Source organism: Ohessyouella blattaphilus (genome assembly GCF_024721265.1).
Taxonomy (GTDB): Bacteria; Bacillota; Clostridia; order Lachnospirales; family Lachnospiraceae; genus Aequitasia; species Aequitasia blattaphilus_A.
In genome coordinates this window covers 1-57,671 of record NZ_JAMXOC010000008.1, presented here as the reverse complement: position 1 = coordinate 57,671, position 57,671 = coordinate 1, and the positions used below count along the sequence as shown (strand labels likewise).

Annotated in this window: 51 protein-coding genes and 1 pseudogene (1 of these 52 running past the window's edge); 20 read left to right on the top strand and 32 right to left on the bottom strand. The window is 43.8% G+C overall.

Annotated elements, in window-relative coordinates:
• The 3 genes from NHH16_RS07130 to NHH16_RS07120 form a co-directional block, all read left to right on the top strand.
• On the top strand, positions 1–305 hold the 3' end of the coding sequence (locus NHH16_RS07130) for a DUF6382 domain-containing protein (protein ID WP_262068900.1). It extends 364 nt beyond the left edge of the window; only the last 305 of its 669 coding nucleotides appear in the window; its start codon lies off the left edge, out of view; the stop codon is at positions 303–305.
• A 66-nt stretch (positions 306–371) separates the two neighbouring features.
• Positions 372–998 carry a rhomboid family intramembrane serine protease gene (locus tag NHH16_RS07125; RefSeq protein WP_262068899.1) on the top strand — a complete coding sequence of 209 codons (627 nt, stop codon included), beginning with the start codon at positions 372–374 and terminating at the stop codon, positions 996–998.
• Positions 999–1,013: 15 nt separating this feature from the next.
• Positions 1,014–1,424 (top strand): HIT family protein, encoded by a 411-nt coding sequence (locus NHH16_RS07120; RefSeq protein ID WP_262068898.1) that lies wholly within the window; start codon positions 1,014–1,016, stop codon positions 1,422–1,424.
• 52 nt (positions 1,425–1,476) lie between these two features.
• Here the strand turns inward: NHH16_RS07120 and NHH16_RS07115 are convergent, their stop codons facing one another.
• Positions 1,477–1,686: a DUF1858 domain-containing protein gene (locus NHH16_RS07115; protein WP_262068897.1), complete on the bottom strand. Its 210-nt coding sequence runs from the start codon at positions 1,684–1,686 to the stop codon at positions 1,477–1,479.
• A 447-nt stretch (positions 1,687–2,133) separates the two neighbouring features.
• Between NHH16_RS07115 and NHH16_RS07110 the strand changes: the two genes are divergently transcribed.
• The 4 genes from NHH16_RS07110 to trhA all read left to right on the top strand — a co-directional run bounded on the left by NHH16_RS07110 (position 2,134) and on the right by trhA (position 4,527).
• Positions 2,134–2,538 (top strand): Fur family transcriptional regulator, encoded by a 405-nt coding sequence (locus tag NHH16_RS07110; RefSeq protein WP_262068896.1) that lies wholly within the window; start codon positions 2,134–2,136, stop codon positions 2,536–2,538.
• Between the two features lie 14 nt (positions 2,539–2,552).
• Positions 2,553–3,098 carry an NADH peroxidase gene (locus tag NHH16_RS07105; protein WP_262068895.1) on the top strand — a complete coding sequence of 182 codons (546 nt, stop codon included), beginning with the start codon at positions 2,553–2,555 and terminating at the stop codon, positions 3,096–3,098.
• Positions 3,099–3,175: 77 nt separating this feature from the next.
• Positions 3,176–3,712, top strand: coding sequence for a rubrerythrin (gene rbr, locus NHH16_RS07100; RefSeq protein ID WP_262068894.1), 537 nt, complete (start codon positions 3,176–3,178; stop codon positions 3,710–3,712).
• Between the two features lie 158 nt (positions 3,713–3,870).
• On the top strand, positions 3,871–4,527 hold the full coding sequence (gene trhA / locus NHH16_RS07095) for a PAQR family membrane homeostasis protein TrhA (protein WP_262068893.1): 657 nt from the start codon (positions 3,871–3,873) through the stop codon (positions 4,525–4,527).
• A 13-nt stretch (positions 4,528–4,540) separates the two neighbouring features.
• Here trhA and NHH16_RS07090 read toward each other — a convergent pair whose 3' ends face one another.
• The 5 genes from NHH16_RS07090 to NHH16_RS07070 all read right to left on the bottom strand — a co-directional run bounded on the left by NHH16_RS07090 (position 4,541) and on the right by NHH16_RS07070 (position 12,679).
• Complete coding sequence (locus tag NHH16_RS07090; protein WP_262068892.1) at positions 4,541–4,840, bottom strand: GIY-YIG nuclease family protein; 300 nt, start codon at positions 4,838–4,840, stop codon at positions 4,541–4,543.
• Positions 4,824–5,441 carry a hypothetical protein gene (locus NHH16_RS07085; RefSeq protein WP_262068891.1) on the bottom strand — a complete coding sequence of 206 codons (618 nt, stop codon included), beginning with the start codon at positions 5,439–5,441 and terminating at the stop codon, positions 4,824–4,826. The genes NHH16_RS07090 and NHH16_RS07085 overlap by 17 nt, the downstream gene beginning before the upstream one ends.
• Positions 5,442–5,445: 4 nt before the next feature.
• Complete coding sequence (locus NHH16_RS07080; RefSeq protein ID WP_262068890.1) at positions 5,446–7,908, bottom strand: glycogen/starch/alpha-glucan phosphorylase; 2,463 nt, start codon at positions 7,906–7,908, stop codon at positions 5,446–5,448.
• 28 nt (positions 7,909–7,936) lie between these two features.
• Entirely contained in the window at positions 7,937–11,065 is a 3,129-nt protein-coding gene (ileS, locus tag NHH16_RS07075; protein ID WP_262068889.1) for an isoleucine--tRNA ligase, read from the bottom strand.
• Between the two features lie 303 nt (positions 11,066–11,368).
• The gene (locus NHH16_RS07070) at positions 11,369–12,679 is read right to left on the bottom strand and encodes a D-alanyl-D-alanine carboxypeptidase family protein (RefSeq protein ID WP_262068888.1); all 1,311 of its coding nucleotides are present in this window, start codon (positions 12,677–12,679) and stop codon (positions 11,369–11,371) included.
• 103 nt (positions 12,680–12,782) lie between these two features.
• On the opposite strand from NHH16_RS07070, the gene NHH16_RS07065 reads away from it, so the two are divergent.
• Genes NHH16_RS07065 through NHH16_RS07035 form a run of 7 tightly spaced genes read left to right on the top strand, consistent with a single transcriptional unit; the run spans position 12,783 to position 17,606 of the window.
• Entirely contained in the window at positions 12,783–13,760 is a 978-nt protein-coding gene (locus NHH16_RS07065; protein ID WP_262068887.1) for a transglutaminase-like domain-containing protein, read from the top strand.
• A 33-nt stretch (positions 13,761–13,793) separates the two neighbouring features.
• Positions 13,794–14,843: a type II secretion system F family protein gene (locus NHH16_RS07060; protein WP_262068886.1), complete on the top strand. Its 1,050-nt coding sequence runs from the start codon at positions 13,794–13,796 to the stop codon at positions 14,841–14,843.
• 15 nt (positions 14,844–14,858) lie between these two features.
• Entirely contained in the window at positions 14,859–15,203 is a 345-nt protein-coding gene (locus NHH16_RS07055) for a hypothetical protein (RefSeq protein ID WP_262068885.1), read from the top strand.
• Positions 15,193–15,681 carry a DUF4860 domain-containing protein gene (locus NHH16_RS07050; RefSeq protein ID WP_262068884.1) on the top strand — a complete coding sequence of 163 codons (489 nt, stop codon included), beginning with the start codon at positions 15,193–15,195 and terminating at the stop codon, positions 15,679–15,681. The genes NHH16_RS07055 and NHH16_RS07050 overlap by 11 nt, the downstream gene beginning before the upstream one ends.
• On the top strand, positions 15,674–16,072 hold the full coding sequence (locus NHH16_RS07045; protein WP_262068883.1) for a hypothetical protein: 399 nt from the start codon (positions 15,674–15,676) through the stop codon (positions 16,070–16,072). Before NHH16_RS07050 ends, NHH16_RS07045 begins: the two co-directional genes overlap by 8 nt.
• Entirely contained in the window at positions 16,069–16,527 is a 459-nt protein-coding gene (locus NHH16_RS07040; RefSeq protein ID WP_262068882.1) for a hypothetical protein, read from the top strand. Before NHH16_RS07045 ends, NHH16_RS07040 begins: the two co-directional genes overlap by 4 nt.
• Before the next feature lie 20 nt (positions 16,528–16,547).
• Positions 16,548–17,606 carry a type IV pilus twitching motility protein PilT gene (locus tag NHH16_RS07035; RefSeq protein ID WP_416389388.1) on the top strand — a complete coding sequence of 353 codons (1,059 nt, stop codon included), beginning with the start codon at positions 16,548–16,550 and terminating at the stop codon, positions 17,604–17,606.
• A gap of 49 nt (positions 17,607–17,655) precedes the next feature.
• Here NHH16_RS07035 and NHH16_RS07030 read toward each other — a convergent pair whose 3' ends face one another.
• The 5 genes from NHH16_RS07030 to tdh all read right to left on the bottom strand — a co-directional run bounded on the left by NHH16_RS07030 (position 17,656) and on the right by tdh (position 24,632).
• On the bottom strand, positions 17,656–20,205 hold the full coding sequence (locus NHH16_RS07030) for a sensor histidine kinase (RefSeq protein WP_262068880.1): 2,550 nt from the start codon (positions 20,203–20,205) through the stop codon (positions 17,656–17,658).
• 13 nt (positions 20,206–20,218) lie between these two features.
• Positions 20,219–20,914, bottom strand: a complete 696-nt coding sequence (locus NHH16_RS07025) for a response regulator transcription factor (protein WP_262068879.1) — start codon at positions 20,912–20,914, stop codon at positions 20,219–20,221.
• Positions 20,915–21,249: 335 nt separating this feature from the next.
• Positions 21,250–22,365 carry an N-acetylglucosamine-6-phosphate deacetylase gene (nagA, locus tag NHH16_RS07020; RefSeq protein WP_262068878.1) on the bottom strand — a complete coding sequence of 372 codons (1,116 nt, stop codon included), beginning with the start codon at positions 22,363–22,365 and terminating at the stop codon, positions 21,250–21,252.
• Positions 22,362–23,558, bottom strand: coding sequence for a glycine C-acetyltransferase (locus NHH16_RS07015; protein ID WP_262068877.1), 1,197 nt, complete (start codon positions 23,556–23,558; stop codon positions 22,362–22,364). Before NHH16_RS07015 ends, nagA begins: the two co-directional genes overlap by 4 nt.
• Positions 23,559–24,632, bottom strand: a complete 1,074-nt coding sequence (gene tdh / locus NHH16_RS07010; RefSeq protein WP_262068876.1) for an L-threonine 3-dehydrogenase — start codon at positions 24,630–24,632, stop codon at positions 23,559–23,561. It lies immediately after the preceding gene.
• 515 nt (positions 24,633–25,147) lie between these two features.
• Between tdh and NHH16_RS15770 the strand changes: the two genes are divergently transcribed.
• Positions 25,148–25,465 carry a transposase family protein gene (locus tag NHH16_RS15770; RefSeq protein WP_262068875.1) on the top strand — a complete coding sequence of 106 codons (318 nt, stop codon included), beginning with the start codon at positions 25,148–25,150 and terminating at the stop codon, positions 25,463–25,465.
• A 999-nt stretch (positions 25,466–26,464) separates the two neighbouring features.
• On the opposite strand, the gene dhaK is transcribed toward NHH16_RS15770, so the two are convergent.
• The 6 genes from dhaK to NHH16_RS06975 are packed head-to-tail and all read right to left on the bottom strand — an operon-like array spanning position 26,465 to position 34,232.
• Positions 26,465–28,228: a dihydroxyacetone kinase subunit DhaK gene (dhaK, locus tag NHH16_RS07000; RefSeq protein WP_262068874.1), complete on the bottom strand. Its 1,764-nt coding sequence runs from the start codon at positions 28,226–28,228 to the stop codon at positions 26,465–26,467.
• A 40-nt stretch (positions 28,229–28,268) separates the two neighbouring features.
• Entirely contained in the window at positions 28,269–29,399 is a 1,131-nt protein-coding gene (locus tag NHH16_RS06995) for a glycerol dehydrogenase (protein WP_262068873.1), read from the bottom strand.
• A 20-nt stretch (positions 29,400–29,419) separates the two neighbouring features.
• On the bottom strand, positions 29,420–30,436 hold the full coding sequence (locus NHH16_RS06990; protein WP_262068872.1) for a sugar phosphate isomerase/epimerase family protein: 1,017 nt from the start codon (positions 30,434–30,436) through the stop codon (positions 29,420–29,422).
• Between the two features lie 30 nt (positions 30,437–30,466).
• Positions 30,467–31,759 carry an MFS transporter gene (locus NHH16_RS06985; protein ID WP_262068871.1) on the bottom strand — a complete coding sequence of 431 codons (1,293 nt, stop codon included), beginning with the start codon at positions 31,757–31,759 and terminating at the stop codon, positions 30,467–30,469.
• 27 nt (positions 31,760–31,786) lie between these two features.
• A complete protein-coding gene (locus tag NHH16_RS06980; RefSeq protein WP_262068870.1) occupies positions 31,787–33,340 on the bottom strand; it encodes a BCCT family transporter in 1,554 nt (517 codons plus the stop codon).
• A 19-nt stretch (positions 33,341–33,359) separates the two neighbouring features.
• Complete coding sequence (locus tag NHH16_RS06975) at positions 33,360–34,232, bottom strand: choline/ethanolamine kinase family protein (protein ID WP_262068869.1); 873 nt, start codon at positions 34,230–34,232, stop codon at positions 33,360–33,362.
• A 236-nt stretch (positions 34,233–34,468) separates the two neighbouring features.
• Between NHH16_RS06975 and NHH16_RS06970 the strand changes: the two genes are divergently transcribed.
• Positions 34,469–35,428: a PocR ligand-binding domain-containing protein gene (locus NHH16_RS06970; protein ID WP_262068868.1), complete on the top strand. Its 960-nt coding sequence runs from the start codon at positions 34,469–34,471 to the stop codon at positions 35,426–35,428.
• A 35-nt stretch (positions 35,429–35,463) separates the two neighbouring features.
• On the opposite strand, the gene NHH16_RS06965 is transcribed toward NHH16_RS06970, so the two are convergent.
• The 5 genes and pseudogenes from NHH16_RS06965 to NHH16_RS06945 all read right to left on the bottom strand — a co-directional run.
• Positions 35,464–36,498 (bottom strand): FAD-dependent oxidoreductase, encoded by a 1,035-nt coding sequence (locus NHH16_RS06965; protein ID WP_330643480.1) that lies wholly within the window; start codon positions 36,496–36,498, stop codon positions 35,464–35,466.
• 286 nt (positions 36,499–36,784) lie between these two features.
• Complete coding sequence (locus tag NHH16_RS06960) at positions 36,785–37,051, bottom strand: excisionase family DNA-binding protein (RefSeq protein ID WP_262068867.1); 267 nt, start codon at positions 37,049–37,051, stop codon at positions 36,785–36,787.
• A 336-nt stretch (positions 37,052–37,387) separates the two neighbouring features.
• Complete coding sequence (locus NHH16_RS06955; RefSeq protein WP_262068866.1) at positions 37,388–37,717, bottom strand: cupin domain-containing protein; 330 nt, start codon at positions 37,715–37,717, stop codon at positions 37,388–37,390.
• Complete coding sequence (locus NHH16_RS06950; protein WP_262068865.1) at positions 37,711–38,040, bottom strand: rhodanese-like domain-containing protein; 330 nt, start codon at positions 38,038–38,040, stop codon at positions 37,711–37,713. Before NHH16_RS06950 ends, NHH16_RS06955 begins: the two co-directional genes overlap by 7 nt.
• Positions 38,041–38,263: 223 nt before the next feature.
• Positions 38,264–38,902, bottom strand: a pseudogene (locus tag NHH16_RS06945) (extracellular solute-binding protein); the annotation flags it as partial.
• Between the two features lie 176 nt (positions 38,903–39,078).
• On the opposite strand from NHH16_RS06945, the gene NHH16_RS06940 reads away from it, so the two are divergent.
• Positions 39,079–40,560, top strand: a complete 1,482-nt coding sequence (locus NHH16_RS06940; protein ID WP_262068863.1) for a DDE-type integrase/transposase/recombinase — start codon at positions 39,079–39,081, stop codon at positions 40,558–40,560.
• 324 nt (positions 40,561–40,884) lie between these two features.
• On the opposite strand, the gene NHH16_RS06935 is transcribed toward NHH16_RS06940, so the two are convergent.
• Complete coding sequence (locus NHH16_RS06935) at positions 40,885–41,538, bottom strand: YczE/YyaS/YitT family protein (protein ID WP_262068862.1); 654 nt, start codon at positions 41,536–41,538, stop codon at positions 40,885–40,887.
• 37 nt (positions 41,539–41,575) lie between these two features.
• The gene (locus tag NHH16_RS06930; protein ID WP_262068861.1) at positions 41,576–42,163 is read right to left on the bottom strand and encodes a TMEM175 family protein; all 588 of its coding nucleotides are present in this window, start codon (positions 42,161–42,163) and stop codon (positions 41,576–41,578) included.
• Between the two features lie 342 nt (positions 42,164–42,505).
• Between NHH16_RS06930 and NHH16_RS06925 the strand changes: the two genes are divergently transcribed.
• Complete coding sequence (locus tag NHH16_RS06925) at positions 42,506–44,398, top strand: endonuclease MutS2 (protein ID WP_262068860.1); 1,893 nt, start codon at positions 42,506–42,508, stop codon at positions 44,396–44,398.
• A gap of 186 nt (positions 44,399–44,584) precedes the next feature.
• Positions 44,585–45,193, top strand: a complete 609-nt coding sequence (locus tag NHH16_RS06920; RefSeq protein WP_262068859.1) for an ECF transporter S component — start codon at positions 44,585–44,587, stop codon at positions 45,191–45,193.
• A gap of 1 nt (position 45,194) precedes the next feature.
• On the opposite strand, the gene NHH16_RS06915 is transcribed toward NHH16_RS06920, so the two are convergent.
• The 4 genes from NHH16_RS06915 to NHH16_RS06900 are packed head-to-tail and all read right to left on the bottom strand — an operon-like array spanning position 45,195 to position 51,844.
• A complete protein-coding gene (locus NHH16_RS06915; RefSeq protein WP_262068858.1) occupies positions 45,195–46,568 on the bottom strand; it encodes a glycoside-pentoside-hexuronide (GPH):cation symporter in 1,374 nt (457 codons plus the stop codon).
• Positions 46,540–48,906, bottom strand: a complete 2,367-nt coding sequence (locus NHH16_RS06910) for an alpha-galactosidase (protein ID WP_262068857.1) — start codon at positions 48,904–48,906, stop codon at positions 46,540–46,542. The genes NHH16_RS06915 and NHH16_RS06910 overlap by 29 nt, the downstream gene beginning before the upstream one ends.
• A 23-nt stretch (positions 48,907–48,929) precedes the next feature.
• Complete coding sequence (locus NHH16_RS06905) at positions 48,930–50,546, bottom strand: glycoside hydrolase family 13 protein (RefSeq protein WP_262068856.1); 1,617 nt, start codon at positions 50,544–50,546, stop codon at positions 48,930–48,932.
• An 8-nt stretch (positions 50,547–50,554) separates the two neighbouring features.
• Positions 50,555–51,844 carry a glycoside hydrolase family 1 protein gene (locus NHH16_RS06900; protein ID WP_262068855.1) on the bottom strand — a complete coding sequence of 430 codons (1,290 nt, stop codon included), beginning with the start codon at positions 51,842–51,844 and terminating at the stop codon, positions 50,555–50,557.
• A 209-nt stretch (positions 51,845–52,053) separates the two neighbouring features.
• On the opposite strand from NHH16_RS06900, the gene NHH16_RS06895 reads away from it, so the two are divergent.
• Complete coding sequence (locus NHH16_RS06895; protein ID WP_262068854.1) at positions 52,054–52,527, top strand: Lrp/AsnC family transcriptional regulator; 474 nt, start codon at positions 52,054–52,056, stop codon at positions 52,525–52,527.
• A gap of 40 nt (positions 52,528–52,567) precedes the next feature.
• Here NHH16_RS06895 and NHH16_RS06890 read toward each other — a convergent pair whose 3' ends face one another.
• Genes NHH16_RS06890 through metG form a run of 4 tightly spaced genes read right to left on the bottom strand, consistent with a single transcriptional unit; the run spans position 52,568 to position 57,535 of the window.
• On the bottom strand, positions 52,568–53,935 hold the full coding sequence (locus tag NHH16_RS06890) for a citrate/2-methylcitrate synthase (protein ID WP_262068853.1): 1,368 nt from the start codon (positions 53,933–53,935) through the stop codon (positions 52,568–52,570).
• Positions 53,936–53,970: 35 nt separating this feature from the next.
• Positions 53,971–54,846 carry a 16S rRNA (adenine(1518)-N(6)/adenine(1519)-N(6))-dimethyltransferase RsmA gene (gene rsmA / locus NHH16_RS06885; RefSeq protein WP_262068852.1) on the bottom strand — a complete coding sequence of 292 codons (876 nt, stop codon included), beginning with the start codon at positions 54,844–54,846 and terminating at the stop codon, positions 53,971–53,973.
• A 13-nt stretch (positions 54,847–54,859) separates the two neighbouring features.
• Positions 54,860–55,624 carry a TatD family hydrolase gene (locus NHH16_RS06880; protein ID WP_262068851.1) on the bottom strand — a complete coding sequence of 255 codons (765 nt, stop codon included), beginning with the start codon at positions 55,622–55,624 and terminating at the stop codon, positions 54,860–54,862.
• A 15-nt stretch (positions 55,625–55,639) separates the two neighbouring features.
• Positions 55,640–57,535, bottom strand: coding sequence for a methionine--tRNA ligase (gene metG, locus NHH16_RS06875; RefSeq protein WP_262068850.1), 1,896 nt, complete (start codon positions 57,533–57,535; stop codon positions 55,640–55,642).
• Positions 57,536–57,671 lie beyond the last annotated feature (136 nt).

The window sequence follows — 57,671 nt, the reverse complement described above, 5'->3', positions numbered from 1 at the left end:
TACGAAAACTCGCCGACTATTTTGTCACTAAGCTAAATCACCAGGATGAGGAGCTGATTTCTCGGGTATACTTTTTTTACGAACTGGCTACCAAAGGGGATTGTCACTTGCCTAGCCTCTTAAAAGAATACCTCGCCTTCACGCCGCCGAAGAAGGTTGCCCTAGTAAAGGAACGAGTTGACCAAGAGGCGAGGGCCGGAACTCCTCCTGGCAAAATCCGAGAAGGTTCTGGAAAATTCTTTAAACGGCGGAAAAAGAATAAATGGGGAAATTTTGATGACCTTTTTATCGATGAAGAGCTGTAACGATTTCCCTCAACACCCTTTCTAAAATATGCTATACTATTAATAATTTAGAAAGGGGAGAAGGGAATGACAAATGCTTTTAAGAACTATCCGGTGACCTTGATTCTCATCGGTGTTAATGTGGCAATCTTCCTAGGCCTATCCATGATCGGTCAGACCGAAGACGGTTACTTTATGTTAGAGCACGGGGCTTCTTATGTGCCTTTCATCATCGAAAACGGGGAATACTATCGCTTGTTCACTTGCATGTTTTTGCATTTTGGCTTTAGCCACTTAGCAAATAATATGCTTTCTCTAGGACTTTATGGAACGATTCTGGAGCGGGAAGTAGGCACCCTTAAGATGATTGTAATTTACCTCGTAAGCGGCTTAGGGGCAAGTGCTTTATCGGCTGGTTGGGATTATTTCACCGAGAGCTACAGTATTTCCGCGGGAGCCTCTGGTGCCATTTTCGGCTTAATGGGAGCCTTGATTTATGTCGCTATTCGCAATAAAGGGCGAATCGGCAACCTAGGCAGTAACCGCTTGATTATGATGGCCCTCTTCTCTCTCTACTACGGTTACACCAGTACGGGCGTAGATAACCTCGCCCATCTCGGCGGACTTATCTTTGGCGTACTCATCGCCATACTGGTGTACCATCCTAAAAAGAAAAGAAATAAGTATCAACAATTCGATTGGATGCAGGATTAGAAGGAGGACTTTTTAATGAAAGATGAAAATTGCATTTTTTGTAAACTGGCAAACGGCGATATCGAGACAGCGACCCTTTATGAGGATGATAAGTTTCGCGTAATCCTGGATGCTTCACCAGCCGCCAAGGGGCATGCGCTGATTATCCCCAAAGACCACTATCGCAACTTATTTGATCTAGAGGATGAGGTCGCCAGAGAAGTCATGCCGCTAGCGAAAAAGATGGTCAATAAACTAAAGGATATTCTCGGCTGTGACGGCTACAATATTATTCAGAACAACGAAGCGTCCGCTGGGCAAACGGTCTTTCACTTTCATATGCACCTGATTCCGCGAAATAGCGGTGACAAGGTGGGGCTTGGCTGGAAGATGGGTGAACTATCAGAAACCGATAAGAACGAGTTAGTGGAAAAAATGAACGCGTAAAAAAAGCGGCGACTTTAGATGATTAGTATCTAAAGTCGCCGCTATTTTTATGCTATTTTCCTTCTGCGTTCACAAATGCTTTGATCTTCTCTACTAGTAGATCTGCATCTATGCCGTGAACCATCGCTGCTTCGGCGATTGACTCACCTTGTGCAGATGGACAACCTAAGCAGTGCATGCCAACTTCCATGAGGATTGGGGCTACGTTTGCATTTACGTTTAGTAGCTCACCAATGGTCATATCTTTATTTATCTCAGCCATTTCTTTGCCTCCTTTTTTTCAGTATCTACATTATAGAACCGGATCCGTAGTTTGTAAAGATTTGACAGTAAATTCAGTTAATTTAACAAACTGTGCGAAGATTTAAAAGTCAATGATAATTCGAATATTTATTTCCGAAACACCAATTTTATCATTTCTTTACAAAACGTCTGTTCTTTTTTTGCCCTGATTTGTCCCCCAAAAACGCCCTTTGGACTGTGGATAATGTGGATAACTTCGCGAAAATTCAATTTTATCCACCTTTTTCGTTCCTTTTTCTGTGGATAACTTGGATAAGTCTCTTTTTTGTTTTCCCTTTAATTTTTCTTTATTTTTGTAGTTTTGCACATGGACTACAAGTGTAAATAGTCTAACCTAATGCTTGACTTTTCTTTATCTAGAATCTATAATAATAGTAATCGTTATTATTATTCAAGGAGGGTACTTATGCCGACTCTAAAATTTAGTCGTCAGCGAGAAGCCATTAAAGGATATCTTGCTGGTACAAAAGAACATCCTACCGCTGATACCGTTTACGCAGAGCTAAAAAAGGACTACCCTAACATCAGTTTGGGAACCGTCTACCGCAATCTAAATCTCTTAGTCGATATGGGAGAAATCATTAAGATTCCTACTAGCGACGGCGGTATTCGGTTTGATTTTGATGTTTCGGATCACTGCCATTTAATTTGCGAAAAATGCGGGCGGGTTGAGGACATAAGTCTTGATGAAAGCATTATTTCCTCAATTAACGATCAGGCGCAGAGCACCTATGACGGTCTTGTGAAGGATCACGAGATTCAGTTTTTCGGGCTTTGCAAACACTGTCTAGAAGAGACTAACACACAATAAGGAGGATTTTTAAAATGAAAAAATTTATTTGCACAATCTGTGGATACGTACACGAGGGAGACACCGCACCTGAGGCCTGTCCACAATGTAAGGCACCAGCAGAAAAGTTTAAAGAGCAGGTAAGCGGCGAGAAAACTTGGGCAGCTGAACACGTTGTCGGCGTAGCTAAAGGCGTTTCTGAGGATATCATCAAGGATTTGCGTATGAATTTTGAAGGTGAGTGTTCCGAAGTTGGTATGTACTTAGCTATGGCTAGAGTTGCTCACCGCGAGGGTTATCCGGAAATCGGTCTATACTGGGAAAAAGCTGCTTGGGAAGAGGCTGAACACGCTGCTAAATTTGCTGAACTGCTGGGCGAAGTGGTAACTGATAGCACGAAGAAAAACCTAGAAATGCGCGTAGATGCCGAAAACGGCGCAACTGCTGGTAAATTCGCCTTAGCTAAAAAGGCAAAAGAGCAAAACCTAGATGCCATTCACGATACTGTACACGAAATGGCAAGAGACGAAGCTCGCCACGGCAAAGCTTTTGAAGGATTACTTAAACGATACTTTAATTAAAGTTTATACTTATTTAATTGAAAACCGTATTTTCTTGTCCTATAGTATTAATAGACAAATAAAGAGGAGGTAACAATATGTCAAAATACGCAGGTACTAAAACAGAGAAGAACTTAAATGAGGCCTTTGCCGGTGAATCAATGGCACGTAACAAATACGATTATTTTGCTTCCGTTGCTAAAAAAGCAGGTTATGTACAAATTCAAAACATTTTTATGGAAACTGCTATTAACGAAAAAGAGCATGCGAAGTTATGGTTCAAGGAACTTGAAGGTATTGGCGATGTTCCCGCTAACCTAGAAGCTGCTGCCGCTGGCGAAAACTACGAATGGACAGATATGTACAAACGTATGGCAGAAGACGCTAGAGCAGAGGGTTTTGATGATTTAGCAGCTAAATTCGAAGGCGTTGCCCTTGTAGAAGCAACACATGAAAAGCGTTATCGTAAGCTTCTTGAAAGCTACAATAACGGTACTACCTTTAAAGGCGATGCTCCTCTTGGATGGAAGTGTGGCAATTGCGGTTATATCCATAATGCAGAAGATGCTCCTGAGGTCTGTCCGGTATGTGCACACCCACAAGCATACTTCGAAAGACAAGTGGTTAACTACTAAGCAACAAGAAAAAGTAAAGAGAGATACTTTTAAGGACTCTACTGGGGTAGGGTCCTTTTTTTATGCAAAAACGCTTGCACTTCTCTTCTGTATGATGTATTATCTTTTTATACATCATGTAGTTTTGATTACTACGTATCGAAAGGAGATGTTTTTTGATGGGTGCTAAACTAGATAAATACATTAAAGACCCAGGTAGTTCAATTACTCATTTAATCGGGCTCATCCTCGCTCTTGGGGGCATGATCCCTCTACTTATACGCGCTAGCAAAGTGGATTCTCTCTCACTCCTAGCCGTTACTATTTACGTAATCAGTCTTATCTTACTCTACGCCGCTAGCACGACTTATCATACCTTCGATCGTTCTGAACGAATCAATCGAATCCTCAAGAAGTGTGATCACATGATGATTTGCGTACTCATCGCCGGGACGTATACTCCCGTTTGTCTCATTGTTCTTCGGGGCCGCTTAGGTTATATCATGCTAGCGATTATTTGGTGCTTTGCCCTCGTTGGTATTATTCTGAAGGCCTTCTGGGTCTACTGCCCTAAGTGGGTATCCTCCGTCCTCTATATCGGCATGGGCTGGACCTGTGTCCTCGCTTTTGCACCATTAATAAAAGCCCTCGATACCAGTTCCTTTATCTGGCTCCTGGCAGGGGGCATTATCTACACGATCGGCGGCATCATCTACGCCTTAAAACTTTCTATTTTTAACAGTAAGCATCAATACTTTGGCTCACACGAAATCTTTCATCTATTCGTGATGGCTGGCAGTATTTGCCACTACATCTTCGTCTGGAAAATCCTTTAGGGAGGTCGTTTTTTCAAAAAACGACCTCCCCAATTAAGAAAAAGTGTGTCCCCAACGAAAGCTTCTCCGTGCGAGTAAGCTTTTTTATTTGGCATTCTCGTTTCATTGCCTCTTCTTTTGTGGGGTATTCTTCGTAATACCGAAGTTTTACCGGTCCTCGGCCTTTTGTATATTTTGCTCCACGCCCTTCGTTGTGAGCTTTTATGCGTTTCTCTAAATCATTGGTCCAACCGGTGTAAAGCGACTGGTCCTTACACTCAAGAATATACACATAATTCTTGCTAGAGGTCTTATCTTTATACTGCTGTGCCATTGGCTTCCCTATTCCTGATCATAAATAAATAGATGGCGGTGTATAAGGGGATGAATAATCCCATAACCCCGTGAAACACTGCATGAGTATCGGTAGTAAAGGCGCTATATATACGGCGATTCACAAGGGCTGTCAAAGCAGAATTAATCCCACCGATAATTAGATTCACTAAAATCAAAAGCACATACATTACGAGCAGAAGAATAACCATGTGGCCGCCTAAGTAACTAGCCCAAGCGCTAGGATCTGTCATTCTCGTCGAACCCGCTAGCCCTAGGAGACTACCGAGAAGGATGGCATATACGATAGCCACAAAGATACCGGAAATAATGCTACCAAATATGGGTAGGAGAATCATCCAAAGACCTGGGTGTTTCATCTCCTTTTTTGCCACCTTAAGAGGCCCGCAGAGCTCGCCTTGAAAATACGTACGGGCATAGGGAATAAAAGCCAACCAAGGGTTTTCAAGGCCTCTTCTTTTTCCTAGCGTATAAAGCCCTACCCCCTTTAAGATATACGAAAGTAAACCACCTAGCATAAGCACTACTATTACCACTAGATAAAGAGCTACAAACATCATTGCAAAGCGTTCTTCATTCATAAACTTACTTCCCTTCTACTTGAATTTTCTGCGAGTGCCAAATATCTCTTACATACTCCTCGATCGTTCGATCCGAAGAAAACTTACCACTACAGGCCGTATTCATCATGGCCATCCGCGCCCACGCACTTTTATCCTTGTAAGCGGCGACTGCTGCCGCTTGCGCTTGGCGATAGGAGTCAAAATCTTTCAAAATAAAATACTGATCTGCTCGTCCGCTTTTATTTGTAAGTAAAGAATCATAAATATTACGGAACATTTCCCGGTCCCCCCCAGCAAAGGTACCGTCTACTAGCTGGTCAATCACCTGTCTAAGCTTAGGATCACTATTGTAGATATCCTGCGGATTATAGCCACCGTGGTTTTCGTACTGAATGACTTCCTCAGACGAAAGGCCAAAGATAAAGGCATTCTCAGCCCCAACCGCCTCCACAATCTCCACATTGGCACCGTCCATCGTGCCGATGGTCACCCCACCATTCATCATAAACTTCATATTGCCGGTACCGCTAGCTTCCTTAGAAGCTGTAGAAATCTGCTCACTTAAATCCGCAGCAGAGAAGATAATCTCGGCATTGGAAACCTTGTAATCCTCAATAAACACTACCTTGATTTTACCATCTATACTAGCGTCGTTATTAACCACTTCCGCCACCGAGGTAATGAGCTTAATAATCTCTTTCGCCCGAATATAGCCAGCTGACGCTTTCGCTCCAAAGATAAAGGTCCGCTTTTGCACCTCTTGCTCCGGATTTTCTTTAATCTGATTGTACAGATAGATAACGTGTAAAATGTTAAGCAGCTGCCGCTTATATTCGTGAAGCCTTTTAACCTGGATATCAAAAAGAGACTCTGGATCGACCTCTATCCCATTATGCTCCTTAATATACTGAGCTAAGCGAATCTTGTTCTGCTTCTTAATCTCTATAAAATCAGACTGAGCCGCTGGGTTATCTACTAAGGCTTTAAGCCCTGCTAGTAAATCCAGATTTGTGGCCCACTCTGTGGTTTTAAGCTCGAGAGTAATCCAATCCGATAGCCAAGGATTCGCATGCATTAGGAAACGCCGCTGGGTAACCCCGTTAGTCTTATTGTTGAATTTATCCGGCATCATTTCATAAAAATCTTTTAGTTCCTGATTTTTAAGAATCTCTGTATGTAAGGCCGCCACTCCATTGACGGAGAACGACGCCACAATGGCTAGATGTGCCATGCGCACTTGCTTATCGTAGAGAATGGCCATCCTCGCTACCTTCTCTTCATTACCTGGATAGCGGGAACGAACCTCTGCTACAAAACGGCGATCGATTTCCTGAACGATTTGGTACACTCGTGGAAGCAATCTTTCAAATAAATCAATTGGCCACTTCTCAAGCGCCTCTGACATAATCGTGTGATTCGTATAGGCTACACATTTCGTCGTAATACCCCACGCTTCTTCCCAGCTTAAATGCTCCTGATCAAGAAGTAAGCGCATCAGCTCAGCGACAGCTACCGTCGGGTGAGTATCATTCATCTGGAAAACCACTTTGTCTGGTAGTGTAAAAATAGAAGCACCCGTCTTTTTAAACTTCTGAAGGGCAGATTGCAAGCTAGCCGAGATAAAGAAATATTGCTGCTTTAAGCGCAACTCTTTACCGGCGATATGATTATCATTGGGATAAAGCACCTCCACAATATTCTTCGCGATATTCTCCTGTTCTACGGCCTTATGGTAGTTTCCACTGTCAAAGGAATCTAGATTAAAGTTCACAATTGGTTCGGCATCCCAGATACAAAGGGAGTTTACCATGTGGTTGCCGTAGCCCACAATTGGTATCTCATAAGGCACTGCCTTAACTGACTGGTAATTCTCCTGGATAAAGCAGTCATCACCATTTGCATCCTTTTCAAAATGAATCGTTCCCCCGAAGCGAACCTCTTGGGTAAAGTCCGGACGACGCAGCTCAAACGGATACCCATCCTTTAGCCAATCATCTGGAACCTCTCTTTGATAGCCATTTTCGATTTTTTGCTTAAACATACCGTAGCGATAGCGGATACCACAGCCGTATGCTGGATAACCGAGGGTGGTTAAAGACTCTAAGAAACAGGCAGCTAGGCGACCTAGCCCGCCGTTTCCAAGGGCCGGATCCGGCTCCTGATTCTCTAAGGCATTTAGATCAATCCCCATTTCCGCCAAGCAATCTTCCACTTGACGGTAGGAATTCATATTAATCAAATTATTTCCTAGAGCTCTACCGATGAGAAACTCCATCGATAAATACACCACCGTTTTCGCCCCTTGTTCCTTAACGGCCTTCTGGGTGCTAATCCAATCGTCCATAATCACTTCTTTAACGGCGTAAGAAACCGCTTGAAACAGTTCTTGCTGTGAAGCCTCCGCAATCGTATGGCGATACAATAGCTTTAAGTTACTTTCTACTTCTTCTTTAAATTTCTTTTTGTCTAGTCTCTTATCAAACATTATGCCTCCCGTAAAACACTCTCATTTTTTATACTTTTTCTACACCTAACTCTACATCTTCATCGTTAATCTTCCAGGCTTTCACAAAACCTTTCGGGGCCTCGTGGCTAACTGTAGCACACATAGTCTCTTCCGCAATAAATTCCCCATTGCGGGTAAATATATCAACAATCTTGTCATTCCCTTCATACGTTAAGAGAATCTTATCCATGACTTCAAAGTCCGCTTCCTTTCGCATGGTCTGAACCTTACTGATGATTTCTCTAACGAAACCTTCCTCTAAAAGCTCTTCCGATAAGTGGGTATCGAGAACCACGGTAATGCCATTGTCGCTTTCCGAAACAAAGCCCTCCATCTGGGCGTTCTCAATTAATAAGTCCTCTTTAAAGAGGGTCACTTCTTGACCATTCACGGGGAACTTAATCGCTCCCTCTCGGTTAAGTTCATCCATGGCCGCATTGCCATCAAGCTCTGTTAGCGTCTGTTTGATGCCACCTAAAAGCTTTCCGTATTTCGGCCCCACCGTCTTTAACTGGGGCTTGAAGCTATAAGAAGCGTAAGCACTCACATCTTCTTTAAAGAGCACTTCTTTCACATTCAACTCTTCGCTCACGATATCCTTGTAAAAATCCGAAAAGCTAAAGGGCGCCTTAATAAACATCTGACCAATCGGTTGACGATTCTTGATGTTCGCGGTGTTGCGACAAGCCCGGCCCATAACCACTACTTTTAGTACCCGGTCCATATCCGCCTCTAATTGCTGATCCACAAACTCCTGGTGATACTCTGGGTAATCACAGAGGTGAATACTTTCTGGCATCCGCTTATCGATATTTCTTACAAGGTTTTGGTAGATGTCTTCCGTCATGAAAGGAATCATCGGTGCCGCCACCTGACATACGGTCACTAGGGCAGTATAAAGGGTTTGATAGGCGTTAATCTTATCCTGCTCCATACCTTTGGCCCAGAAGCGCTCTCTTGAGCGGCGAACGTACCAGTTACTCATGTCATCCACAAAGCTCTGGAGCGCTCTTGCTGGCTCGGTAATCTTGTAGTTCGCTAAGTCCTCGTCCACTTCCTTAACCAGGGTATTGAGCTTTGACAGAAGCCACTTATCCATAACCGGCAGCTGCTCATAATTAAACTCGTATTTTGTGGGATCGAAGTTATCAATATTGGCGTACAAGACATAGAAGGCGTACGTATTCCAGAGGGTTCCCATAAACTTGCGCTGACCTTCCAGTACAGCTTGTCCGTGGAAGCGATTCGGTAGCCAAGGCGCACTATTCACGTAAAAATACCAGCGAATCGCATCGGCTCCATACGTCTCTAAGGCTTCAAAGGGATCCACCGCATTTCCTTTAGACTTGCTCATCTTCTGGCCTTTTTCGTCTTGGACGTGGCCGAGAACGATGACGTTCTTATAGGGTGCTTTATCAAAAAGTAGGGTGGAAATCGCCAGTAAAGAGTAAAACCAACCTCTGGTTTGATCTACCGCCTCACTAATAAAGTCGGCAGGAAACTGCTTTTCAAAAAGCTCTTTATTTTCGAAAGGATAGTGATACTGGGCAAAAGGCATCGCTCCTGAGTCAAACCAGCAGTCAATAACTTCTGGCACCCGGTACATCTGCTTTTCGCAAATCGGACAAGGGATTGTTACCTCATCGATGTATGGGCGGTGGAGCTCAATGTCATCTGGGCAGTTATCAGAAAGCTTCTTAAGCTCTTCAATACCGCCAATGGCGTGTTGGTGTCCACATTCACATTGCCAGATTGGCAGTGGCGTCCCCCAGTAGCGGTCTCTCGAGATGCCCCAGTCCTGGACGTTTTCTAGCCAATCACCAAAGCGACCCTTCCCGATATTCTCAGGGATCCAGTTAATGGTATTGTTGTTTTTAATCAAGTTCTCTTTAACGGCGGTCATCTCGATAAACCAAGACTCCCGTGCGTAATAAATAAGCGGTGTATCACAGCGCCAGCAATGGGGATAGCTATGTTCAAAAACTGGAGCGGCAAATAAAAGCCCGCGATTTTCTAATTCCTCTAAGATAAGGGGATCGGCTTTTTTGACAAACACTCCGTCAAACGGCGCCCCTCCTGACATTTCGCCCTTACTATTAACAAGCTGAACGAAAGGCAAGTGGTATTCTCTCCCCACCTTGGCATCATCTTCACCAAAGGCCGGCGCAATATGAACAATGCCCGTACCGTCAGTCAAGGTAACGTAATCGGCGCAAGTAAAGAAGAAGGCTTTTTTATTCGCTTTATCCGCAGCTATTTTCGCCCCTTCAAAGAGGGGTTCATATTCCTTACCTTCTAGCTCTTTTCCCGTAAAGGTTTCTAATACCTCATAGGGCATCTCCAGTACCTGCTCAAGGAGAGCACTGGCCAAATAGTACACCTTACCGTCATCCGCTTTCACTTTTGCATACTCTTCCTTGGGATTCGTACAAAGAGCTAAGTTAGAAGGCAGCGTCCACGGGGTGGTGGTCCACACAAGTGCATACGCATCCTCGTCTTTGATTTTAAATCTGACGATGGCTGATTTTTCCTTAACGTCTTTATAGCCCTGAGCCACTTCTTGAGCGGATAGAGGCGTGCCGCAGCGCGGGCAGTAAGGCACCACTTTAAAGCCTTTATATAAGAGACTCTTGTCCCAGATTTCTTTTAGTGCCCACCACTCGGATTCAATATAATCGTTGTCATACGTGACATAAGGATTCTCCATATCCGCCCAGAAACCAACGGTATCGGAAAAATCCTCCCACATGCCTTTATAACGCCAAACGCTTTCTTTACATTTTTTAATAAATGGCTCGAGACCAAATTCTTCGATTTGATCTTTTCCATCGAGTCCTAACTCTTTCTCCACTTCCAGTTCTACCGGCAAGCCATGAGTATCCCAACCGGCTTTTCGCGGCACTTCATACCCTTTCATCGTCCGGTAACGGGGAATCATATCCTTGATAACGCGAGTTAGCACGTGACCGATATGAGGCTTACCATTTGCGGTCGGGGGCCCGTCGTAAAACATATACATCTCCTGGCCTTCCCGCTGCTCCATACTCTTTTCAAAGATTTCGTTGTCTTTCCAAAATTTCTCTACCGCTTTCTCACGGTCTACAAAATTTAAATCCTTCTGCACTTTGTCGTACATAACTTTCCTCCTTAATGAAAAAACTCGCCCTAATCTAAAATTAGGACGAGAAAAATATCGCTTATAAACCACCTAACATACTATCATATGCCTTCTCCGTAACGTGAGAAGAATCCGCCGCTTACTACTTGGCCCTGCCTTTGGCAACCGGAACTCAGAAGTGATGTTCACTCGTTACATACTAACATCAGGCTCACACCGTCCCTGACTCGCTTTTGCTTTCTGCATCGACCTACTGTCTTCGTCATAGTCTTTTTCATAATATCTTCCTATTATAGTAAAAAAAAGGCTATACGTCAAGGGTTACCGCCTGTGGTGTCGTCTTCTGCGCCTTCCTTTTCGCCTTCTTTTCTGTCTTAAAATCGCCCCGCCTAAAAATAGAAGTATCAGTACCAGTACGGCTCCTATAGCAATTAGGATAATCGTCTTCCCCATCGAAGTTTTCGCTCTCGTCTTTCTAGAAGTGTCCGGCGTTTCCTCGGCATCACTATCCTTACTGGGAGTTTCAGCTTTTTTTGCACTGGTCTTCGTTCCCACTAGCTGACCTTTATAGAGGTAGTTTGTGGTCATCGTCCCATTAGGGTTTTTTACCTCTTCCAGACTCACCTCTTCGGCGGACGCGTCCTTTGGTAAGACCACTTCCGCTCCTAGGGCTTCAGTCTTTTTAAAGTTGGCAAAGCTATATTCTAAGAGACTCTTCGTATCTGCGTAAGAATTAGCGCCATAGGTATGAAGCACCACACAGATTAAGCGCATGTTACCATCATCAGCTACGGTAAACAAGGTACTCCTCGCCGAATCCGTATAACCTGTCTTTCCAGCGATGACCGGCTCATAATAATCCTCAGCCGAGGGCCAAAGCATCATATCCCCTTGCCAAAGATTCAGCTCGACGCAGGTCTCGGTGGCGGGAATCTGACGCTCTAGAGTCTGGCTCAAGGTGAAGTACTCCGGATACTTACATAACTCGCGGCCAATGATAGCCATGTCTCTAGCCGTCGTATAGTGATTCTCGTCATGAAGGCCGTTGGTGTTCACAAAATTAGAATTTAAACCTCCTAGTTCCTGACACCGACGGTTCATCTCTTCGATAAACCACTGGTAATCGTGACCGGCGTTCTTCCCTACATTCTCGCCCACCGAGTACGCTGCTTCATTAGCTGAGGCCAGTAAGGTGGCTAGTAGCGCTTCTTCCATCGTCAGCACGTTCCCGGTCTTTAGCCCTACATGGGTATACCCGACGGGGACCGAGTACTCACACTCTTCCGAGATGGTGACAGAATCGGTCGGTTCACTATTTTCAAAAGCGATTAAGGCGGTGAGCACTTTTGTAATACTGGCCGGAAATTCTTTCTCATCAATATTCTTGCCGTAAAGAATCGCTCCCGTATCCGCATCCATGACGATGGCACTACGGCCATGGGTAGCAGGTCCTACTGGCCAATCCGCAATATCCGCTGTCTCCGTCGGCATTTTCAGGGCGCTTTCCTCTAGCTCCTGCAAGGTTCCCTCTTCCGCCATTCCATCGATAGGTTCTGCTGCCTGCACTAGCTGCGAAGGAAAAAGGAGTATTATCATCATCATAATCGCTATAGACTTGTACTTTTTTGTCATTTTTAACACATCTTTCATATACCACATTCTGGTTGCTTGACTATACTCTGTCTCACACATTATAATTGAAAGGAATTACGATTGCAACGAAGGGAGACTTTTAATGAAGAAACTATCCATTTTCATATTGATGCTTGTGCTATCTTCATGCTGCCTCCTAAGTGGTTGCGGAAGCGATAAGGCCGACGGCGGAGGCACTTCTTCTGCAGGAGGCAATAATCCGGATACCGGGAATTCACCTGAGGAGAAACCTACGGGTCCACCTCGTGATAATACCCCTCACGTATATGTTCCCGAAGCTAGTGGCACACTAATCTACGGCAACGAGACCGTCACTTATGATGCTTCTCATGTGGACCAAGGCTATGTAATGGTTAACTACATGGGTAATAACCCTAAAGTTCGTTTGCAGATGTTTGCTCCGAATGGTGCCGAATATCTCTACGTTATCGAAAATACCGGCGGCTTTGAAACCTTTCTCTTTCCAGCTGGCAATGGCAGCTACAAATTGCGGCTAATGGAAAGTACCGAGAACGATAAATACCTAGTGGCCTTTACCCAAGATATCGAAGTGACCCTAGCAGACGAATTTCTTCCCTTTTTATACCCCAATCAATACGTAAATTTTACTCCTGATTCGGCGGCGGTGCAAAAGGGCAGCGAACTGGCGAAAGACTCCTACTCGGATATCGAGACCGTGGAAGATATCTACCACTTTGTAGTAGAGAATACGGAATACGACCGGGAAAAGGCGAAAAATGTTAGCTTCGGTTACCGGCCAAATCCCGATGAGACCTTAAGTACCGGAAAAGGCATTTGCTTTGACTACGCTTCGCTGATGACCACAATGCTGCGATCCCAGCGAATTCCTACCCGCCTAGAGGTGGGTTATGCCGGTGAAGTCTATCACGCCTGGATAAGCACTTACATAGAGGACGAAGGCTGGATTGATAACATCATCCAATTTGATGGCGAGACCTGGTCTTTGATGGATCCCACCTTCGCTGCGAGCAGCGATAATGAGACGTTAAAAGATTTTATCGGCGAAGGCGGAAATTACGTCATCGAGTTTACCTATTAGTGACGAAGAAGAATGAGAAAGAGAGGAACTTTCATGAATACACAGAAAATAGCGCCTTTATCAAACCAAGAGGTATCGGCCTTTTGCTCCCAAATGAGTATGATTCTACAAGCGGGCATCTCTTCTACTGAGGGGCTTGAACTCCTCCAAGAAGACTGCGCCAGTAGCGGCGAGCTAGCACTCCTAAAAGTTATTCAGGAGCACTTTACCAAGACCGGGAGCATGTACGAGGCCCTAGCAAGTGCCAACGCCTTTCCTAACTATATGCTACACATGGTGGAAATCGGTGAACAGACTGGAAAGTTAGATACGGTCTTTGAAGCCTTATCTTCCCACTACGACCGAGAAGCTTCTATTTCTCAAGCAATCAAAAATGCCGTCACCTATCCGGCGATTATGATTACCATGTTAGTCGCCGTAATCCTCGTCCTGATTATTAAGGTCATGCCTATTTTCAATCAAGTCTTTCTGCAGTTAGGCAGTGAAATGACCGGATTCTCCAAAGCGATTTTAGCTTTCGGACAGGGTATTAACCGCTATGCAGTGGTGCTTGTGGTTATCGTTGTCATCCTGGTGGGGTTAATTCTCTTCTTTGCCGGAACTAACAGGGGACGGCAAATGTTCTCCCGCTTTGCTTCTCGCGTGCCTTTTCTAAAAAACACCATGGAGCGAGTAGCGGCTGGGCGCTTTGCTAGTGGCATGTATTTAACCCTTAGCAGCGGCCTTAATCCCGAAGAATGCTTAGAGATGACGGCTAAATTAACGGATAATCCGCTTTTTTCAAAGAAGGTAGAAGAGTGTAAGACGGAGGTAGAAGAAGGGGTTCCCCTTTCGAAAGCACTTCTAAGCACCGGGATTTTCTCCGGTCTGTACGCAAAAATGACCTCCATCGGCTCTCGGACAGGCTCCCTTGACGAGGTGATGGATCAGATTGCCGATAAATATAACGAAGAAATTGAACAGAAATTTATTAATATTATCAATACCCTTGAGCCGACGCTCGTGATTATCCTTTCGATCGTGGTCGGACTGATACTACTTTCGGTCATGTTGCCACTGATGGGAATCCTCTCAAGTATCTAGAAATTGGAGAATGCTATGAAAGCACGTTTTGTAACGTCTAAAACGGAATCACCTTTTAAAAATATCATAATCTCCGTAGCCATCTTCGTGGTGGTCCTATTTGGCTTTTGGTTCTTAACGGAAAAGCTGGATAAGCGAACCACTGCCGAGGAAGCTGTACGCTTAGAAGAAGCCCTTAGTAGAGGCGTTGCTCAGTGTTACGCCCTAGAGGGATCTTACCCTGAAAGCCTAGAGTATTTAAAAGAACACTACGGAATTAGCTATGACGCGGACCGGTACATCGTTCACTACTCGGTACGGGGCCAAAATATTGCGCCTTCCGTTACCATTATTCCCCGGGAGGTGCCAGATGAAGAATAATCAGAGCAAGCATATGATCGAAATGATCTTCCCTATCGTGTTGTTTTTCGTCTTTGTGGTCTCCTCCGTGATCTTAGTGGTAATCTCGGCTGATTTTTACGGGCGAAACACTTCGGAAATTCAGGCCAAAGGCGAGAGCCGTACCGCGCTTTCCTACCTGACCACCAAGTTTCGGCAAAACGATAGCGGTGGCCAGATTCAGATTACCGAAATCGAAGGCACCGATTGCCTTACCTTTAAAGAAGAAGGAGAGGTTAGCGATTACTATACCTACATTTATCTCCACGATGGCAATCTCATGGAACTATTTATCAGCGACGGTGTAGACTTTTCTCTCGCTGACGGTACCACGATTATGCCCCTCCACTATCTATCCATGACGGAAAGCGAAGATGGTCTTTTCACTTTCGAAACCATTGACGCTAGGCAAATACGCTGCCACGTTACCTTAGGAGAAAGGAGTGAGCACGATGAATAAACAACTTCGGGGCCGCTCCGGTACCTTTTTAATGGAATTTATCATTGCTATTTGTTTCTTTACCGTGGCCTGCGCCATTTGCTTGCAGGTCTTCGTAAAGTCGCACCTAATCAGTAATGAAAGCAAAGCCTATGATTTTGCCGTTAGCGAAACCACCAGCTTAGCTGAAGAACTACGCTTAGGTAAAAAGATAGCGTCTCCACTTTACTATAACGATTTGCTCGAACCCTGCGAAAAGGGCCAGCATACCTATGAAATTCTGGTGGAGGAAGGCACTAGCGAGGATCTCCCTACGTATCGACTGAGTGTCTATCACGACGATCAGAAGGAACCTCTCTATGAACTTGAGGTTGCCCATTATCAAAAAGCGAGGGGAGGGCTCAAACGATGAATAAAAAAAATGCCCCCATCTCTAATATGGGAACCATCTCTCTGGTCATGATCTTTATGGTGCTCTGCTTAGTTATTTTTTCCATCCTTTCTCTTTCAGGTTCCTTAAGCGACTTTAATATGAGCAAGGAAGCCGCGAATAAAAGCAAAGCTTACTACCAAGCAGAAATCGAAGTCACCAAGACCTTAAAGAAAATCGATGAGGCTTGCGAAAAGTCGCTAGCTACTGGTAGCGCCCTCTCTTTAGAGACTCTTGAAGGAAACGTTACTACCCAGGAAGATAGCGACGCAGTTACCTTACTGATTACCGAAAAGATAAACGACAAACTTCACTTAGAAGTCACTCTGACTATGAACGAAACGGGTCATGACGAAGATGGATATTATACGATTACGTCCTGGAAGGAAGTCCCTTCTAATACCTGGACGGAAGATGACACTTATAAGCTGATGTAGAAAGGCGAAAAGCGAAAATGATAAATGCAAACGAACTATTTGATAAAGCCGTCGAAATGGAAGGCTCCGACCTCTTTGTGGTGGCGGGTCTCCCGGCAACCATTCGCGCGGCCGGTAAATTAGAACACATCGGTACCGAGAAGCTTACCGCTTCGGACACCCGAGCTTTGGTAGAGCAAATCTATACCTTAGCTGGGGATCGCTCCTTAGAGAAACTCCTTCATACGGGTGATGACGACTTCTCTTTTGCGATTCCTGGGCTTTCAAGATTCCGGGTTAGCGCTTATAAACAAAGAGGAGCGCTTTCGGCGGTTATTCGTACTATCGCCTTCTCCCTACCGGCAGCGGCTGAACTGGGAATTCCAGCCAACATTATGAACTGTACGGACTTCTCAAAGGGTCTTGTGCTGATTACCGGACCGGCAGGCAGTGGAAAATCAACTACCTTGGCCTGCTTAATCGACCAGATTAACAAAACGGAAGAAAAGCATATTATTACGTTAGAAGACCCTCTAGAATACCTACACCGGCACGAGAAAAGTATCGTCAGCCAGCGAGAGATTAACGCCGATACCAATAGCTATATCACCGCCCTGCGCGCGGCGCTTAGACAAAGCCCTGATGTGGTCCTTCTTGGAGAGATGCGAGACTACGAGACCATTCAGGTCGCCATGACTGCTGCCGAAACCGGTCACTTGATTTTCTCGACTCTCCATACACTAGGAAGCGCCAATACCATCGATAGAATTATCGATGTTTTCCCCGCTTCCCAGCAGGCCCAAATCGCCGTTCAACTCTCCATGGTTCTTCAGGCGGTTATCTGCCAACAGCTTGTACCTACAGTAGACGGGAAAATGGCACCGGTCTTTGAACTAATGACCGTAAACCAAGCCATCCGTAACATGATTAGGGATACCAAGATTCCCCAAATCGATGGCATTGTCTACTCCTCTACCACTGAGGATATGATGTCCATGGACTCAAGCCTTCTAAAGCTTTATAATGAAGGTCGCATTACCGCAGAGACGGCGCTAACCCACGCGACCAATCCCGAAATGCTTAAACGGAAATTAAACTAAAGGTCTAAAAAGGACAAGGTCTAAAACGCGACCTTGTCCTTTTTGGTTCTTATTTGATGATTGGAAAACTAATAGTTACTTTAAAGAGGTCCCCATCGAGGTTGATTGTAAAGGTACCGCCTTGGAGTTCAGTTAGACTCTTCGCAATGGATAAGCCTAGACCACTGCCCTCCTTACTCCTGGAAGCATCCCCTCTTATAAAGCGCTCCGTTAACTCATCAGGGGTAATATTAAGCTCCTCTTCCGAGATATTTTTAAGGCTAAAGTACGCTCGCTGGTCTTTCACTTCTAAGTGAGAGTATACCCGTGTTCCTGGCTGGGAGTATTTCACCGCATTATTGTAGATATTTTCAAGCACCCGCCAGGTCTGTCTGGAATCTAAGCGCACCACCACTTCGGTCTCTGGAAGGCTAAGGATCTCCGTTAGCTTACGTGACTCTAAGCGCTCAGCGAATTCTCCACTAGTCTGTTGGATTAGCTCCACTAAATTAATGTTCATATACTCAAGATTAACATTTCCTGAGCTGGCCTTTGAAGCCTCCACTACATCTTCAGTCAAGGTCTTTAGACGCATGGCCTTTTCCTCTAATATATCTAAGTACTTCACTAGCTTAGGATCAGTAAAATTCTCCTGCTTTAACAGACCAATGTAGTTAATAATCGATGTAAGCGGTGTCTTAATGTCGTGGGATACATTCGTAATCAAATCCGTCTTCATCCGCTCACTGCGAAGACTTTCTTCTACTGCCTTATCAAGTCCTTCGCCAATATTATTGATTTTCTCCGCAATCTCTAGCTGCTCTCCTTTTAGAAACTGGTATGGAATCTTGTAATTCAAATCCCCGTCAGCAATCCGCTTAATGCCCTTATGAATCGCCGCTCTTCCGAGAGTCGTTCGTACCAAATATACAAGGCCGGCGATTTCTGCTACTAACATCACCACTGGCATGGACGAAGTGCCTGCACCTAAAGTCACCCAATGAATCAAAACAAAAATCACGAAGAGAAGTACCGTACGCCAAAGAATGTTTACATGACGGAAGGCTATCTGTACTAAATTCACCAAGTATTTCAGAATACTATTTTTCCAAAGGGTTCGTCCCTTAATCCGGCGAACTAAGGACAAGTACCCTGCTAAAAATAGACACATACTGGCAAAGAAGATGATTACCCATACGAGAGAAACCGAATGGTTGGCCACTGCATATCCAGAACTCGTCGTGGAAAAGCCATACTGAGAACCGATGGCTGCTACTACAAAGGCTTCTGCCCCGATAACTAAAACGGCTGCTAGTTCTGTCTTTAACCGGTCAAACATATTTAAATGCAATTCTTCATCCCTAGAACGACGACCAGATACTACCGTTAGCCATAACACACTAACCAGCGTGCCCACGAGACCTAAGATGAAAAATATGGTGTAATCACCAGCTTGACGGTAAAAGCTTTTATAGACTTCGCTTTGCTCGTAGTAATTGTCTTTGACAGGGTAATCCCCATCAACAGCCAAGGCAAGCGTAAAGTCCTTATCCTTGTAATCATCGCCCATAAGTTCTTTTGCATAGCTCATCCACTCCGTGGCCGATGCCTTTTCTATATTGGTATCAAAGTCCTTAAGTCGCGGTTTGACAATTACGTACTTTGCACTTCTCCCATTGCCGATTTCTTTAATCTTGTCGGGATTGTTCTTCAGGCTCTCATCATTTGTCTGCATAATCCCATCGGTTTTATTTGCATAGACGTACGTAAGATTCGTATCGCCCTGGCGGAAGTTCTCCTCCATATACGTAAGGCCACTGCCCGCTTGTCCAAAGGAGTCAAGAGCGCTTCCTAGCATTTCGTACATTTCCTGGAGCTTGCCATTCCATTCAGGCTCTGTATTAGCGATTTCTAATATTGATTTGCCACTAATGGTTTTATACTCCTCGGCATATGTTACCCCGGTAAACATCCAGATTTTTTTATAAATCTGGGCATTATCTTTGCCGTAGACACTAGCTCCTTCGTTGGCATAGACGAAGTCATCAAAGGAATAATACCCCTCCGGGTCTTCATTATACGTGTTATCCTGACCAAAGCTAAATGTGTAATCCTCTTCCTTCACAATATTATGAAAGTCAGCTACCGTAAAATACTGATAGCTATCATCCGCCTTCTGACACACAATTACAGATGGCCCCTCCGGAATCGTGCTTTGCATTTCGTACATAAGCTCATTATAATGAGTCATCGTATACCCATTCATTGATCCCCAAGCTAATAAATCGGCAATTCGGTAAGAAAATCCACTTTCGTCCTTTTTAGAAAACTCGCCTGTCTCCGAATACTTTTTTAAATCTAAGAGCTCGCCAGCCTCTTCCTTTTCTCGAAGCACTCGCCCCTTTATGCCCTGAGCAATCGTACCCGAGTCACTGCTTAAAAGCTCTTTAAAGCGACTGGATTCTTCGAATTTTGCCACCCGCGTTGTCGGCAAAAGAGAATCTGTATCCTGAGCGTTTAAGCCAAACCACACGAAGCTGGTGATAAACATCGTTCCACAAATAATCGCTAGGATTACGAGACTCGCTTTCGTAACACCAGCTTTATACCATTTCTTCATTTTATGCTCCCTTCTAGAGCTTTTCTACCTTATAGCCCAAACCCCAGACTACTTTTAAATAGCGAGGGTCTTTGGGATTAATCTCAATCTTCTCCCTGATATGGCGAATATGCACCGCTACCGTATTATCCACACCGATGGCATCTTCATTCCATATACTTTCATAGATTTGGTCCGTAGAAAACACTCTCCCCTGATTCTTAACTAGCAATAGTAAAATATTGTATTCTATTGGTGTTAGACGAATCAACTCGCCATCAACACTTACCTCTTTCAAGTCGTCATTAATCGACAGACCACCTGATGAATAGATTACACTTCCCTCTGTCTTCATTTCTGAACCGAGCTTCGTAAAACGCCGCAGCTGGGATTTCACCCTTGCTACTAACTCTAGAGGGCTGAAGGGTTTCGTGACGTAATCATCGGCCCCTACATTAAGACCTAGTATTTTATCCGCATCTTCAGATTTTGCAGATAAAATAATAATCGGCATATTGTTCTCTTCTCTTATTTTAAGAGTAGCCCGTATTCCATCTAACTTTGGCATCATCACATCAATAATTAGAAGATTTATCGTCTCTTCCCTCAATACTTTTAAGGCCTCCATGCCATCATACGCCTTGTAGATAGTATAGCCCTCTTGCTCTAAGTAAATGCCAATTGCCTCAACGATTTCTTTATCGTCATCACATACTAATATATTTGCCATAATTCATCACCTCCCTTACATGATACAAGATTATCATCCACTTTTTAAGAGAAAGATTGGTAAATTATTAAGATTGTCTGAATATGGCATCTTTAGATGTTTTTAGTAACAATAATAATTACTATTTTTAAGTTTTCTTTAAGGAATTTCACTTTTGTTTAATAGTTCAATCAAACTTTAGACATAATTGGCCCCTATAATAGTAATCAAGATAGATAAGAAATTATCTATCTCCCCCCTCATAAAGTTGCATCAAAAGATGCACACTTTACTCTCATTCCTTTAAATAACTATAAGTGAAAGCCCCGGGAACTTCGGTTCACGGGGCTTTTGCTTTAGCCGTTTATCAATACTTTTTCAACTTGTAACTTCTCATTTAGTAACACTAGGTTCCCCACCTTACCTGCTTCAATACCTCCGTATCGATCTTCTAGCTTAAGGGCTCTCGCGGGATTAATGGTGGCACAGGCCAGTGCTTCTTCTAGGGGGATTCCCACTTCGTTCACCGTATACCTTAAGCACTCTAACAGATTATGAACGGAACCGGCGATCGCGCCGTCTTTCACCATTGTCGCTTTACCGTCATGAACATTCACCTCTTGACCACCAAGAGTATAGGTGCCGTTTGCCAGACCTGTTGCCCGCATACTATCGCTAATCAGACAGATGCGCTTGGTGCCAAAGAGCTGAAAGGCGACTCGCACCATACTAGGATGGAGATGAATACCGTCACAAATTAGTTCCACAAAGACCTCAGGATGGTCAAAGGCGGCTCCGACAACTCCCGGATCCCGGTGACCGAAAGGCGACATGGCGTTAAATAAATGAGTCACTGCCTTTGCTCCTGCCGTAAAGGCTCTATCTGCCTCCTCATAATCTGCATTTGTGTGAGCCAGAGAAACACTAACTTCATCCTTTACTCCCTTAATAAAGTCAAGCGCTACTTCACTTTCCACCTCGGGCGCTACCCCGATAAACTTAACTAGGCCTTTGGCTCTTTTTTGAAACTCCCGAAAGACTTCTACGTTCGCCGGAATAATATTACTGTCATCTTGAGCGCCCTTTTTGACTTTGCTAATAAAAGGACCTTCCATATTAATGCCTACATACTTGGCGCCGCTATCGCTTTTAAAATCAGCGATACCCGAGACCACGTCACCAAGTTCCGCTAAGGGTAGCGTCATCGTAGCTGGGCACATACTGGTAACGCCAACGGAGGCTTCATAATCAGCAATTTTTTGCAAGCCTTCCGAGTCGTTGTCACACACATCACTGCCCATACAGCCGTGAAAATGCATGTCGATTAGACCAGGAATGGCATAGCACCCCTTCCCGTCAATCAACTCTTCATCTGGTAAGGCTTCCTTTTGAAACAGACCCTCCCGAATAACTACTTCGCCCTGGCGAAATACTTGGTCCCTTCCGTAGACCTTCACATTTTTTATAATCATAATCCCATCTCTTCTCTTACTTCCTTAAAACACTTAACAATATAGTCGATATCTTCTCTCGTATGGGCAGCGCTTACCTGAGTTCTGATTCTCGCCTTTCCTCTTGGCACCACCGGGAAAGAAAAGGCTACTACGTATACATCCTTTTCCATCATTCTTTTGGCGAATTCTGCGGTAACCTTCTCATCGTAAAGCATAACCGGCACACAGGGGTGAGTTCCCGGAACGATATCAAAGTGATTGTCAACTAGCTGCTGGCGATAATACGCCGTTAAGTCTTCAAGGTGATCCCGAAGTGCTGTACTTTCTCCGAGCATTTTCAGTAATTCTAAGCTAGCTCCGACAATGGCCGGTGCCACCGAGTTAGAAAAGAGATACGGTCTTGAACGCTGTCTAAGAATATCGATAATCTCCTTACGCCCGCTGGTATAACCGCCACTGGCACCACCTAAGGCTTTTCCTAGAGTTCCCGTAATAATATCGACTCTATCGCTAACGCCGCAGTATTCCGGCGTGCCTCTACCATGAGCCCCGATAAAGCCCACTGCATGGCTATCATCCACCATCACCAGCGCATGGTACTTATCCGCCAAATCACACACACCTTGTAGATTACAGATAATACCATCCATCGAGAAGACACCATCGGTCGCAATCAACTTAATTCTCGCTCCCGCTTCATCAGCTGCCTTTAGCTGCGTCTCTAAATCTTCCATATCGTTGTTCTTATAACGATAGCGCATGGCTTTTGAAAGGCGAACGCCATCGATAATCGAAGCGTGATTTAGCTCATCGCTAATCACCGCATCTTCTTTGCCTAAAAGGGTTTCAAACAAACCGCCATTAGCATCAAAGCAAGAAGAGTACAGAATCGTGTCTTCTGTCTGTAAAAACTTCGACAGTTCTTTTTCTAGCTCTTTATGAATATCCTGGGTTCCACAGATAAAGCGAACCGACGCTACCCCGTAGCCGCGCTCATCGTACGTAGCTTTCGCGGCCTTTATTAAACGCTCGTTATCTCCTAGACCTAAATAGTTATTCGCACACATATTTAAGACTTTTCTGCCATCGCTAAGAAGTACCTTCGCTCCTTGCGGAGAAACGATTGGCACCTCGCCTTTAAATAAACCTGCTTCCTTAATATCATCTACTTCCTTCTTATAGAAAGAAAGGGCTTCTTCTTTGGAAAACATTTATCTCCCTCCTTCGTGAATTTTCGTCCAATCTAGAATCACCTTACCTGAATTACCAGAGATCATCGCCGCAAAGCCTTTTTCATAATCCTGGATGTCAAATCGGTGGGTAATAATTCCCGAAATATCAAGACCTGCTTGAATCATCGTGGACATCTTATACCAGGTATCCCAGACTTTTCGTCCATAAATTCCTCGCAGTACCAAACCGCTAAAAATCACTTTTTCTAGATCTACCTTGCTTTCTTTAGGCTGTAATCCTAATAGCGAGATGTGGCCACCGTTTTTCATATTGCGAATCATATCGGAGAGTCCCGCTGGTGCTCCCGACATCTCCAGACCCACATCAAAGCCTTCTCGCATGCCGATTTCATTCATAACGTCCCGTAAGCTCTCTTCTTTAAGATTAACGGTACGCGTCGCTCCTAACTTTCTCGCTAGATCCAAGCGATACTCGTTCATATCGGTTACCACGATATGCCTAGCTCCACCAAATTTAGCAATGGCGGCAGCCATAATACCGATAGGACCTGCACCGGTTATCAGCACATCTTCACCAATTAAATCATAGTAAAGAGTGGCGTGAGTAGCATTACCAAAGGGGTCAAAGATCGCGTAAAGCTCCTCCGGTATTCTGGAAGTGCAAGGCCACACATTAGACTGTGGAATGACTAGGTATTCGGCAAAGGCACCGTTTCTATTGACACCGACGCCTTTGGCATCCCGACAGTTTTCCTTATGTCCTTCCAGGCAATTTCGACACTTCCCACAAGTGATATGCCCTTCTCCAGAAACTAAGTCCCCAACTTTGAATCCTTGTACAGCCTCACCGGTCTCTACCACTTCCCCAACGTACTCGTGGCCGGCGGTTAGGCCAATCGGAATCGTATCCTTAGCCCATTGATTCCACTGATAGATATGCACGTCCGTACCACAGATTGCTGTCTTGTGAATCTTAATCTTCACATCGTTTGGCCCGACTGAGGGAATCGGTACCTCCTTAAGCCAAAGTCCCTCCTCTGGCTTTTCCTTGACGAGAGCTAACATCATCCCGTCTTTTGCTTTTTCCATCATTTAGAAAACCTCCTATATTTAATTTTTCTCAATACCCATATTGTAACGCCTTTACCGCAAATTGTACAATTACAAAATCGTCTTAAGTTCTCCTTAAGAAACTTTCGATACCTTTTATAATTTAAACATATTTTAGACTTAATTAAGTCCTATACTAGTAATCAAGATAGATAAGTAATTTATCTATCTCCCCCCCTCATAAAGTTGCATCGCAAGATGTACACTTTACTCTCATTCCTTTAGATAACTATAAACAGTAACCCTGTGAACCCTTGTGTTTACGGGGTTTTCTGTTGTCTACACATTCTGCAAAACCCATCTGGGGCAACTTTGGGGCACCCTCTTTTTTCCGGTTATGCACTATCCATTTATAAATATTGGCTCTATACTAAATGTTGGGGTGGATGATTTATAAAATCATCTGCTCCAGCATTTTCTTTATAAAAAATGCACTTATAACACAAAACTGCTAAAATGTTGTTGACTAGACAAACAAGAAAGGAGCTTTGGTATAAGTGCATTCTAATTCTATCAGTAAGTTATTAAATTTAAAAGAGGTAACCGTAAAAAAACTCGAACAATCGGACTCAGTAATCAATGTTTATCTTGAAACAAAGCCAAAAGAACACGTCTGTCCTTGTTGTGGCCTCTCAACTTCAAAGATTCATGATTATCGCACACAGAAAATAAAGCATTTTCCGATTAACCATAAAGAAGTTATTCTAATATTACGCAAAAGACGATACGTTTGCACCTGCGGGAAACGCTTCTACGAGGAGTATTCTTTTCTCACTAAATATATGCGCATATCTAAGGAATGGCCGTCTGTCTGAATTATAGCATAATCAAAAGACATCTGCGGCTAGATAGCAAAATCAGCAGGTCTCCCTGCTAGTTTTAACATCATCTGCTGGATGGTGGCGGAAACGCCACTTGAGTTTGGCAAGCAATGGGTCTGTGCGCACGCACATACCCGCCATCCGCGCCCTTCCTGCGGAAGGGGGCTCCGGCCTGCTTGTTGGGCGACGCCCAAACCCGTTGAAAAGTTGATGCCGGGCACCATCTTTTCTTAAGCCGCTTCGCGTCTGCTTGCCTGCCCCTTCGGGGACAGGCGGCGGCCTCCGGCCGCGAAGTGTAGAGAGAATAATGAGCGTCACTTCTTCACACCGTCGCACACTCCCGGTATAAAAATAGCAGGCGCAGGGTTGCCCCCACGCCTGATCGTGCACTCTCTCTGACGGAGAATGCCCTTTCATACATTTAATTTATCTCTACCTATTTGTTCTCAACACCCTGGTAAATTAAGGAAGCAATCAAACGGTAGAACGCTAATTCCACACCATGAGAAGAATTAAATCTTCATCCCACCAGGATCTCTGGTAGCCGCTTTCATTGCCGGGGACGCTCTTAACGCTCGGGCTATGACGAAACGGAAGTATCATTATCCCCACCACTTGTCATCGCCGATACACAGGTGCTACCTGGTACTAGAAGTGGTGTTCGTCGCTTACGCATTTAATCAATAATACAAATGCGATCATGGCGCACCATTCTTATGGCTTTTGCTCATCACAAAGGTGCTAGGAACGTATTTGATGCTTGACTATTCAGTTCTTCCTTATATTTTATAAACTCGTACACTTTATCTCGCATCGAAATCAACATAATCACCGAATGCTCTAATGCCAGTGTGCTTTCAAGTATTTTGCACCAATCGTCGGATTTGGAAAAGTCCGGCGACTACTTTTTTTATTAGAATGAGGCCATCACACTAATATTTTAGTGCCACAGCCCCAATATATATATCAAATTACGATCTTACAATTTCTCATCTACACTCTTTCTAAACTCTCACTTAACTCCATAAATATAACTCCTAACGCATGTGCTCCAGCATCCGGATGCCCGATACTCCGCTCGCCTACCGTTCCGGCTCGCCCCATCCGGGCAACAATCGCTTCTGTCTTTTTTGCACCGTCCGCAGCCGCTTTTGCCGCTTTTGCAAATATATCAATAATGGCACTGCCTTTCGCTGCCTCTTCACTCCACGTATCCGCGCAAGGTACAAGCGCATCGATCAATGTCTTATCTCCAACCACCGCACCGCGGCCAAAGGAACGTTTCCCAGTGTCCTGAATGCCTTTTACAGCTGCCTGCATCATTTCGGCAAACTGTGCTGCATCTATTTCCGTCTGTGCACCGACCGATTTACCGGCACTCCGGAAAGCAGAACCCCAAATCGGCCCGCTGGCACCACCGCAATGTTCCATGATAATCATTGCGCATTCCTGGAGGAATATACCGATGGTAAACACGTCCTCGCGGACAATTTCTTTCCATTCTTCTTTCAGCTTACGGAATCCTTTTGCCACACTCATCCCGAAATCACCATCCCCGGCAAAAGAATCCAACTCACAAAATGGAACCTCATTTCTGATAATGACTTCACTCATCTTATCGACAAGATAAATGATATTGTTCAGCGTTATTTTATTACCTTCTATTTTCGCATAGCCGGCATCGGTCTGTACCTCGTAGCTTATCTCCGCTGCCTCACCGGAATCCTCTGCCGGCTGATATACACAGTCTTCTTCCGTTCCCTGAATCTTAAATGCCGGAGCATCGGAATACATGCTCAGATACTTTTTCAGCTCCTCATCCAATTTCAGGATCGATAACGAAGCTCCCTGCATATCAATACTCGTCATGTAATTTCCGACATAAATCCGGGTGGCTCTTACACCTGCTTTATGAAGCACTTTCAAGACGGCATTGTTAAGCAAATACAATTCCTGGAGTGGGGTGCCGCCAAAACCATTCACCAACAATGCTGTTTCAGTATCCTGCCCCGGCTTGATGTGAAGCTCCTTTAAAAGCGAACCAACCATTTTCTCGGCTAGCTCATCGGCAGTTGCCGCTGCATCTCTGCTGATCCCCGGTTCTCCATGGATGCCGACACCGTATTCCATTTCCTGTTCTCCTATTTCAAATGTTGGAGCACCTTTGGCCGGTACGGTGCAGGACGAAAAAGCAAATCCGATACTTTTTACATTTGCTATTGTCTTATTTGCAAGTGCTTTTACTTCCGCAAGGCTTAACCCCTGCTCTGCCGCCGCACCCGCTATCTTATGTACCAGTATGGTACCGGCAACGCCCCTGTGTCCTACCGTATACAGACTGTCTTCTACTGCAATGTCATCATCCACCTTTACATAATCCACGGTAATACCATCTTCCGCCGCCAGAACAGCCGCATTTTTAAAGTTCATCATATCGCCGCTGTAATTTTTGATGATCAGCAGGGTACCGCTTTCCGATGCGTTCTCTTTAATCGCCTGATATACCTGAATCTGCGAGGGTGAGGCAAACACGTCGCCACAGACAGCTGCATCCAGCATTCCTGTTCCGATAAATCCCGCATGAGCCGGTTCATGACCGCTGCCGCCTCCGGAAATCAATGAAACCTTTTTTGGGTTAATATCCTTTTTACTTAAAATTTTATGTTTTTCATCTAATTTAATTCCCGGATGTGCCGCTGCCATTCCTTTACACATTTCAAACACTACCGTCTCCGGTTTATTGATTATTTTTTTCACTGCTTTCCCCCATTTCTTTTATTCTGCACGATGTGTTTACTTAGACTCTGTTCTTATATGCTTTCCCGATCTTGTCGGCAGTATGGATCGCTGCCGCCACCGCTTCCACCGTAATCGGGAAGGGCATTGCATGAATGGATTCCTCCGGTATACATGCCTTTTCTGCTACTGCAAGAAGCTGCTCTTCTGAAATTTCGTTGACTCCGATATCCTTAAGGCAGACCGGGAGTCCCAGTTCTGTACAAAACTGCAGGACTTCTTCCAGTTCTTCTGTTGGCGCATTCTCCAGTACGAGCTGACAGATCGTGCCGAACGCAACTTTCTCTCCGTGAAAATAGCCGTGGGCACCTTCTAATATCGTGAGCCCATCATGAATCGCATGTGCCCCCGCAAGGCCGGCGCTCTCAAATCCCAGACCGGACAACAGAATATTCGTTTCAATTATATTTTCAAGTGCCGGAGTGACAACATTACAGTCACTGGCTTCTTTTGCTTTTAGACCATCCTCCAATAAGGTCTGGTAACACAGCTCTGCCATTACCAATGCCGCCTTGGTTCCTCTTGCTTCCCCGCATACTCCTTCGCGTACACCGCAAGGCAGCCCTGCATTTACTTTTGTATAAGACGCCGCTGTGGCTCGGGCTTCAAAATAAGTGGATAACGCATCACCCATACCCGATACCAGAAATCTGGTCGGGGCTTTTGCGATAACCGTAGTATCAATCATCACAACACTGGGACTCTGCTTAAAATAGGCATAGTCATCAAACGCTCCATCTGGAGTATACAATACTGCGGAATGACTCGTTGGGGCGTCTGTAGCCGCGATCGTTGGCACAATGATGAGTGCATCACCCTCCGCAACACATTTTGCCGTGTCAATCGCTTTTCCACCACCAAGGCCAATTGTGCAGGCACACTGCTGCTCCTTCGCCGTTTGCTGCAGTCTCGCCACTTCTTCCCGGGAACACTCACCGTTAAAACCGCTCTCAATAAGCTTAATCCCGAATTTTTTACTGGTTGCTTCCAGTTTATCCTTGACCCGGGTAACATCATCGGGGTGGGCAATCAGTAACGCCGCCTCACCATATGTTTTAACAAAATACCCCAGATTTAACAGTTCGTCTTCCCCCTGCACATATTTAGATGGACAGATAAATGCTTTTCTCATGTTTAGATTCCTCCGTTATTTTATTTTTTATTTAATACTTTCTGATAAAATAATTCCGCCTGTTTTCGGCAATGAATGAGTTGTTTCATCTCATCCTCCGGATCATCTTCGTTTATGGTCAGAACGACCTCAAAGTCTGCCGGCAGATCAAGCGGTGCCGTCGCCACTAATTCAGCAATAAGATCCCAGTCGAGCAGGCCTCTTTTTAACGTTCCATCGACATCCGGAACCCAATGGCTGTCATGGAGCAGCACTTCCAGATCGGCCTTATCACCGTCCTCCTGATACAGCAGCTCATCTGGTATCGAAGCATTGTCCTGGAGATGAGTGGCATAAAGTCTGTCATTGTATTTTTTGAGGAAATGATAATAATCCTCACGGCACATCAGGCTGCCGTGACCGGAATCGTAAGCAAATCCCAGAAAATCACGGTCATAACGGTCAAACATCAGATCAAATTGCTCATCCTGATACTTTTGCGGTGTGCAGATCATATTTTCAAGCGCAATTCTGACACCCGATGCTTTCGCATATTCCTTTATCTCATCAAACGACTTCATCACCTGCCGGTAATATACTGTCTTTTCCTCCGGCTCTTCTTCAAACATCATATATGGCAGCTGCATGTGAAGCACCATAACCGAAGCACCGATATACGTACACAGATCAATGCGGTTTTTTAACAGATCAACTCCGGCAAGACGCAGATACTCATTTGTTGATGTATAATCCTTTCTAATATCCGTGAAACGATAACGATTTTGAAATATTTTTTTTCCATTGATCCGGCTTGTTCGTATACCTCCCTCAGTCGCATGAATGCTGTGCGCACAGATACCATAATGACGAAGCACATCCCGTGCCTGGAACATTTCACTGCGGCTGTACATATATTCGCCTTCCCAGTTCTGCATCCATTGCGTGTGGGTAAATCCCGCCTCAGCCAGATTTCTGATCTGCTGCTCAATTTCGATCCAGCTGTGCAGATCATTATTATAGTCCGTCTCACATGAGCTTAATAATTTTGTAGCTGGCATCATTTACCTCCTTTTTTATCATGATGTAATCTATGCTTCTAATGTTCCCGCTGCCTGTGCTTTTGCAATCGCTTTGCGGTTAAGTCTGATCAGGATAAATCCACAGACAAAACCGATTGCCGATAAGATTGCCATTGCGATAAAACAATTGATATATCCCTGCAGTGGTGTTGCCGTTCCGATATATTTATCAACCATCTTACCGGAAACTGTATATAAGAAAACTTCCGGTGCATAGGTTACGAGTGAAATGATGCCGGAGGCGGTACCCGCCAGCTTTTTTGGTACGAGCACTTCATCAATTGTTGAAAAATACAGCGCCTTTATACTGTAAAGACACATTCCAAAGCAGACAAAATTTGCCACAATAATTGGAACCGCTCCTTTACCAGTCGGGATTGCGATATATGCCGTAGCAAATACAACCATGCCGATAAATGCATACTTAATGAACTTTATCCGGCTGCCAATTTTGTCAGAAATCAGTCCGGCAATAAAAGCACCAACCATCATCATAAAATACGTACGAATTACACTTAAATTTGCTACTACCGTTGCACTCAACCCAAACGCCTCGGATAAATACGCTGTCACATATCCATGGAAGATCAGCGCAGAGTAGTTACAGACACCAAGTGCTCCGCACAGCCATACCCGCGGCATCTTTGCCACAGTCATAAAGTCCTTCATGTTCAGCGGATTCTTCTCTTTTTTCTCAACCTTGGCCGGGGTATCATTTTCCATAAATATCGCTGCCAGGATTCCGGCTATAACTAATAAAATACTATAATATAAGATCGCATTTTTCATACCGCCAATATCATCTGCCGCCATTCCAAATACTGCGACCGAGCCAAATGCCGCCACGGTACCAATAAGGCCTCTTCCGCCTTCCAGGCCGCCAAACAGACGTCCCTGCTCTTCCGGTCCGCCCAGCCGGTTCACTGATTTTACCATTGCCGCCCAGAACGTAAATACCGTAGTCACTGCAAAAATCGCATGAATCACTACCAAACCAATAAATCCCGGCATCGTCCAGTACCAAAAACCGGTCAGTGCCGTTCCGATACAAGAAATAACGATCAGTTTTTTGGAACTGAATTTATCCGCCAATACACCACCTGGGAAATAACAGATAAAGTTTACGATACCGTATGCCGACATAATCATACCCAATTGTGTTTTCGTCGCTCCGGTTGCCTGCTGTAAAGGCTCCATATATGTCTCCCGCAGATATGGCAGCTTGGTAATCAGTCCTCCGGCGATTGCGACAATAACGATTGTTAACAATTTTCTTGCATTACTTTGCTTTTTTGCATCCATAAAATACCCTCCTACATGTGCATTAATTTATAGTATCGACTTGTTCGTGTTCACATTCTCATCTTTATTTTTGGTAATATACCTTGATGCTTCTTTAAAAAAGCTGAACACGATCAGAATGACAATCACACCAATGGGAAATGCGGCTATAATCGCAACCGACTGCAGACTGTACATTGAGCTCTGTGCCTGTAACAATCCAATTGGCAAAACGATAAACAATACCGCCCAAAAAGCCCGCACCCTTTTCCCCGGTTCCTTCCCCTCCTTTAAATCCCGATAAGAATACATGGAAATTACCATCGTTAATGTATCAAATGTTGTCGCATAAAAGGCAATCATCGTAATGACCAACAGCAGGATGGCTCCTTTTGCAAACGGTAGTGTATGAAATATATTCAATACCGCCTGCGGGACCGAAATCCCGTCTGCCAACTGCCCCACAACATCGACCGCTCCTTTCACCTGCTTTGCCAGGCCAAAATTCCCAAATACGATAAAACTGGTAAATGTCCCCGCAAGCCCTGCCGCGTAACCACCCAGAATGACATTTTTAATTGTCCTGCCTTTGCTAATCACGCCGATAAAAAATGGTGTAGCAATGCACCAGACCAACCAATACGCCCAATAGAAAATCGTCCAGTCCTGCACAAATCCACTCTCCCGCGATGGATCAAGATTCGTGGCCAAAGATAAAAAGTTCTGTGTCATATTTCCGATCGACGTAATCCCTCGTTCAACAATATAAACGGTATCGCCGGACAGAAACAGTACCCAGAATACCAGACCTAAAAAGAGAAAGGTACACATCTTGGCTACAAATAAAATGCCTTTAAACCCAGTCAGTACAGCCGCCGTATAGATCACTGCGATAACAATCAGGATGATAACATGAATGGCCGCAGAAGGGTTCAGATGAAATACATCACATATACCTTCCGTCAGCAGCGGCGTTGCCACCGAAAACGTCGTCGCCGTACCTGCCAGCAGAGCAAAAATCGCACATAAATCAACCAGCTTTCCAAGTGGTCCATCCACCTTATTACCAAGCAGCGGGCGCAGACTTTCAGAAAACTTCTGTTTTGTCCTGCCGCTGATATGAATCATGAAACCAAAAGCAGCGGCCAGAATCAAATAAAATCCCCACGGTATCGGCCCCCAGTGAAACAGTGAATACGTCGGACTCCACAACTCCATCCCACCAAGTTTTTCCAAATGCGGTTCATCTGCGTACATTGCCCATTCGCTGCATGAGTAATACAAAATATCCGCGGCCATCGTTGATGTGAAAATCATCGTCCCCCATTGGAAATTCGTATAAAGCGGACGGTCGTTCTTACCCAGTCTGATCCTGCCGAACTTTGAAAAGGCAATAAAAAGTGTGCTTAAAAAGACGGCAAGTCCCAGGAGCATGTAAAACCATCCCATCTTTTCTCCAAGCAGGCCTCTGATAACATCGGTAATCCGGGTTGACTGCTCCGGATAGAGGAAGAACAGCACACACAAGCCAACCACAATGACCAGCGGCACTACCATGAGCAAAATATCCAACTCTTTTGTTTTCTTTATTTTATTTTCCATAGCGCATCCCTTGCTTTCCCTAATTTGCTGCGTACTCATAAAACTCTTTTGCTATGCGGTATTGACGTTGTTTATATCCTTCGTGATCTGCGCCCGATAGCCTTTTGACCTCCGACCAGAGTACCCATAAAAATGCGCCGGCCGCCATATAGGCATATATCTTCTTTCGGATCACTTCTGAGCATTTGGTTTCGTGGTATTCATCGATAATCCTGTCGGTATTGGCTTTATCGTATTCTGCATATATGCAAAACATAGCGATGTCGATATCAGGATCACACATTGCAGCATATTCCCAGTCAACCAGATACACCTCTTTTTCTTTGATTAGAAAATTATCGGATATTGCGTCAATATGGCACAGGCAGTATTCTTTTTCCATCTGTTCAATCATACTTTCTAATTCCAAAATCTTAGATCGTATATTTTCGTAATCGTTCAGGTTCTGCATTGGCTCATGACATTGCTTCTCGTACTCTCCGATTTTCTTAAAAACATCAAAGTCATGATCCACTTTCAGCTTTAATTCATGGAACTGCCGTAGATGGAGCATACAAGCTTTGGTTTCCTCCGGATTTTTAATATCGCATATGTGGGAATTGTCCAGAAATTTCGTAATCTTGATACCGGAACCAGGATTGATGTAAATCAATTCATCCGCAATCCCCCTGCCGCAAAGCTGTTCATACACATTTGCTTCCTGTTTCCGATTCACCAGATATTCCGTCCCTGCTCCCGGAATGCGGATGAGATACCGTAAGCCTTCAAAATAAAAGGTATACAGATGATTCGTCATACCGGCATCGATTTTTTGGATTTCACAGTTGTCGTCCAGCATCCCGACCTCTGCTATTGTCTGTCTGATTGCTTTTCGCTCCTTTTCAACTAACATATTTCACTCACCTCCAATAGCTCATTTTGCTCCTCCTTTTGAATCACTCAGCTCTTTCGTCCTTTTTTTACATTTAAGGCTAAAGTTTTATTTGATATATTAATTTTACACAATAAAACATGTTTTACAAGTGAATCCGTTGTTCACTTTTAATGCTTTTCCATGGTATTTTTATGCGTTTTTATGGTATAATGGTAATTATTTGTTATTTTCACAGTTAAGGGAAGGAGTATACTATGGCATTTTTTAATTTAGACCAAATACTGAATCTTGAAAAATGGCAGGATTTGCAGGATTCTCTCGCCGAAGTGACAAAGCTTGCCATTATCACTGTTAACTACAAAGGAGCCCCGATAACCACACATAGCAAGTGCACACCCTTCTGTCAGAAAATCCGCGCCGATGAAGAGATTGAAAAACGCTGCCACAAATGTGATTCGCGGGCAGGACTGGAAGCCACACGAATCAACGAACCCTATATCTATCTATGCCATTACAACATCATTGACATTGCAATTCCGATAACTATCGACGATAAGTATATCGGGGCTGTAATGGCCGGTCAGGTTCGACCCGTTTTTGCCGACTCACAGACAGAGCTTGAACGGATACTTCATTCTACAGCCAGTATGGAATCCCTTGCGGAATCGGCAGAATTGCGTCGTCTTTATGAACAGATCCCCGTGTTGAATTATGAAGATATTCTGCAAATGTCAGAAATGCTGTTTAAATTATGCAACTATATCGTCGAAGAAGCCACTGCCAGAAATATACTGGCTGATATGCAGGAGCATCAATCAGCTTTGCAGACACAGCCACCTGATGGCATATCGGTTAATGCAAAAGTATCCGATGCTTCTTTTGAAAAGCCAAAGAATGTAAAGCTGCTTCCTGCGCTTGAATACATCTACAGCAATACTCATCTCATGATTTCATTGGAAAAGTGTTCACAGCTCTGTAATTTAAGCCCTGGCTATTTCAGCAGGTGTTTTACGAGAGAATTTGGTGTTAATTATTCGAGCTATATGAATCGCCTGAAAATAGATTGGGCAAAGAAGTTACTGACAGAAACCGATTTGCCGATCACTCAGATCAGCGACCAACTCGGGTTTAATGACCCCGGTTATTTTATTAAGGTTTTTAAAAAGCTGGAATACGTGACACCCGCTATGTATCGGAGATATGCGCTGGAGTGATTATCGTAACTTTATCACCCCAGGCAAGTGAGACATTATATATCCAAAGCCGCATGATAACCCTGATATATTGCACTTGTAATCGTTGATGCTTTCACGCAGTCACCAATCACAGCCGTATACGGAGCACAGTCAAGCAATGATTCCGCCGTTTTCTTTCGCGGCCGCTGTCCCAGCGCACAGATTATACTTGTTCCGGGTATCAGCTGTTCTGCTCCTGCCTGATTTTGACAAAGAACCCCGTTTTTATTTACTTGTAAACCGCGGTATCCGGTATGCACAGTTACATATTTATCGATTTCAGCCAGGAGCAGCGGACGATGACGGATATTGGCATCCGGTGCCAATTCCTCACGCATTTCCACAAGATGAACGGTCTTTCCCTCCTGCCCCAGGTGAATTGCTGCCTCACAGCCGGCCAGACCGCCGCCCAGAACCACTACTTCATCCGTAAGCTTTTGCTTTTCCAGATAATAATTATTTACGATAACCACATTATCGCCATCAAGCCCCGGGATTGGCGGTACCAGAGCTTCGGAGCCAACGGCAATAATCAGCGCATCCACAGCTTCGGCATCCGCATATTCCTTTGTCACTTCCGTATGTAAGCAAATCTCGACGCCTGCATCCCGGATCAGCCTTTCCAGGGTTACTCCCAGTTCATACATTTCGTATTTAAATGGTATCGCCTGTTCCCCTTTCAGAATTCCGTCCAATACACCATCTTTTTCACACAGAATCACCTGATGGCCGCGTCTTGCTGCGGTCAGTGCCGCCTCCCGACCACCAGGGCCGCCACCGGCGATCAGCACCTTTTTGCGGTTAACTGACGGAATCATATCCACACCATCCAGTTCACGTCCGATTACCGGATTCACGGTGCAGCGTCTGGTTGCTGTTACGGCACGTTCGGCCATGCAGGTAAAGCACCGCAGACATTTAACGATTTCTCCGGAACGGTTTTCCATTATCTTTCGGGGCAGCTCGTGATCCGCTAACAATGCCCGGGCCATTTCCACCACATCTGCTTTCCCTGAGGCAATAAAAAATGGGTACAAAAAAAGCGCCATCAGTTTTCTTTCTGATAGCGCACATAACACACCTTATTATTTATCTTTACATATGTAATTTTCTAATGAAATTATCTCCTTAATCTCGTCTGGTAGTGAGAAACTAAAAAGGTTAACCTTCTTAGCCATCTGATGTGACCCCAATAAGTTAGACTTTTCGCCAACATCAGTCTCGAGTTTTTCTGGTGCTCGCCCCATAATCAAACGACAAAAGCACCTTCAAATCCTTACCCATAAAATCTTCTCCTTTCTACTGGTAAGGATTGCTCCATTTGATTTGTCTTCATTATACCGCCTCCTTCTTTATGACCGCAATGATGTCAGCTCTATTCGACAAATCTTTTCCTTCATTTAAAGCTATAAATCTATCTAATGTTTCTACACGAATTAAAATCTTTCTTCCTATATAAATAACCGGCATGGCTTCCCATTCCAATAATTTCCTTAAAGCATTTCTGCCAATGCCAGTATACTCCGCTGCCTCATGCACGGTTAATGAGATTTTAATGTTTTTCTCAATAAACTCCTTTTTAATTTCTGTACATGTATTCAATGAGATCCCCCCTATCTAATTGACCATATAAATAGGACATTCTCTTTTGACGGAGAATGCCCTGCATACATTTTATTTGTTCAATACTAATTTTACCTTCATCATCATAACATGCATAAAAAGCTGGTATAATTCCTTCATACTTCGAAATGCTTATCTTTATTCCTCATCTTTTTAGACCAAAATTGTACTATCTCTCTTATATTAGCGTGTCTAGATTTTTTTCAATCTTTTTTTAAATAATAAAGTTTTTTTCATTTTGCATTTTTATCTGCCGTAAATTGAACTTTATTCTAATCTGCTCATATAAAAACGGATCTAATCTAAGCTCTGCACTTAGATTAGATCCTTATAAACTCTTGGGCCAGGAGCCTTGATCACAAAAAAATCTACTTGCTCAGGCTGTTCGTTTGTAATATGCATTTTTATATCGTAAGGAATATTAAGAATATGTCCCTCTTCATACAGCCTTTTTTGTTCTTCTTCCAGTTTTATCGATAATTTCCCACGAACAACTAATATATAGATATTTGAATTTGATCGATGTTCTGGCAACCCTTCATCTTGGTTCAGAATGATGTGATTAATCATAGCTACATCATCATCAACAATTTTCTCAATTAGCTTTTTTTCTGTCTTTTTAAATTCGTAAATCGTCTCTAACATATGTCCCTCCCTTTCTCAAGTTTTCCACTATAATCCACAATGCCCCCTATATTCTTAGCTTTGGTATATCCTTGCCTTTTTAAAAACTTTACTGCCAAATTGCTTCTAGCACCACTTGCGCAATAGACAAAAATGGGGGTTTCTGTCTCTACACCCGTCGCAATAAAAGCAGGTAATAACTTTGTTTCTATATTTTTCCCGCCTTTGATGTGACCGCTTTCGTACTCTTCAGAAGTTCGCACATCTATAAGCAAGGCTCCTTTAGTTGCCTCATACTCGGCTAATCCTTCATTAATGTTAACTCGTTTTGAAAAATCAAACATTTTTCCACCTCACTTTCTTCTTAATTTGCATTCTAGCTTTTAAAGTTTCTTATGTCTGTTGTTTTTACAACAAAAGAAGTATAAGAATGGTGATTTTCTGCCATTCCAACATTATACCCGCTAACAACCTAAAATCACTCGAAGAACTTATACTCAATAAACATAAAACTCAACCTGCTATTGTGCAAGTTGAGTTTTGTGCTTCTATTTAGATCATTCGTGCTTATTCCCCAGACTTCAAGAAATCATTCAATTCAGTAATAACATCATCTACTGTTTTCGAACCATCTTTCAGTCCAGCGTACTTCGCTTGTATCTCCCCTTCTAAATCTCCGAAAGTATTCCCCAATCCTAGTGCTTGGATATCTGCGCTTTGGCACAATTGACAAGCTTCAACCAACAGCTTCCCTTCCGGCGTTTCAACTGTTGTCAACAAACCATCATAGTTAATGTCGGTTCCTGGAGCCATTCCAATCCCCTTTGCAATAATTCTTTCAGCGATTTCAGGACTTGTTAGATATTTGATAAACTCAACTGCTGCTTCCGTCTGTGCTTCATCTAATTGGCTAGACACCACCAACCCACAACCGCCGGATAATAAAGCTGCTTTCTCTCCTTCCTTATCCGTTGGGAAAACAGCCGGTCTGATGTTTTGAGCGCCTGCACCGCAATCAACACTACCGCCTGCATCCCACACACCATTGAATAACATGGCAGTTTTCCCCTCGAAGAAATCCGCGCGATAAGCTTCATCGTCATCCCCTCCAGGTCCAAAGTTCGCTGTGTCAATTTTCTTTAGCACCTTTTCCTGAAGAAAACTAAATGTCCCTTTAAAGCTTTCATCGTCTACATCCTTCATATCTTTTCCTGATTCGTAAAATGGGTAGTGTCAAGTATTCACTACCCTCTGTTTAATTAAAACCTTGTGTTTACAAGGGTTACATCACTTTTTAACATCAAAATAGCAATGACCCCCTAGTTTCATGTATAATTGAAGTTACCACACAAACAATTACAGAAAGGCTAGGTGCCATTGCTATGGATAACATTATACTGTATTTACTTACTATCATTCAAGAACAATACCAACAAATCTGTTGGCTTATTCTCTTTATCTGCAAATATATTCCCCTGAAACAATGGGCTCATGATGAAATTCATTCTCCCAAATATCAAAAATTTAAAACCGACGAACTACCGCTTATTGAGATTATCCGAAAGAACTGGGACTGGGATTTCTTAATTGATTACTACCGTTGGCGTGAGTATCCCGATTATCCAAACGTTAAAACTATCGATATCAAACCGATCAAGAGACGTAAAGCCTGCGACATTAGTGAAGATACCGTCTGTCCCTGCTGTGGAGCTCCCATGCCTTATCTTTATAAAAACAATGGTGCTGAAGGTCAGCTCCTATGTAAGGTTTGCAATACTGTTTTTTCACCTGATGATAATCGTTTCAACAAGGAGTACACCTTAAGATGCCCACACTGCGGTCATGCCCTTGTCCATAAGAAAAGTCGCGCTGTCTTCAACATTCACAAGTGTATGAATAAAAAATGCCCTTATTATCTCAAAAATCTCAAAAAGGTTGAAAAAGAGGACTTGGCACAGGATTACGGCAAAAATAAATATAAGCTTCATTACATCTACCGAGAATTCACTTTCGATTTCTTCAAAGTAGATTTAACCGCTATGCCTAAAAACTTCTCTTCCCTTAAGTTCCGTAAACATGACTCACACGTCATGTCTCTTTGTCTTACCATGCATGTAAATCTACAACTTTCCTTACGTAAGACATCACAGGCCTTGAAGGATTTATACGGCATTCAAATCTCTCACCAACAAGTGGCTAATTATGCAAGAACTGCTGCGGTTGTCATTAAACCCTTTGTTGACAACTATAACTACCAAACTTCCAAAGCTTTTACCGCCGATGAAACTTACATTAAGGTACGTGGTATCAAAGGCTACATTTGGTTCATTATGGATGTGGCTTCTCGTGCCATAATCGGATACCGCGTCTCGGATAATCGTTCCGTTGGCCCATGTATTTTAGCTATGCGTCAGGCATTTCGACATCTGAAAAAACTTCCAAAAGGCTTCCGCTTCATCGCCGATGGTTACAGTGCCTATCCTTTAGCCGCGCAATTACTTAGACGTAAACTGGGTAAGAAATTTAAATTTAAAGTCACACAGGTTATTGGTCTTACTAACGATGATGCTGTTTCAACGGAATATCGCCCCTACAAGCAGATGATTGAGCGTATGAATCGTACGTTTAAGAGTTCTTATCGTGTTGCCTGCGGATACGATAACTTTGAAGGCGCTAACTACAACGTCTCACTCTGGGTCGCCTACTACAACTTCCTCAGACCTCATAAGTATCTTAAATACAAACCGCCCGTAGAATTAGATATCCTACAAGGTGTAGATAACGCGCCGGGTAAATGGCAAGTCTTACTCCATCTCGGCGAGAAAACTATCCTCGAGCTTGGAAAGCAACAGGCCGCCAGCTAATCTGTTCTTAGATTTAAGAGCCAGAGGTAAATACATAGCCACCCCGAAGGGCTTGCCCTTGATGGCATGAAAAAGCAATGCTACAGTGCTGTGATTTCGACGAAGAAGAATTCTGCTCTTGAGTTTCTTCGCCGTCGGTGATGACGTTACAGCATTGCTTTGCCATGCTGTCAAGGGTGGCGGACGTTACCAAAAAGAATATATTTTACAGTTTTCAAGGTTCAAGCGAGCCTTTTTTTAGGCTCTAAGTTTTCATAGGTTATTTGACACTACCCAAAACAGCATAACATCGGAGCATACTCCGATGTCAATAGTTCTGTTAATCTACAGGGGTATAAAAGCGGCCACTATTTTCTTATTAATAGGTAAGAAGATGCCTGCAACAGGCCCAATCATAAAGACACAGATGATTGTGCCTACGCCAAACTTCCCGCCTAGAAGAAATCCCACTAGGACGAAAACTGCATCCGTCAGAATACGAATAATGCTGAATTTCTGATGCGATTTTTCACTTATTACTAGCGCAACCAAATCATTAGGTCCCGTTCCTGCATCTGATTGAATAACAATGGTCATGCCGTAGGCAAGAATGGCGCATCCTAAGGCTAAGACAATAATTTTTCCCCAGAGTGAAAATGACTCAATCTGTAGATTAGCAAGCAGAACCGTAAACCCGTCAATAATCGGACCGCCACAAATCATACAGAGAAAGGTGCCAATCTTAATATAACTGCGATCTACCACTAACAAAATGGCAATAATCAAAAAGCTGATTGCTATATGGACGCGTCCATGAGTTAGAAAAGCCCATCCCGTGGTCTCTGATAAAGTCACATACACCCCTTGCACCAGTACATTAAATGGGTCTGCACCTAAATTCGTCAAAATGAATAAGGTAACACCTAAATGAGCGATTGTCAGGCCGACTAAAAGAATTACTATACGAATTAGGATTTCTTTTTTGCTGCGTTTTTGCATCTTATCTTCTCCTTAACAAAATGTCGATTTCTTTCACCTACTCCTTTGGTTGATCAATCGTTTTTTCAATTATTCTTTCGGGAATAACCCATAACAATAACACAAAGGCATCAAGAACAATAATAAGAACTGGATGTACGAAATAACCTACCACCAAGGCGAATATATTAAGACCAATACTTAGATACAGCTTTTTATACCCGGTAAAAAGAGCCTTAAGCTGAGGGGTCTGGGAATTTGCGCGCACAAGTGCACGCCCCAATAGCAGGTACGCAAAGTCCGCTAAGAGGATGACACAGCCATAAATGACTTGAGGTGCTAAAGACAATGGGTGGTCACTTACCCAAGACGTAGCAAAGGGCAGAATTGAGAGCGCTAAAATCAGGAAATTATTAGCCCAGAGAACCAAGCCGTCCACTCTCTTTACTAGCTGAAAAAGATGATGATGGTTGTTCCAGTATATTGCTAAGACACAAAAGGATATTAGATAGATAATAAATTGATGTTCCATCCCTGCGAAGGCAGAAAAGCTATCACCGACAGGAATGTGTAATTCCAACACTAGGATGGTCATTACGATAGCGATCACTGCATCCGTAAAGGCTTCAATACGAGATTTTGTCATACGTTTTTTCTCCTTTTCTCTACTTACTATATATACCTTGTTTCTAGGAAAAGTCAACAACCCTTGATTTTTCCCGGAATTTCGGCTACACTAGATTTGAAAATAAATGAAGAGGAAACAAACGAGGTATTTTGGTGAGTGTGTTTGGTATCTAACTAAAGCAACTATATAAATGACGAATGACTACTTGTGACACAAGGTCTATTTGTCGTGCTTTTAGATACCTGTCTATAATTATTATGCTTTTAAGAGATAGTAGGGTGAGGTGCTACTATCTCTTTTTTTACCTTTTTTTCATTTGTTTTCGATAACGACAGGTATTCTTAACCGAAAGGATACATCATGAATACAGAAATACAAAATTCCGTAGAATTTACTGCCATTAAGGAAAGAATCTTAACTCTAACTACCAGCGATTTAGGGAAAGAGCGCCTAGCATTAAAGGAGCCCTCCACCAATTTGCAGACAGTCAATAAGCGTTTAACCGAGACTAGTGAAGCTGTGACCCTCTTAAATGCCGGTAAGCAAGCGCCTTTTATGGGAGTGGGAAAAATCAAATATCTAACCAAGCGAGTCGTCCAAGGAAGCGTACTAGAGGTAGAGGAATTAATCGAATACGCTGATTTTCTGCGAAGCTTCCGGCAGATAAAGAGCTTCTTTACCAAATTTGCCTTTGAAGCGCCGACGCTTCTTTCCTACGCTCTTGGTTTACAAGAATTTACCGAAATCGAGGAAGAGATTTACGAATCCATCCAAGGTCATCAGGTAAATAGTAGCTGCTCTAAGGCTCTATCTAAGGTTCGAAAGTCCATTGGTGAATTAGAGGCTTCTATTAATAAAGCCTTACAGAAATGCTTGCGCAATAATGCCGATATTATTCAGGATAGCATTATCTCTGTAAAGAATGGACACTACACCATTCCCATAAAAAGCGAATTTAAAAATCAATTCGCTGGCACGGTCATCGAGACGTCGGCTAAGGGAATTACGACTTTCATGGAACCAGGTAGCGTCTCCAAGATGAATACTGAACTGCAGCTTAAAAAGGGCGAAGAGGATCTTTTGGTTTACCAGATTCTCGCCAACTTAACGGGACTGATTTCTCAGTATATGGAAGAAATTAAAGCCTCCATGGAAATCCTTGCAGAAATCGATCTTATCTTTGCTAGGGCTCGTTACAGCAGTGCCATCGGCGGAAAACGACCAGAAATTAACAAGTGCGAATACGTCTATCTAGACCAGGTCACCCATCCTCTCCTGGGAAAGGATGCCGTTCCTTTGACCTTAAAGCTAGGGAAGAATTTTCGCCTGTTAGCCATTACTGGCGCCAATGCCGGCGGCAAGACCGTTACCCTAAAGACCCTAGGACTCTTAACGCTGATGACCATGTTTGGGTTATTAATTCCCTGTGAGAAAAAGACGAATATGTGCCTTTTCGATGACATTCTTATCGACATCGGTGACAACCAAAGTATGGAGAACTCTCTCAGTACGTTTTCTGCCCATATGAGTAATCTCTCCCATATCTTAAATAAAGCGGGAAGAAATACTCTCGTACTCCTTGATGAGTTGGGAAGCGGTACCGATCCTAAAGAAGGTGCTGCTCTGGGAATTGCTATCCTAGAACACCTCTATCAGAAGGGGGCTTTAATTCTCGCCACCACGCACTACGGTGAGTTAAAAGAATACGCTAGAAAACACCAAGACAGCGAAACTGCTGCCATGGATTTTGATCACGCCACCTTATTGCCAAAATATCAGCTACTCTTAGGTGAGACTGGCGAAAGTGGCGCCCTGACTGTCGCCAAGCGAATGGGTATTCGTCCTGATGTACTAAAGAGTGCGAAGAATTTACTGGCAAATGCTACCTATGAAACAGCAAAAGCCGAGTTTGCCGAGATTGCCGAAAAAGAATCGCTGTTCCCAGCAGAAAGAGTGCTGCAAAAAGGCGACCGGGTTAAAGTAAGTGAAGAAAAAGATTTTGGGCTCTTTTATGAAATGGTGGATTCTCACACCGCTAGCATCTATCTGAATCATCAGTTTATCCAAGTTCCGCAAAAGAAAGTGACCTTAGTGGAGCAAAGGGAGCAACTATATCCAGCTGATTATGATTTTGAAAGCCTTTTCGAAGATTTCTCCAAGCGAAAACTTCGTCGCGATTTAGAAAGAGGCTCTAAAAAAGCGCTAAAACAATTAGATAAAGATGCCAAAAAACGAAAAAACACCGCTAAATAGCGGTGTTTCTCGTTCTCTAAATAATGTTCCTCAGAAAATACACCTATGCCGTTTTATACTTTGCTATACTATAGTCGTTAAGTGGGACTTGTATCTATTAGGAACGGGATCCCCTTAACGCTGTCACTATTCACCAATTGATACACTGTATTCGCTTGGAGCGAAACGGTAGTAGGAGGATTCATTATGGAAAACATTAAAAACGTAACTAGTAACCACCACTCTACAGAATCTCTAAAAACAATGGCCTTGACTGGCATGTTAGTCGCTATTACATTAGTAATGATTAATACGCCCCTCGGTCGCATCACCTTACCGATTGTCAGTGTTACCATTGCTCACATTCCTATTCTCATTGCCACTCTTTGCCTCGGGCTTGGATCTGGGCTAATCGTCGCCTTAGTCTTCGGTATGGCTAGCCTTTTTATTGCTCTAACTTCACCAGCCTCTATTCTCGATCCTTTTTTTGTTAACCCTTTAGTCTCTATTTTACCGCGACTGCTTATCCCCGTGACGACTTATGGAGTAATAAAACTTTGTCAGTTGATCGGAAAAAAGAAACGGGCGACTATTTATAATATTCTCGCAATCATTGTCGGAAACTTAACCAATACCTTTGGCGTCTACCTAATGCTTTATCTGATTTATGCAAAAGCTATTTTAGAGAAATCTGGCACTCCGGCAATCACCTTAATCATTACCGCGATATCCACTTCCACGCTATTTAAGTGCATTATCGTCGTTCTGATAACAACGCCAATCGTAGCAATCATCTCTAAACAGATAAAAAAATAGACTACCCTTCTATATCCCCCCTGGCCTTTAGTTCCGCCAGTATTTCGGCATAGTAATTCTCATCGATTTTGAACTTGCGCATACAGATAAAGTAGCCGATAAGAATCGCTGCCAGGGGCATTAGAAGCATGGACATTTTAAAGAAGGTAATACCACCGGCGCTTACATCGGCCGGTGTTTTTGCCGCATTGATACCGGAGATAATCAAGGTAATTCCTAGAACTCCGTTAGCAATAGCGCCACCAATCTTGTTGATTAACGGTTGTACAGAAAAGGTAACGCTTTCATTGCGCTTGCCGAGCTTTAACTGGCCGTATTCAATCGAGTCCGCTAGGAACATCAACATTAATAGCTGAATAAAAGCTTCTCCCACGAAGATTAGCACGCCGGCGATGCCGATAAATACCATATTCATCGGGGAAAAGAAAAAGAGGACGTAGCCTGCCACTACCATAATCGTCGAGCCGGTGTATAAGGTCTTACGCTTAAAGCGCTTGGAGAATACCGGGAAGAAGGCGAAGGCCACCAGCTGAGAGATTCCCAGCACCAGCGCGAAGATTGAATACATATTCTCATCGCCATACGCATACTTGAAGAAATGCACACCGAAGGTGGTGGTGGTCATGTAACCAATCATAAAAAGGGACATGGAAATCGCTACCCACATCAGTTGATCATTTTTAAATAAGACGCGAAACATCTCCCGAAGAGACGTCTTTTCTTCCTCTTTAAAATACCCTTTATTTTCTTTGACACCGATAAGGGTAACCGCCTGAAAAGCTAGCATTAAAATTGTCACAATAAGAGCTAGGGCAAACCAAGCCTTCCGCTGGGAGCCTAGCACTGCCGTTAGTGCGTTAACCGCTGGAATATGCCCAACCACCACGGCAAAGAGACCGATGCTGGCGCAAATTCTAGCGAAGGCGCCGATGCTTTCTCGCACCTTCTGATCAGTAGAAAGCGCTGGCATCATCGACCAATAGGCAATGTCGTTCAGACCGTAGAATAAATCCCAGAGCATATAACAGACGGCAAACATCACCACGTAACCCATGCCATCTAGCTTCGTATCGGCAAACATCATCACCATGGCACCGCCACCCACAATGGCACCGATTAGCATCCCTGGCTTAAACTTGCCAAACCTTGAGCGGGTATTATCCACTAATACGCCCATAATCGGGTCATTGAAAGCATCAAATATCCGTAGGACAAATAAGACCGCCGTAATAACCTTTAGCATATCATCGGAGACGATTCGCACTTCCGTAATGTAGACCAGGATAAACATGCTCACTAACGTATAGAACATGTCCCGACCAATGGTGCCGATGCCAAAGCAGTACTTATTCCGGCGATCGTAATTCTTCTTCATCATTTACCTCCCTAGTAACGTACAAGCTGGAACCAAAATCTCCCAGTATTCGCACGTGTTCATTGATATAGCTGCCCACAAATTGATTATTCAGCAGAATACCGTTATCTTTAAGTAACGCTCCCGTTAGGGTATACTCCTCTACACAGTCATCTAGCCCATAGTGGCGATTGGCTGTGCGCAGAATGACCCCGTCAGGGTTTAGCGTTACTGGCATAATGTGTTTCACTAACCCACCAAAGCGCTTGATAAAAAGACGCTGGGCTTTTGTTTTAACTCGGTATTTGCTCTCCGGTATAAGACCGGGAATCCGTAACCGGTCAAAGCCCTCACTAGCACCGGCAAGAGTCTGAAAAAAACCACTGATGGCTTCTTTTTGGTCTACTGCTAGGCTATGCCAGATAACTTTATTGTCCTTATAGTGCTCTCCTCGGCGAAACGTCCCGTACTGGAGCGTCCGGCGATAACGCTTATAAAAGGATATTTGGGCTTTTACTTCCTTTCGTTCCACTGGGGATAATTGCTGTAAGTCCAGTTCATATCCTAGACTACCAAAAGCCGCCACGTTAAATCTCGTGGATAAAGGAGTGTCCCGTAAGGTTTGCTGGTGAGGCGCAGCGCTTACATGAGCGCCCATCGTCGAGGGCGGATAGAGGTAGCTTAAGCCCTCTTGAATCTTTAGTCGCTCAATCGGATCCGTATCATCGGAACTCCAAATCTGGGGAGAGTAGCAGAGCATCCCTAAATCAAAGCGGTTGCCTCCCGAAGAACAGCTTTCAAAAAGGATGTGAGGTCTAGGAATAAAGATCCGCTCAAGGACCTCATAAAGCCCAAGAATATACCGGTGAAAAAACTCCCCTTGATTATTCAAAGTCGTAGAAAGAGCGTCACTAATGTGGCGGTTGTAATCCCACTTTACGTAATCTATTTCACACTCATCGAGAATTCTGGACACGTTTTCCACAATATAGTCTCGTACCTGGGGATTACAAAGATCGAGAACCAACTGGTTCCGGCCAAGGGAGGGCTTCTTCCCAGGAGTAGTAAGAGCGTACTCTGGGTGTGCCCGGTATAAGTCACTATCGTAATTAACCATCTCTGGCTCAAACCACAGACCGCATAGCAAATCTAGCTCATGGATCTTTTTCGCATAGCTTTTAAGACCTTCTGGCAGCTTCTTTTTATTTACCGTATAGTCACCTAACCCTGCCTTATCGCTATCCCGGGCGCCAAACCAGCCATCGTCCAGGACAAACAGCTCGATTCCTACTTCTTTACCCTTTCTTGCAAGGCGCAGAAGCTTCTCCTGATTAAATTTGAAAAAATTGGCCTCCCAGTTATTAAGCAACACCGGCCGCTCCCGATTCTTCCAGTTTCCCCGCACAATGTGGTGGTTAATAAAACGGTGAAAATTATTGGAAAGGTCGTTGTAACCAGTGCCCGAAAAAGTCATCACCGCCTCTGGCGTACAAAAACGCTCTCCTGGATCTAAGACCCACTCGAAACAATGGGGATTAATACCCAGTTGAATCCGCACCAAGTCGTGATTGCTCCGTTCAATGGCTCCGTAGTGGTTCCCGCTATATACTAGGTTAAAGCCATAAGCTCTCCCCGTTTCTTCCGTCGTATAAGCACTCCCGATTAGGAAGCCGGGATTATGAATATTGCTACTATCTCCCGTGGTTGAGGAATTCACTATCGTCCCGTAACCAAGAGGGCTAATCTGCTTATGGGCCTCCTTGATCCAGCCGCCATTAAAGGTCAGAAGCTTAAAATCATCATTGGGTAAATCTAGCTGCAAGCTCATAATCTTTTGAAGCGACAGCTTCGTCTCACCTGCGTTTACGATCACTGTCTTCCGGGCAATCACATCCACCTCGTGAAAGACCGTGTAACAAAGAAGCACTTTGACCTTTTCCGTCAGGTCTTCTAAAGTAATCTCTAGAGATGTGCAGCCTTCCTCATCCCCGTATCCGCTGGGCAGACCGGGAAATGTTATAGTCCCTGGAAGCAGTCGGTGGCTCCGGTAAACAAAGTCGGTTGTATAATTGCCACCAGGCCGTTTTATCTCCACAGGACTTAAGCGATAGTCCCCTTTTCCGATACCCGACCACTCCAGGGGCAAAGTATCTAGGCTATACGTTTCATCGCTTTCGTCGTACATTACACAAGAGCCCAGCTGAGCCGTGCGCTTGTGTATAAAAGGCAAGATATCTTGGTCCTGATCAATCTTTTCCCCGTAATACACGTGTTCTAGATGCCCAAAGGGGGTAATGCGAAAGCAATAGCTGGTTTTTTTGGTGGATAAGCGAAAAACATTGTCCTTAAACGTAATCATGTTGCTGCCCTTCCTTCCCTGTATTAATGCCGCATAACAATGCTTTCATAAGGGCCTAGCTTACCGTCGTACTCGCTCCTGCCCGTATTGGAAATCAAGACCTCGCCTTCTAAAGGAATCTCTTTTTGCTCGGGGCTAAAATTAAGGGCCACGACCAAATGCTCGCCGCCTCCTTCTCTAGCGTAGACAATGGTATCATCGTCGCCAAAAAGAGGCACAAACTCCCCGTATTTTAACGTCTCATTGCCGGCTCTAAAGGCAATCATCCGCTGGTAGAAGCGATAGACAGAGCCATTTACTTCATGTTGGTCTTGATAGTTAATCTCTTTGTAGTTGCCATTGATTGGTAGCCAAGGCGTTCCTGTGGTAAATCCAGCGCCCTCTTCCTGACTCCACTGCATCGGTGTTCTGGCGTTATCCCGAGAGGACATGCGGATCCAGTCCCAAGCCGTCTTCGCCGGAATCTGGAGCTTACGCATCAACTTGTACACGTTTTTACTTTCTACATCATCCAAAGAGGACATATCCGGATAGTCAAAATTCGTCATCCCGATTTCCTGCCCCTGATAAATATATGGCGTTCCTTTTAAAGTGAGAAGAAGGGTAGCTAACATCTTGGCACTTCTCGCCCAGTACTTGCCTTCGTCGCCGTAGTGAGAGACGATTCGTGGTTGGTCGTGATTTTCTAAATATACTGCGTTCCAGCTTAAGCCTCTTTGCCACTTGGCTAATACTTCTAGTAGCTTTTTAGCCTTAAATTTCTTAGGGACATAGCGAGCCACCCTTCTATCCACCTCAAGGTGATCAAAATAAAAGACCATGTCGAGCTCTTCCCGCTCCGGCTCGCAAAGCATCTTCGCTTCGTCTAAGTCCACCATTACCGTTTCTCCTACGGTAAAGCAGTCGTATTTGCTCAGTACGTCTTTTCGTAGCTCTTTTAAAATACGGTGGTTTCCTTCCTGGCTTTTATAGTGCTCAAGTCCTCTAATAGCTATCGCTGGTTTTCCGTCTTTTAAGCTGGTCTTATAGATCACGTTGATTACGTCGCAGCGAAAACCTGCCGCGCCCTTATCAAGCCAAAAACGCAGAATTTCTTTTACTTCATTTAAGACTTTCGGATTGTGATAATTTAAATCCGGTTGCTTCTTATCAAAAAGGTGTAGATAGTACTCTCCGCTCTTTTCGTCGTATTCCCAGGTACTGCCCATAAAGAAACCTGTCCAGTTATTAGGTGGTAGCTTCCCGCCCATTCGTCCTGGGCGCCAAATATAATAATCCCGGTAAGGACTATCCTTATCCCGGCTCTCCTGAAACCACTTGTGTTCATCGGAGGTATGGTTAATTACTAGATCCATTATAATCCGGATTCCTCTAGCTTTCGCTTCCTTAAATAAGCGCTCCATATCTGCCATCGTACCAAACTTAGGATTAATGTCCATATAGTCGCTGATGTCGTAACCATTATCCGCATCTGGAGACTTATACACCGGTGAAAGCCAGATAATCCCCACTCCTAGCGCTTTAATTTCATCTAAACGGGAAATAATTCCCGGAATATCACCGATGCCGTCTCCATTGGAATCTTGAAAACTACGGGGATAAATTTGATACACTACTTCCTCTTGCCACCACTTTCCCATATATCCTCCTACTTTACCTGATACGTCTCATTGCTAACATACTCGTCGTACATTTCTTCGGTAACGCCTTTATTCTGGGTAACCGCCTGTAAGAAGCGGCCACTCTTTTTAATTTCTCGTTTCTGCGTGTCATAATCTACGTGAACAATCCCAAAACGCGCCGTTTCCCCTTCTACCCACTCAAAGTTATCGCAAAAACACCAATGGTAATACCGCTTAATCGGCAGATCCGCGGCCATGATCGCCTGTAAGTGATCATAGATATAACGAGAGCGAAAACTGTCATGATTATCACACGTGCCGTTTTCCGTAATATAGATATCTAAAGGACGAATGGCATATAGCGTACGGGCACACTCGACGATACCTGCTGGGTATATCTCCCAGCCTAAATCATTGACCGGTACCCCCTTCTTGACTCCGTCCTTAAGGCCAGAAATACTAGACCTGGTATAATAGTTAATTGCAATAAAATCACAATACGTCCCCTTCTTTACTGAGTGGTGACGCCGCAGTGGGAGTTCGAACTCCCCTGTCATCATCGCCTTTGATAGGCTCCCTTGGAAGAAGCGTTCAGTAAGCCTTGTAAAAAAGCGATGCCTAGCACTCTTTGGATTTTCCGGTGTAAAGACACGCATATGGTTCGCAAAGCTTACCTTTGTATCCTGGCAATCATTCCTTTGACGAATCTCATGAATCAGCTCATAGGCCCGAATATGAGCAATGGCCATTACGTTCATTACTTGAATCGTCCGGGCGATATTTTTATCTCCCGGTGGCCACTCGCCAAAAAAGTAACCGTTTGTCGCGTACACATTGGGTTCGTTAATTGTTATGTACTCATTCACCAGCTGGCCAAAGGCATTTACCATCTTTCTGACAAAGCGAAGATAGTAGCGAATATTCTCTACCTTTTCAAAAGCCCCCATTTCCTCGAACCACATGGGATTCGTAAAATGATGAAGGGTTACTAGTACTTTAATCCCATAAGATTTTAGTAGCTTAACCTCTTCAACGTAATGAGCGATGGCATGCTCATCAAACGTATTTTCAAAGGGTTCGATTCGCGCCCATTCGATTCCCATCCGGTAAATCTGCAGATCCAATTCTTTGAGAAGCTTCCCATCTTCTTCATACCGGTGATAATGATCATTGGCTCGTTCAGGCGTGCTATTATCTTTGATATGCCCTTCTTTATACCAATTCATCCAGCTATGATTTAGGTCCCCACCCTCAATCTGCGTGGCTGCGCTTGCTGCTCCGATTAAAAAATCTTCTTTTAATAAGAAATTCTTCAAAGTCTTCACCTCCAAGACATCTTTTGTTACAGTATAACAAATTTTTCCGGATATTCCTTTAAAACTCGTTAAATTTCCTTATTCTTTATTTACTAAAGCAGCATTTTGTGCTTTAATTATTGTATATAACTGTATATATACCAAAACTAATAAAGCTTGGGGGCTTACTAGATAGGGCTGCTTATTAGTTTTTAGAAAGGAGTCTATTAATGGATAAGGTGGATTATCAAATTTTAGAGATACTCAAGAGCAACGGGCGCGAGAGGGCTTCCGAGATAAGCAAGGAAGTACATTTGACCGTTTCAACCGTAATTGAGAGAATTCGCAAGTTAGAACAAACTGGGGTAATTAAAGGTTACACCGTTATCACTGACGATCCTCAGGTAGGAAATGACGTAACGGTAGTGATTGAGATCAGTCTCGAACATCCAAAGTATGAAGATGCTTTTATTGAAAGTATCAACAGCCATCCGAATATTATTTCTTGTTATTATCTAACAGGAGAATTCGATTATATGCTTAAGATTACGTGTCGCTCTTCTCAGCATCTAGAAGAGATTCATCGGTGGATCAAAGATCAACCCGGCGTTCGCAAGACCCGTACACACTACGTATTGCGAACCGTAAAGAATATCTATACTTCTCTACCTGAAGAAGATACTCTTCAAGACAAGAGAAAATAATAAAAGCAGCGAGTGGAATTTCCACTCGCTGCTTTCTTATTTATCTATCTTCCATCGGCACATAATCACGATGTGGGCAAAGAGCCATATAAGCTGGTCTGATAATCTTATCGACGTTCTTAAGCTCCTCCAAGCGATGCGCGCTCCAGCCAACCACTCTAGCAGCAGCAAAAATCGGTGTGTAAAGCTCTGGTGGTAAATCCAGCATACCGTACACTAGACCACTGTAGAAGTCCACATTGGCGTTAACGCCTTTATAAATTTTACGCTTCTCGGCAATAACCTCTGGAGCCATATGCTCTACGGTCTCGTATAACTGATACTCTTTTTCAAAGCCTTTTTCCTTTGCTAGCTTCTTCACGAATTTCTTAAAGATATCAGCTCTAGGATCAGATACTGAGTAAATTGCATGACCCATTCCATAGATCAAGCCTGATCTATCAAAGGCCTTTTTCTCTAACAGATCCATTAAGTACTGACGGATTTCATCCTTATCTTCCCAGTCTTTAACGTGCTCTTTCATGTCATCAAACATCTTCGTAACTTTGATATTGGCACCACCGTGCTTTGGTCCCTTAAGAGACGCCATTGCGGCCGCAATCGTGGAGTACGTATCCGTTCCTGATGAAGTAACTACGTGAGTCGTAAAGGTCGAGTTATTACCACCGCCGTGGTCCATATGAAGCACTAAGGCCATATCTAGCGTTCTCGCCTCTAGCTTCGTGTACTTCTTGTTTTCCCTTAACATCATCAGGATGTTTTCCGCTGTTGAAAGCTCTGGCTTCGGCGCATAGATAAAGAGATCATCCCCTTTACGGTAGTTATAAGCGTGATAACCATACACCATTAGCATCGGGAATTGGCTAATTAGATTTAAGCTCTGTCTTAACACGTTAGGAATCGAAGTGTCATCGGCTTTGCTATCATAAGAGTACAGGTTAAGAATCGAGCGCGACAAGCTATTCATCATGTCTCGACTGGGCGCCTTCATAATAACGTCCCGAACAAAGTTCGGCGGCAAAGTTCTTCTCTCCGTTAACGTTTCTTGGAATTTTTCTAATTCTTCTTTATTTGGTAATTCACCAAAGAGTAAGAGATAGGTGGTTTCCTCAAATCCGTAGTGATTTTCTTTTAAAAATCCTTGTACTAAATCTTTAACGTTGTATCCCCGATAATAAAGGCTACCGGCACAAGGTACCTGCTCGCCGTTTACCATCTTCGTAGCTACTACGTCAGAGATATTGGTTAAACCTGCAAGGACACCCTTACCGTTTAAATCACGAAGCCCTCTTTTTACTTCATACTTCGTATAAAGCTCCTTGTCGATGGCGTTCGTTTCGGCACACAGGGTTGCCAGTCTTTCGATTTCGTCAGTGATTTCAAATAGTGTTGTCTTGATATTTGCCATTCATTCACTTCCTTTCTTGATTAAAAATGTTCTTATTACTGCATCTTTTTATATATAATATTTGATAACTTGCCAAATTCTTCCAAGGTAAGCGCTTCCCCCCGGATTTGCTCTCCTTTTCCTAATTCACCAATTGCCACTAATAACTCTTCTTTGGGTAGGTGAATGGTTTCTGCATTATTCAGTCCATTAAGTAACGTCTTGCGCCGTTGATTAAAGGAAGCACGGATGATATCAAATAGTAGCTTTTCGTCTTCTACCACTACCGGTGGTTCGGTATGTCTCGTCAAGCGAATAACCGCTGAACCCACTTTCGGTCTTGGCATAAAACAGTTCGGCGGCACATTGGCCACCACATAAGCCTCAGCGTAGTACGCAACCGCTAAGGACAGGGCTCCGTAATTCTTACTTCCGGGGCCACTTTGCATTCTGTCTGCCACCTCTTTTTGCACCATTACGGTAATGCTCTCTAGGGGAACTTTATTTTCAAACAAGCCCATAATGATCGGGGTGGTAATATAATACGGTAGATTAGCAACTACCTTAATTGGCTTCCCCTGATTCTCTTCTTGCACTAGCGTAGCCACGTCAAGCTTTAGAATATCCTCATTGATGACCTGGGTATTGGGGAATTCGCTAAGGGTATCCTCGAGAATAGGGATTAGCTTCTTATCGATTTCGACGGCGATGACTTTTCGTGCGTGTTCCGCGAGGTACTGGGTCATCGTTCCGATTCCCGGGCCAATCTCTAGGATTAAATCATCTTCGGTAATGGCTGCTGCCTTGATGATTTTATCAAGAACGTGGGTATCTATTAAAAAATTCTGTCCGTATTTTTTTTGGAACACAAAATCGTATTTTTGTAAAATAGCAACTGTGTGCGCTGGGTTTCCTAACGTTGCTTTCGTCATATTCTCTCCTAATTTAGGACAATTTAAAAAGTCTTCTGGCATTCTCTTCGGTAATCTGGATAACCTCTTCCGCGGTCATGCCTTTCAGCTTTCCGATTTCTTCAGCAACATAGATTAAATTGGCCGATGTATTACGCTTGCCTCTAAAAGGCTCTGGGCTTAAATACGGTGCGTCCGTCTCTAAAAGCATTCGTTCAATTGGCTGACTTGCCACAATTTCCTTTAGCTTCCGAGCGTTTTTAAAAGTAACTACCCCGCCAATACCAAGGTAATAACCCATTTTTATATACTCTTCGGCAAATTCAAGGGAATTTGAAAACGCGTGCATCACTCCGTGGAGACCGCGTCCATGAGCTTTAATCGTTTGAATCGTATCCATGGCCGCATCCCGGCTGTGAATAATAACCGGGAGCTCCCGCTCTCTCGCTTCATTTAGCTGTCTCACAAACCACTTATGTTGCACGTCTCTAGGAGCCTTATCCCAGTAATAATCAAGACCAATTTCGCCCACGGCAATCACTTTCTCCTGATCATAATAGGCTAATAACTCTTGATAGTTCTCCTCTGTTAAAGTCCCAACTTCATCTGGGTGAATACCAATCGCTTGGTACATATGCGGATAACCCTGAACCAATTCGTAGCCACTCCCACAAGAGTCTAGAGATGCCGCAACATTGACAATCGTGCCCACACCGGCATCTGTCATTCCATCAAGGACCGCCCAGCGATCCTCATCAAATTGTTCATCATCATAATGTGCATGGGTATCAAAAATCATCACATATCCTCCAGATTAACTAATCTGCGCTCCGTTTGTCACTTTCTTTTCGGGAGTCATCAGTACTAGTTTACCATCCTTATCTTCGGCTAACAGTAGCATCCCCTCAGAGAGAACGCCTGCCAGCTTAGCTGGCTTTAAGTTTACTAGCACCATAACCTCTTTACCCACCATTTCTTCCGGTGTATAAGAAGCTTTAATGCCAGAGACGATCTGCAGGGTTTTTGCACCTACTTTAACTTGCGAACACAGAAGCTTTTTGGATTTTGGCACCTCTTCGCAGGCCAGTACTTTTCCTACTTGAAGCTGCATTTTCCCAAACTCCTCGAACGTAATCTCTTCCATGTCTTCAATCGTGATGATTTCTTCTTCCACCTCTTCTTTTACCGGTGGGTGAAGCGCGTGAACCTTCTCCATAACTTCCTCTAAGTCCAAGCGATTAAAGAGAATTTCTGGGGTCTCCGTCACCTTACCGTCTCCTGCTTGAGCGAGAATTTTCGCTGAGGTTTCTGGCATAAAAGGCTCTAAGAGCTTGGCTCCTTCTTTAATGCCGTATAAAAGGTTATAAAGAACCGTCTCTAGACGCTCTTTTTTATCCTCTTCTTTGGCTAGGGCCCAAGGCATAGTCTCGTCGATGTATTTATTACAGCGTTTGAAAAGGGTAAAGATCTCACTAATGGCATCCGCCACGCGCAAGTCTTCCATCTTCTCGTCCACATTTCCCTTCGTCGCGTTTACCAGCATTAATAACTCATCATCTACTGGCTCATTAACCTTCTGATTGGTAATCGTACCGCCAAAATACTTATTAGCCATGCTTACCGTACGATTAACCAGATTTCCTAACGTATTGGCTAAGTCTGAATTCATCCGCTCAACCATCAATTCCCAGGTAATTACGCCGTCATTCTCAAAAGGCATCTCGTGAAGCACGAAGTAGCGAACCGCGTCCACCCCGAAGAAATCTACTAATTCATCGGCATAGAGCACATTGCCCTTTGACTTACTCATCTTACCTTCACCTTGTAAAAGCCAAGGATGTCCAAAGACCTGCTTTGGCAGAGGCAAATCTAAGGCCATTAAGAAGATTGGCCAATAGATCGTATGGAAGCGAATAATATCCTTCCCGATTAAGTGTAAGTCCGCCGGCCAAAGCTTCTTAAACTGGTCGCTTGACTCGCCGTCGCAGTTATAACCGATTCCCGTAATATAGTTGGTAAGCGCATCTAACCACACATAAACTACGTGACCGGGAGCAAAGTCTACCGGAATTCCCCAAGAAAAGGACGTTCTCGAGACGCATAAGTCTTGTAGACCCGGCAACAGGAAGTTATTCATCATCTCATTCTTCCTAGATACCGGTTGAATAAACTCAGGGTGACTATTGATATGCTCGATCAGACGATCTGCGTATTTACTCATCTTAAAGAAGTAAGCATCCTCTTTTGCCGGGTACACCGGGCCGCCACAGTCGGGGCACTTTCCGTCTACTAGCTGAGTCTCGGTAAAGAAAGATTCACAGGCGGTACAATACATGCCTTCGTAATATCCTTTGTAGATATCGCCTTGGTCATATAGACGCCGAAAAATCTGTTGCACCTGAGCTTTATGGTTTTCATCCGTAGTACGGACGAATTTATCGTAGGAAGTATTCATCATATCCCAAATTCCTTTGACTTCACCAGCCACCTGATCCACTAGCTCTTTAGGAGTAATGCCTGCTTCCTTCGCTTTCATTTCAATCTTTTGACCGTGTTCATCGGTACCGGTTTGAAAAAAGACATCATAGCCAAGATTTCTCTTATGTCTAGCAATCGCATCCGCTAAGATAATCTCATAGGTGTTACCGATATGAGGTTTTCCCGAGGTATATGCAATTGCTGTCGTAATATAATATTTTTTATTTTCCATAATTACCATCCCTTTTCTTCGCTAACGTACCGATTATTATAGCACAAAACCACGGGCTCTGGCAAATACTGCCACCCGTGGTCAGCTCTGAAAGGTAAATCTTTTTATAGTCATTGATTAATGGGATTTTTTAAAA

Coding starts and splice junctions, on each gene's coding strand:
- NHH16_RS07125 (WP_262068899.1), top strand. CDS start 372: ATGACAAATGCTTTTAAGAACTATCCGGTGACCTTGATTCTCATCGGT.
- NHH16_RS07120 (WP_262068898.1), top strand. CDS start 1,014: ATGAAAGATGAAAATTGCATTTTTTGTAAACTGGCAAACGGCGATATC.
- NHH16_RS07115 (WP_262068897.1), bottom strand. CDS start 1,686: ATGGCTGAGATAAATAAAGATATGACCATTGGTGAGCTACTAAACGTA.
- NHH16_RS07110 (WP_262068896.1), top strand. CDS start 2,134: ATGCCGACTCTAAAATTTAGTCGTCAGCGAGAAGCCATTAAAGGATAT.
- NHH16_RS07105 (WP_262068895.1), top strand. CDS start 2,553: ATGAAAAAATTTATTTGCACAATCTGTGGATACGTACACGAGGGAGAC.
- rbr (WP_262068894.1), top strand. CDS start 3,176: ATGTCAAAATACGCAGGTACTAAAACAGAGAAGAACTTAAATGAGGCC.
- trhA (WP_262068893.1), top strand. CDS start 3,871: ATGGGTGCTAAACTAGATAAATACATTAAAGACCCAGGTAGTTCAATT.
- NHH16_RS07090 (WP_262068892.1), bottom strand. CDS start 4,840: ATGGCACAGCAGTATAAAGATAAGACCTCTAGCAAGAATTATGTGTAT.
- NHH16_RS07085 (WP_262068891.1), bottom strand. CDS start 5,441: ATGAATGAAGAACGCTTTGCAATGATGTTTGTAGCTCTTTATCTAGTG.
- NHH16_RS07080 (WP_262068890.1), bottom strand. CDS start 7,908: ATGTTTGATAAGAGACTAGACAAAAAGAAATTTAAAGAAGAAGTAGAA.
- ileS (WP_262068889.1), bottom strand. CDS start 11,065: ATGTACGACAAAGTGCAGAAGGATTTAAATTTTGTAGACCGTGAGAAA.
- NHH16_RS07070 (WP_262068888.1), bottom strand. CDS start 12,679: ATGACAAAAAAGTACAAGTCTATAGCGATTATGATGATGATAATACTC.
- NHH16_RS07065 (WP_262068887.1), top strand. CDS start 12,783: ATGAAGAAACTATCCATTTTCATATTGATGCTTGTGCTATCTTCATGC.
- NHH16_RS07060 (WP_262068886.1), top strand. CDS start 13,794: ATGAATACACAGAAAATAGCGCCTTTATCAAACCAAGAGGTATCGGCC.
- NHH16_RS07055 (WP_262068885.1), top strand. CDS start 14,859: ATGAAAGCACGTTTTGTAACGTCTAAAACGGAATCACCTTTTAAAAAT.
- NHH16_RS07050 (WP_262068884.1), top strand. CDS start 15,193: ATGAAGAATAATCAGAGCAAGCATATGATCGAAATGATCTTCCCTATC.
- NHH16_RS07045 (WP_262068883.1), top strand. CDS start 15,674: ATGAATAAACAACTTCGGGGCCGCTCCGGTACCTTTTTAATGGAATTT.
- NHH16_RS07040 (WP_262068882.1), top strand. CDS start 16,069: ATGAATAAAAAAAATGCCCCCATCTCTAATATGGGAACCATCTCTCTG.
- NHH16_RS07030 (WP_262068880.1), bottom strand. CDS start 20,205: ATGAAGAAATGGTATAAAGCTGGTGTTACGAAAGCGAGTCTCGTAATC.
- NHH16_RS07025 (WP_262068879.1), bottom strand. CDS start 20,914: ATGGCAAATATATTAGTATGTGATGACGATAAAGAAATCGTTGAGGCA.
- nagA (WP_262068878.1), bottom strand. CDS start 22,365: ATGATTATAAAAAATGTGAAGGTCTACGGAAGGGACCAAGTATTTCGC.
- NHH16_RS07015 (WP_262068877.1), bottom strand. CDS start 23,558: ATGTTTTCCAAAGAAGAAGCCCTTTCTTTCTATAAGAAGGAAGTAGAT.
- tdh (WP_262068876.1), bottom strand. CDS start 24,632: ATGATGGAAAAAGCAAAAGACGGGATGATGTTAGCTCTCGTCAAGGAA.
- NHH16_RS06995 (WP_262068873.1), bottom strand. CDS start 29,399: ATGAGAAAAGCATTTATCTGTCCATCTAAATATGTGCAGGGGGAAGAC.
- NHH16_RS06990 (WP_262068872.1), bottom strand. CDS start 30,436: ATGCCAGCTACAAAATTATTAAGCTCATGTGAGACGGACTATAATAAT.
- NHH16_RS06985 (WP_262068871.1), bottom strand. CDS start 31,759: ATGGATGCAAAAAAGCAAAGTAATGCAAGAAAATTGTTAACAATCGTT.
- NHH16_RS06980 (WP_262068870.1), bottom strand. CDS start 33,340: ATGGAAAATAAAATAAAGAAAACAAAAGAGTTGGATATTTTGCTCATG.
- NHH16_RS06975 (WP_262068869.1), bottom strand. CDS start 34,232: ATGTTAGTTGAAAAGGAGCGAAAAGCAATCAGACAGACAATAGCAGAG.
- NHH16_RS06970 (WP_262068868.1), top strand. CDS start 34,469: ATGGCATTTTTTAATTTAGACCAAATACTGAATCTTGAAAAATGGCAG.
- NHH16_RS06965 (WP_330643480.1), bottom strand. CDS start 36,498: ATGGCGCTTTTTTTGTACCCATTTTTTATTGCCTCAGGGAAAGCAGAT.
- NHH16_RS06955 (WP_262068866.1), bottom strand. CDS start 37,717: ATGTTAGAGACGATTTACGAATTTAAAAAGACAGAAAAAAAGCTAATT.
- NHH16_RS06950 (WP_262068865.1), bottom strand. CDS start 38,040: ATGTTTGATTTTTCAAAACGAGTTAACATTAATGAAGGATTAGCCGAG.
- NHH16_RS06940 (WP_262068863.1), top strand. CDS start 39,079: ATGGATAACATTATACTGTATTTACTTACTATCATTCAAGAACAATAC.
- NHH16_RS06935 (WP_262068862.1), bottom strand. CDS start 41,538: ATGCAAAAACGCAGCAAAAAAGAAATCCTAATTCGTATAGTAATTCTT.
- NHH16_RS06930 (WP_262068861.1), bottom strand. CDS start 42,163: ATGACAAAATCTCGTATTGAAGCCTTTACGGATGCAGTGATCGCTATC.
- NHH16_RS06925 (WP_262068860.1), top strand. CDS start 42,506: ATGAATACAGAAATACAAAATTCCGTAGAATTTACTGCCATTAAGGAA.
- NHH16_RS06920 (WP_262068859.1), top strand. CDS start 44,585: ATGGAAAACATTAAAAACGTAACTAGTAACCACCACTCTACAGAATCT.
- NHH16_RS06915 (WP_262068858.1), bottom strand. CDS start 46,568: ATGAAGAAGAATTACGATCGCCGGAATAAGTACTGCTTTGGCATCGGC.
- NHH16_RS06910 (WP_262068857.1), bottom strand. CDS start 48,906: ATGATTACGTTTAAGGACAATGTTTTTCGCTTATCCACCAAAAAAACC.
- NHH16_RS06905 (WP_262068856.1), bottom strand. CDS start 50,546: ATGGGAAAGTGGTGGCAAGAGGAAGTAGTGTATCAAATTTATCCCCGT.
- NHH16_RS06895 (WP_262068854.1), top strand. CDS start 52,054: ATGGATAAGGTGGATTATCAAATTTTAGAGATACTCAAGAGCAACGGG.
- NHH16_RS06890 (WP_262068853.1), bottom strand. CDS start 53,935: ATGGCAAATATCAAGACAACACTATTTGAAATCACTGACGAAATCGAA.
- rsmA (WP_262068852.1), bottom strand. CDS start 54,846: ATGACGAAAGCAACGTTAGGAAACCCAGCGCACACAGTTGCTATTTTA.
- NHH16_RS06880 (WP_262068851.1), bottom strand. CDS start 55,624: ATGATTTTTGATACCCATGCACATTATGATGATGAACAATTTGATGAG.
- metG (WP_262068850.1), bottom strand. CDS start 57,535: ATGGAAAATAAAAAATATTATATTACGACAGCAATTGCATATACCTCG.